Source organism: Leisingera sp. SA215 (assembly GCF_055902035.1).
In genome coordinates, this window is the sequence record NZ_JBVVXU010000023.1 from 1 (window position 1) to 57,003 (window position 57,003).

The 57,003-nt window shown below is 59.5% G+C and carries 53 protein-coding genes and 3 pseudogenes (1 of these 56 only partly in view); 35 read left to right on the forward strand and 21 right to left on the reverse strand.

The annotated features are described in order from the left end of the window. The 4 genes from mobF to AC0KW6_RS18505 all read right to left on the reverse strand — a co-directional run. A partial coding sequence (mobF, locus tag AC0KW6_RS18490) for a MobF family relaxase (protein ID WP_474035638.1) occupies positions 1-1,235 on the reverse strand: 1,235 nt, incomplete at its 3' end. Position 1,236: 1 nt separating this feature from the next. Further along, on the reverse strand, positions 1,237-3,600 hold the full coding sequence (locus AC0KW6_RS18495; protein ID WP_474035640.1) for a type IV secretion system DNA-binding domain-containing protein: 2,364 nt from the start codon (positions 3,598-3,600) through the stop codon (positions 1,237-1,239). Positions 3,601-3,762: 162 nt separating this feature from the next. Further along, positions 3,763-3,945 carry a hypothetical protein gene (locus AC0KW6_RS18500; RefSeq protein ID WP_141889285.1) on the reverse strand — a complete coding sequence of 61 codons (183 nt, stop codon included), beginning with the start codon at positions 3,943-3,945 and terminating at the stop codon, positions 3,763-3,765. 425 nt (positions 3,946-4,370) lie between these two features. Next, positions 4,371-4,751 carry a hypothetical protein gene (locus tag AC0KW6_RS18505; RefSeq protein ID WP_474035641.1) on the reverse strand — a complete coding sequence of 127 codons (381 nt, stop codon included), beginning with the start codon at positions 4,749-4,751 and terminating at the stop codon, positions 4,371-4,373. Between the two features lie 327 nt (positions 4,752-5,078). Here AC0KW6_RS18505 and AC0KW6_RS18510 point away from each other — a divergent pair, with 327 nt between their 5' ends. Beyond that, a complete protein-coding gene (locus AC0KW6_RS18510; protein ID WP_474035642.1) occupies positions 5,079-6,101 on the forward strand; it encodes an IS110 family RNA-guided transposase in 1,023 nt (340 codons plus the stop codon). Between the two features lie 685 nt (positions 6,102-6,786). Here AC0KW6_RS18510 and AC0KW6_RS18515 read toward each other — a convergent pair. From AC0KW6_RS18515 to AC0KW6_RS18525, 3 genes are all read right to left on the reverse strand, one after another. Continuing rightward, on the reverse strand, positions 6,787-8,982 hold the full coding sequence (locus AC0KW6_RS18515; protein ID WP_474035643.1) for a TRAP transporter permease: 2,196 nt from the start codon (positions 8,980-8,982) through the stop codon (positions 6,787-6,789). An 85-nt stretch (positions 8,983-9,067) separates the two neighbouring features. Next, a complete protein-coding gene (locus tag AC0KW6_RS18520; protein WP_474035644.1) occupies positions 9,068-10,039 on the reverse strand; it encodes a TAXI family TRAP transporter solute-binding subunit in 972 nt (323 codons plus the stop codon). A 129-nt stretch (positions 10,040-10,168) separates the two neighbouring features. After that, positions 10,169-11,083: a LysR family transcriptional regulator gene (locus AC0KW6_RS18525; protein ID WP_474035645.1), complete on the reverse strand. Its 915-nt coding sequence runs from the start codon at positions 11,081-11,083 to the stop codon at positions 10,169-10,171. Between the two features lie 197 nt (positions 11,084-11,280). Between AC0KW6_RS18525 and AC0KW6_RS18530 the strand changes: the two genes are divergently transcribed. Genes AC0KW6_RS18530 through eno form a run of 4 tightly spaced genes read left to right on the forward strand, consistent with a single transcriptional unit; the run spans position 11,281 to position 16,344 of the window. Further along, positions 11,281-12,354, forward strand: a complete 1,074-nt coding sequence (locus tag AC0KW6_RS18530) for a tartrate dehydrogenase (RefSeq protein WP_474035681.1) — start codon at positions 11,281-11,283, stop codon at positions 12,352-12,354. Between the two features lie 11 nt (positions 12,355-12,365). Continuing rightward, complete coding sequence (locus AC0KW6_RS18535) at positions 12,366-13,622, forward strand: glycerate kinase type-2 family protein (RefSeq protein ID WP_474035646.1); 1,257 nt, start codon at positions 12,366-12,368, stop codon at positions 13,620-13,622. A 12-nt stretch (positions 13,623-13,634) separates the two neighbouring features. Continuing rightward, positions 13,635-15,047, forward strand: a complete 1,413-nt coding sequence (gene pyk, locus AC0KW6_RS18540; RefSeq protein ID WP_474035647.1) for a pyruvate kinase — start codon at positions 13,635-13,637, stop codon at positions 15,045-15,047. Positions 15,048-15,069: 22 nt separating this feature from the next. Further along, a complete protein-coding gene (eno, locus tag AC0KW6_RS18545) occupies positions 15,070-16,344 on the forward strand; it encodes a phosphopyruvate hydratase (protein WP_474035648.1) in 1,275 nt (424 codons plus the stop codon). Between the two features lie 1,089 nt (positions 16,345-17,433). On the opposite strand, the gene AC0KW6_RS18550 is transcribed toward eno, so the two are convergent. Continuing rightward, positions 17,434-19,491, reverse strand: a complete 2,058-nt coding sequence (locus AC0KW6_RS18550) for a UPF0149 family protein (protein WP_474035649.1) — start codon at positions 19,489-19,491, stop codon at positions 17,434-17,436. Between the two features lie 439 nt (positions 19,492-19,930). On the opposite strand from AC0KW6_RS18550, the gene AC0KW6_RS18555 reads away from it, so the two are divergent. Then, entirely contained in the window at positions 19,931-20,200 is a 270-nt protein-coding gene (locus AC0KW6_RS18555; protein WP_474035650.1) for a hypothetical protein, read from the forward strand. 167 nt (positions 20,201-20,367) lie between these two features. Here the strand turns inward: AC0KW6_RS18555 and AC0KW6_RS18560 are convergent, their stop codons facing one another. Further along, the gene (locus tag AC0KW6_RS18560) at positions 20,368-21,093 is read right to left on the reverse strand and encodes a GntR family transcriptional regulator (RefSeq protein WP_222505928.1); all 726 of its coding nucleotides are present in this window, start codon (positions 21,091-21,093) and stop codon (positions 20,368-20,370) included. A 238-nt stretch (positions 21,094-21,331) separates the two neighbouring features. Between AC0KW6_RS18560 and AC0KW6_RS18565 the strand changes: the two genes are divergently transcribed. From AC0KW6_RS18565 to AC0KW6_RS18590, 6 genes are read left to right on the forward strand one after another with little or no spacing between them, the layout of a single operon-like run. Next, positions 21,332-21,985, forward strand: coding sequence for a flavin reductase family protein (locus AC0KW6_RS18565; RefSeq protein ID WP_222505929.1), 654 nt, complete (start codon positions 21,332-21,334; stop codon positions 21,983-21,985). A 1-nt stretch (position 21,986) separates the two neighbouring features. Continuing rightward, complete coding sequence (locus AC0KW6_RS18570; protein WP_222505930.1) at positions 21,987-22,856, forward strand: branched-chain amino acid ABC transporter permease; 870 nt, start codon at positions 21,987-21,989, stop codon at positions 22,854-22,856. Between the two features lie 6 nt (positions 22,857-22,862). Then, positions 22,863-23,837: a branched-chain amino acid ABC transporter permease gene (locus tag AC0KW6_RS18575; RefSeq protein WP_222505931.1), complete on the forward strand. Its 975-nt coding sequence runs from the start codon at positions 22,863-22,865 to the stop codon at positions 23,835-23,837. Next, entirely contained in the window at positions 23,837-24,613 is a 777-nt protein-coding gene (locus AC0KW6_RS18580; RefSeq protein ID WP_222505979.1) for an ABC transporter ATP-binding protein, read from the forward strand. The genes AC0KW6_RS18575 and AC0KW6_RS18580 overlap by 1 nt, the downstream gene beginning before the upstream one ends. Beyond that, positions 24,606-25,307, forward strand: coding sequence for an ABC transporter ATP-binding protein (locus AC0KW6_RS18585; RefSeq protein WP_222505932.1), 702 nt, complete (start codon positions 24,606-24,608; stop codon positions 25,305-25,307). Before AC0KW6_RS18580 ends, AC0KW6_RS18585 begins: the two co-directional genes overlap by 8 nt. Before the next feature lie 36 nt (positions 25,308-25,343). Next, on the forward strand, positions 25,344-26,486 hold the full coding sequence (locus AC0KW6_RS18590) for an ABC transporter substrate-binding protein (RefSeq protein WP_222505933.1): 1,143 nt from the start codon (positions 25,344-25,346) through the stop codon (positions 26,484-26,486). A 241-nt stretch (positions 26,487-26,727) separates the two neighbouring features. Here the strand turns inward: AC0KW6_RS18590 and AC0KW6_RS18595 are convergent, their stop codons facing one another. From AC0KW6_RS18595 to AC0KW6_RS18605, 3 genes are all read right to left on the reverse strand, one after another. Then, positions 26,728-27,411, reverse strand: a complete 684-nt coding sequence (locus AC0KW6_RS18595; protein ID WP_474035652.1) for an IS6 family transposase — start codon at positions 27,409-27,411, stop codon at positions 26,728-26,730. Between the two features lie 207 nt (positions 27,412-27,618). Next, positions 27,619-27,834, reverse strand: coding sequence for a tyrosine-type recombinase/integrase (locus tag AC0KW6_RS18600; protein WP_474035682.1), 216 nt, complete (start codon positions 27,832-27,834; stop codon positions 27,619-27,621). Then, entirely contained in the window at positions 27,744-28,496 is a 753-nt protein-coding gene (locus AC0KW6_RS18605) for a tyrosine-type recombinase/integrase (RefSeq protein WP_474035653.1), read from the reverse strand. The genes AC0KW6_RS18600 and AC0KW6_RS18605 overlap by 91 nt, the downstream gene beginning before the upstream one ends. A gap of 128 nt (positions 28,497-28,624) precedes the next feature. Here AC0KW6_RS18605 and AC0KW6_RS18610 point away from each other — a divergent pair. Both AC0KW6_RS18610 and AC0KW6_RS18615 read left to right on the forward strand, forming a co-directional pair. Then, positions 28,625-28,744: pseudogene (locus AC0KW6_RS18610) on the forward strand (recombinase family protein); the annotation flags it as partial. Between the two features lie 75 nt (positions 28,745-28,819). Then, positions 28,820-29,212 (forward strand): annotated as a pseudogene (locus AC0KW6_RS18615) (Tn3 family transposase); the annotation flags it as partial. A gap of 197 nt (positions 29,213-29,409) precedes the next feature. Here the strand turns inward: AC0KW6_RS18615 and AC0KW6_RS18620 are convergent. Further along, positions 29,410-29,928 (reverse strand): TIGR02444 family protein, encoded by a 519-nt coding sequence (locus AC0KW6_RS18620; RefSeq protein WP_222505736.1) that lies wholly within the window; start codon positions 29,926-29,928, stop codon positions 29,410-29,412. Positions 29,929-30,122: 194 nt separating this feature from the next. Then, complete coding sequence (locus tag AC0KW6_RS18625) at positions 30,123-30,923, reverse strand: IclR family transcriptional regulator (RefSeq protein ID WP_222505735.1); 801 nt, start codon at positions 30,921-30,923, stop codon at positions 30,123-30,125. A gap of 123 nt (positions 30,924-31,046) precedes the next feature. Here AC0KW6_RS18625 and AC0KW6_RS18630 point away from each other — a divergent pair, with 123 nt between their 5' ends. The 10 genes from AC0KW6_RS18630 (at position 31,047) to AC0KW6_RS18675 (ending at position 39,806) form a co-directional block, all read left to right on the forward strand. Further along, positions 31,047-32,390 carry a UbiD family decarboxylase gene (locus AC0KW6_RS18630; RefSeq protein WP_222505734.1) on the forward strand — a complete coding sequence of 448 codons (1,344 nt, stop codon included), beginning with the start codon at positions 31,047-31,049 and terminating at the stop codon, positions 32,388-32,390. Next, positions 32,377-33,405 carry a glutamate cyclase domain-containing protein gene (locus tag AC0KW6_RS18635; protein ID WP_474035655.1) on the forward strand — a complete coding sequence of 343 codons (1,029 nt, stop codon included), beginning with the start codon at positions 32,377-32,379 and terminating at the stop codon, positions 33,403-33,405. The genes AC0KW6_RS18630 and AC0KW6_RS18635 overlap by 14 nt, the downstream gene beginning before the upstream one ends. Then, positions 33,402-34,127 (forward strand): maleate cis-trans isomerase family protein, encoded by a 726-nt coding sequence (locus AC0KW6_RS18640; protein WP_222505732.1) that lies wholly within the window; start codon positions 33,402-33,404, stop codon positions 34,125-34,127. The genes AC0KW6_RS18635 and AC0KW6_RS18640 overlap by 4 nt, the downstream gene beginning before the upstream one ends. Next, a complete protein-coding gene (locus AC0KW6_RS18645) occupies positions 34,124-35,224 on the forward strand; it encodes a pyridoxal phosphate-dependent aminotransferase (protein WP_222505731.1) in 1,101 nt (366 codons plus the stop codon). Before AC0KW6_RS18640 ends, AC0KW6_RS18645 begins: the two co-directional genes overlap by 4 nt. Next, entirely contained in the window at positions 35,221-36,033 is an 813-nt protein-coding gene (locus AC0KW6_RS18650; RefSeq protein ID WP_474035656.1) for an ABC transporter permease, read from the forward strand. The genes AC0KW6_RS18645 and AC0KW6_RS18650 overlap by 4 nt, the downstream gene beginning before the upstream one ends. Positions 36,034-36,044: 11 nt before the next feature. Further along, a complete protein-coding gene (locus AC0KW6_RS18655) occupies positions 36,045-36,842 on the forward strand; it encodes an ABC transporter ATP-binding protein (RefSeq protein ID WP_474035657.1) in 798 nt (265 codons plus the stop codon). Continuing rightward, on the forward strand, positions 36,839-37,846 hold the full coding sequence (locus tag AC0KW6_RS18660; RefSeq protein WP_474035658.1) for an ABC transporter substrate-binding protein: 1,008 nt from the start codon (positions 36,839-36,841) through the stop codon (positions 37,844-37,846). The genes AC0KW6_RS18655 and AC0KW6_RS18660 overlap by 4 nt, the downstream gene beginning before the upstream one ends. 18 nt (positions 37,847-37,864) lie before the next feature. Continuing rightward, a complete protein-coding gene (locus AC0KW6_RS18665; RefSeq protein WP_222505727.1) occupies positions 37,865-38,452 on the forward strand; it encodes a UbiX family flavin prenyltransferase in 588 nt (195 codons plus the stop codon). Positions 38,453-38,557: 105 nt separating this feature from the next. Beyond that, positions 38,558-38,797 carry an SEC-C metal-binding domain-containing protein gene (locus AC0KW6_RS18670; RefSeq protein WP_409996807.1) on the forward strand — a complete coding sequence of 80 codons (240 nt, stop codon included), beginning with the start codon at positions 38,558-38,560 and terminating at the stop codon, positions 38,795-38,797. Between the two features lie 370 nt (positions 38,798-39,167). Continuing rightward, positions 39,168-39,806, forward strand: coding sequence for a transposase (locus tag AC0KW6_RS18675; RefSeq protein ID WP_222505725.1), 639 nt, complete (start codon positions 39,168-39,170; stop codon positions 39,804-39,806). 106 nt (positions 39,807-39,912) lie between these two features. On the opposite strand, the gene AC0KW6_RS18680 is transcribed toward AC0KW6_RS18675, so the two are convergent. From AC0KW6_RS18680 to AC0KW6_RS18700, 5 genes are all read right to left on the reverse strand, one after another. Continuing rightward, complete coding sequence (locus AC0KW6_RS18680) at positions 39,913-41,142, reverse strand: NAD(P)/FAD-dependent oxidoreductase (protein WP_222505724.1); 1,230 nt, start codon at positions 41,140-41,142, stop codon at positions 39,913-39,915. A 57-nt stretch (positions 41,143-41,199) separates the two neighbouring features. Beyond that, positions 41,200-41,964: an amino acid ABC transporter ATP-binding protein gene (locus AC0KW6_RS18685; protein ID WP_315901061.1), complete on the reverse strand. Its 765-nt coding sequence runs from the start codon at positions 41,962-41,964 to the stop codon at positions 41,200-41,202. 14 nt (positions 41,965-41,978) lie between these two features. Then, positions 41,979-42,899 carry an amino acid ABC transporter permease gene (locus AC0KW6_RS18690; protein WP_222505723.1) on the reverse strand — a complete coding sequence of 307 codons (921 nt, stop codon included), beginning with the start codon at positions 42,897-42,899 and terminating at the stop codon, positions 41,979-41,981. Positions 42,900-42,970: 71 nt separating this feature from the next. Beyond that, entirely contained in the window at positions 42,971-43,858 is an 888-nt protein-coding gene (locus tag AC0KW6_RS18695) for an ABC transporter substrate-binding protein (RefSeq protein WP_222505722.1), read from the reverse strand. A 57-nt stretch (positions 43,859-43,915) separates the two neighbouring features. Next, on the reverse strand, positions 43,916-45,409 hold the full coding sequence (locus AC0KW6_RS18700) for an aldehyde dehydrogenase (RefSeq protein ID WP_474035659.1): 1,494 nt from the start codon (positions 45,407-45,409) through the stop codon (positions 43,916-43,918). A 233-nt stretch (positions 45,410-45,642) separates the two neighbouring features. Here AC0KW6_RS18700 and AC0KW6_RS18705 point away from each other — a divergent pair, with 233 nt between their 5' ends. The 5 genes and pseudogenes from AC0KW6_RS18705 to istA all read left to right on the forward strand — a co-directional run. Next, a complete protein-coding gene (locus AC0KW6_RS18705) occupies positions 45,643-46,407 on the forward strand; it encodes a UTRA domain-containing protein (protein WP_222505721.1) in 765 nt (254 codons plus the stop codon). 2 nt (positions 46,408-46,409) lie between these two features. Beyond that, complete coding sequence (locus AC0KW6_RS18710) at positions 46,410-47,729, forward strand: UbiD family decarboxylase (RefSeq protein WP_222505720.1); 1,320 nt, start codon at positions 46,410-46,412, stop codon at positions 47,727-47,729. Continuing rightward, complete coding sequence (locus AC0KW6_RS18715; protein ID WP_474035660.1) at positions 47,726-48,328, forward strand: UbiX family flavin prenyltransferase; 603 nt, start codon at positions 47,726-47,728, stop codon at positions 48,326-48,328. Before AC0KW6_RS18710 ends, AC0KW6_RS18715 begins: the two co-directional genes overlap by 4 nt. A gap of 10 nt (positions 48,329-48,338) precedes the next feature. Continuing rightward, positions 48,339-48,818 (forward strand): TIGR02444 family protein, encoded by a 480-nt coding sequence (locus AC0KW6_RS18720; protein WP_222505718.1) that lies wholly within the window; start codon positions 48,339-48,341, stop codon positions 48,816-48,818. A 75-nt stretch (positions 48,819-48,893) separates the two neighbouring features. Continuing rightward, a pseudogene (gene istA, locus AC0KW6_RS18725) lies at positions 48,894-50,003 on the forward strand (IS21 family transposase); the annotation flags it as partial. A 30-nt stretch (positions 50,004-50,033) separates the two neighbouring features. Here the strand turns inward: istA and AC0KW6_RS18730 are convergent. After that, complete coding sequence (locus tag AC0KW6_RS18730; protein ID WP_474035661.1) at positions 50,034-51,056, reverse strand: IS30 family transposase; 1,023 nt, start codon at positions 51,054-51,056, stop codon at positions 50,034-50,036. A 672-nt stretch (positions 51,057-51,728) separates the two neighbouring features. Here AC0KW6_RS18730 and AC0KW6_RS18735 point away from each other — a divergent pair. The 4 genes from AC0KW6_RS18735 (at position 51,729) to AC0KW6_RS18750 (ending at position 55,063) form a co-directional block, all read left to right on the forward strand. Continuing rightward, positions 51,729-51,914 carry a hypothetical protein gene (locus tag AC0KW6_RS18735; RefSeq protein ID WP_107817962.1) on the forward strand — a complete coding sequence of 62 codons (186 nt, stop codon included), beginning with the start codon at positions 51,729-51,731 and terminating at the stop codon, positions 51,912-51,914. After that, positions 51,904-53,964: a recombinase family protein gene (locus AC0KW6_RS18740; protein ID WP_474035662.1), complete on the forward strand. Its 2,061-nt coding sequence runs from the start codon at positions 51,904-51,906 to the stop codon at positions 53,962-53,964. Before AC0KW6_RS18735 ends, AC0KW6_RS18740 begins: the two co-directional genes overlap by 11 nt. A 41-nt stretch (positions 53,965-54,005) precedes the next feature. After that, positions 54,006-54,152, forward strand: coding sequence for a hypothetical protein (locus tag AC0KW6_RS18745; RefSeq protein ID WP_474035663.1), 147 nt, complete (start codon positions 54,006-54,008; stop codon positions 54,150-54,152). A gap of 200 nt (positions 54,153-54,352) precedes the next feature. Then, positions 54,353-55,063: a hypothetical protein gene (locus tag AC0KW6_RS18750; protein ID WP_474035664.1), complete on the forward strand. Its 711-nt coding sequence runs from the start codon at positions 54,353-54,355 to the stop codon at positions 55,061-55,063. Positions 55,064-55,072: 9 nt separating this feature from the next. Here AC0KW6_RS18750 and AC0KW6_RS18755 read toward each other — a convergent pair whose 3' ends face one another. Next, positions 55,073-55,984 (reverse strand): RepB family plasmid replication initiator protein, encoded by a 912-nt coding sequence (locus AC0KW6_RS18755; RefSeq protein ID WP_474035666.1) that lies wholly within the window; start codon positions 55,982-55,984, stop codon positions 55,073-55,075. A 715-nt stretch (positions 55,985-56,699) separates the two neighbouring features. Between AC0KW6_RS18755 and AC0KW6_RS18760 the strand changes: the two genes are divergently transcribed. Next, positions 56,700-57,002 carry a hypothetical protein gene (locus AC0KW6_RS18760; protein WP_474035667.1) on the forward strand — a complete coding sequence of 101 codons (303 nt, stop codon included), beginning with the start codon at positions 56,700-56,702 and terminating at the stop codon, positions 57,000-57,002. Further along, a protein-coding gene (locus AC0KW6_RS18765) for a hypothetical protein (RefSeq protein WP_474035668.1) crosses the window boundary here: on the forward strand, positions 56,971-57,003 show its 5' portion. It continues 561 nt past the right edge of the window; only the first 33 of its 594 coding nucleotides appear in the window; it begins with the start codon at positions 56,971-56,973; the stop codon falls past the right edge of the window. Before AC0KW6_RS18760 ends, AC0KW6_RS18765 begins: the two co-directional genes overlap by 32 nt.

Below are 57,003 nucleotides of genomic sequence, written 5' to 3' on the forward strand. Positions count from 1 at the left end.
TCTGTCAGGATCTGCCCGTCCTCGCCGCTTTCGAAGAGCCGGCCAGCTTTGATCTGCCGGTTGATTTCTGCGTCCACCGCCTTGAAGTCTGAGCGGTAAGCGAAGTGCATTGCGGCCACCGTGAGATCTGCCCTGCTGTAGGCGGACTCCCGTTCACTGATGTGCTCGACGGCGCGGTTAACGGCCTGCCTGGGGTCAGTCTCCACGCGAGCCACGGCTGCGGCACTGGACAGCATGGACTTTGCCTTTTCGAACATTCCAGTTGGCTGGCCGGTTTCCGCAAGGGGGTCGATCGGGCGCTGCTGGTCGAGCGGTATTACGGGCTGCGGGGCTGCGTGACCCACCCGGCCAAGGTCCAGCTGATCCCGGCCAAGACCGGCTGCGAGTGCGTCTGCGCGCCAGGTTTCCCGCAGCGCGTCCCGGTCCAGATTTTTGTGCTTGGCCGCACGGGTGGCCAATGCCGCTTTGCTCGCTGTTTCCGGCGAAACATCCATTCCCTTTTTGTCGAGGGCATTGAGAATTTCCTGCCGCCGCTTGGAAAAGGCTTCGGTCACTTCCGGGGAAATTCCGGAGATATTCACTTCTCCAAATCTCCCGCGTTCCGTGGCAATGCCCAGGTCAGCCACCCGGTTCTCAAAATCGGATCGGTATATTTCAGTGATCAGTTTCTGATTTTTGTATACGGCTTCATTCCGGATTGCCGAGTATCCGCCGTTTTCGTTTTTGACCATATTGGCAATGACGGCGTGGCTGTGCAAATTCGGATCAAGCGCGCGGGAGGTATCGTGCCGGTAAATTCCCGCAATAATACCTTCCCCGTTTTTAGTGACGATTTCCCCGTCCTGCTGGAAACGCGTTTTGATAAACCGCTCTTCCACCACTGTCATAGCCGCGCGCACTGCGGCGTCATGGGCCTCAATAATGCGTTTGTCGCCAATCACCAGGGCGGCCACTGAAGCCGACTTGGACGCAGAAAAGGTAAGGTCAAGGCCGGGGCGGTGCTGGCGTTCGCCGTCCACATAGCGGCCCATCAGCTTGCCGTCCGGTGCTTCACCATCGAGCAGCTGTGCAAAGTGCCTGTCATCGACAAAGCCGCTCAGGCCGTTTTCGTCCGCGGCCTTGCCGAACCAGGTGGCGGCGCGTTCGCCCTCCTCTGTACCCGCTTTGTAATAGCCTTCCTGCTTGTAATAGCCGCTGGCAGCCGCCCCGGCCGAGACGTTTGAGATCGACATCATGTCACTTCACTCCCCGGATGGTGGTTTCCATCGCCAGCAGTGCGCTGGCGGCGGATTTCCTGGCTGGAGGCTCCAGCGGGCTTTCCGGCTGGTTGGGTGTTTTCCTGTCCGGCTGGGCGCGGCCGACGGCGGGATGGGCGCGAACAGAGAGGGGCAGGGCAGGGCTGACCATTTCGGCCGCCGCGTCTCCGTCCGCAGGCATTTCTGTTGTCTGCGCCGGATCCTCTGGAGCAGGCTCTTTCGCTGGCGCGGCGGCTGCAGCCTCCTGGTCAGCCTGTGCCGGCGTGGTGCCGGGGTAGGGGAGTGCGGCAGTTTCGCGGGCCTTGGCAGTGCCGTTGCCTGCAAAGCCAGCATAAGGGTCCGGCGGAGCGATCTCTTTCACATCGAGGCCGCGCACCCGGGCCGTGGCAAAGTGCTGCCAGTACCAGTCCCGTTCCGAGATTTTGGCGGGATCCTCAATTCCTGCCGCGCCTTCGGGGCGCACACGGTCCAGGAACCGAAAAAACTCTGCTTTCTGTTCTTCGGGGTTCAGGGCGGCGAAACCTTCTTTCGCGGCCTCGCCCTCCTCGATCTCCACATTCAACGCGGCAACCTGCATTCCGCCCGCATCAAAGCCGTTCCCTTTGTAGGGGACGAACTTCTCCGCGGTGGCCGTGGTCGGCACAGGTTCAAAACGCACCCTGGCGGTCGGGGCGTCATAGGCCGGGCGAAAGTAGGCCACGAACTGCGGCAATGACTGGATTTCCGCCGGGGTGACGATGGCGCGCTGAGTACGGCGGCCGACAATGCCCACGCCGTCGCGGGTGTCATGCGCGCCGAGGGTGATGTTTTCCTGCTGCTCGATCACGTCCTCTTCGCCAAGAGAGCGGGAGGAGCGCTGCGCGGTGTTGTAATCCGGAGTGTTGAACACAACCCGGTTGTTCAGAACGCCGGAAATCGTCTCTGCTGCCTTGTCGCCGTAGATGTCTTCCAGCTGGGAAAACACCTGATAGGCGACGACGAAGGCTCCGCCGAACTGACGGATCTCCGCAAGGCTCTTGGGAAGGAAGGGCATCTTGTTGAGGGTTGGCACCTCGTCCAGGAAGAACCAGACCTTTGGGTCGCGGCTTTCCTCTGTCGTCATCAGCGCGTTGGCTGCCACCTCAAACAAGGTCGAGATGATGTTGCGTGTCGCGGCCGACTTTTCCGCATCACCGGTCAGGAACACGAAGCCGGGCCGGTCATTCACAACCCAATCGCGGATCGAGAAAGGTTCTGCATCATCGCGCAGGTATTCCAGGAACCGCAGCTCGGTGATCATGTTGGCACGGATCGAGCCGGAGGTTTTTGCAACATGCTCCCCGAAGAAGTGAGCGCCCGGTGTCGAAGCCACCAGCTTGCCCAGCTCCTCGGAAGGGATGTTCATGATAGCCTTGCGAAGATCTGCGTTGGTGGTCTTTCCGGCCTTTGCCAGCTCGCGGGCGGTGTACTGGAAGACCAGCCGGGCGGATTGGGTCCAGAAACTGTCCATGGAGCCTTGCTGATCCGGGATCATCACCTCGGCGATCTGTGCGAAGCCCTCCAGTGAAGCCACCTCATTAAAAGGCGACCAGCCCACGGAGCGTTCATCGAAGGGGTTGAGGATGATGTCTTTTTCCGGGTCGTAGTGGTCGCGCAGCAGGCCGCCCATCTTGTCATAGATGATGGCCCTGCCGTCAGCGGCCCGGATGGTGTTCAGCAGTTCGTGCATGAGGTTCGACTTACCGGTGCCGACGGTGCCGGTGATGCCGATCTGCGCCTCTACAGCATTGGGCGGAAACTCGATCCCGGCCAGCGTGTAGCGCGGGCCTTTCTTAGTGCCCTTTCCAAAGCGTTTCTCATATTCGCGCCATTTCCGCTTTGACCAGGCTTTCAGTTCCTTGGCAGTGACCAGGCGTGCACCCCGGATATGCTCTTCCTCTTTCAGCGACCGGCCGACCATGGCGAAGACCGCGAAGGTGAAGGAGAACGCGGCGGCGGCGGGCAGCAGAGAGAAATAGAGGAAGCGCCAGGCATTGGCAGTGTAGAGGTCATAGGTCGCGCGCATGCCGCGGTCTGCATAGATCTGTCCAGCGGTACGCTTCACGCGCCTGCCGTCGAGATCCACATAGTTGAGTTCGCGGAGTTCGGTGCCCCGCTGTTCAACGTTGAATTCCGCGATCCAGTAGATACCGGTGAGGCGCACCTTATCCATTTCGTAATTTTGAGCGACTAGAATCAGAAACGTGATGGTGAACGCTGCAGCAGCTACCGAGGTGCTGTACTTGAACACCTGAGTTGCCATGCGGGTCCAGTGTTGTGTCGTCTGGCCGCCTCTGACAAGCTGGGTATGTCCTTTGTTGCGCATGACGAATCCCTCGTTCCTTTTGCAACGCGAGCAGTCCGACAACAGCTCGGGACACCCGCGGCACTTCGCAAATTGTTGTTTCCAAACGGCAATAGCCGAGGTGCCGCGGCCCGGATGTCTCCTGGGCCGCGCTGTTTTCATTCACTGAGAAAATCGCTGTGGTCAGCTGGGCGGATAGTATGGGCTGGCTGGGCTGAACCTCACGCCGTCTTCTTCGAAGAAACCAAGACTGCCGGTCACCCACGCCCGATGAAACTCAGAACGCGCCGTCAGCCTGCGCAGGCAGCGGGGCATGATCCATCCGCCATATCCAGCCAGATAGAACCATTGGCAGATGGTGTTCATGCCGTCTTCCTTTTGTCCTGTTGAGTGTTTCGTCGTTTTTCCAAAAGCCCGATTACGCTAAATGAGTCTGCCTGCCTGACCTGAATTCCGCCGCTATGCGTGCGGCTGTCTGATGCAGTGTTACCGGCAGACAGCGGTCTCCACGCCTTTGGCCAGTGCCGGTTTCCAGCTTTGCGCAGGGGCGAATCCCTCGTTCCTTTCATTGTCTCAGATGCACGGAAAATACCCGCGGGTCCGGCACCGCGGGATCTCGCCCATTGCAGGCGAAATTCAGAATGTTCGTGATACTTGGGAAACCCGACGGATGCCTGGACATGCACACGCCCATGCGCCGCGCAGACTTTTCCGGCGGGGAGATTGCGGCACTATTTTCGTGCTTATTTTCAACGTCAGTTGCAGGAAGCAGAGGCTGCGCCGCGCCGTGGCTAGCTTTCCATCGCTGTTCTGTTTTCGCCGGTTGTGCTGAGTTCAGCCTTGCCGTCAGGGCCGACCATCCAAGTAGAGATGGTTTGATCCTCCGGGTTGAAGACCAGCATTGAACCATCGCCGTATTCCAGGTGGTGCTTTTTGAGAATACCAGGCCAGAGGTTGATCTGACGTTCCTCAACAAAGCCGCTAGGTCTGGCATTAGACGGGACCAGAACGTGCTCCTGGCCGTCCACAATGTAGATACAATTGTACGCCGGAGCACCGCTGTTCACCCCTGGTTTTACCAGGTCATACCGAACTTGAAAAACCTGTCCCGCTTTCTTCCAGCTGCAAACGCCAGCGATCGTGACCAAGGATTTGTAACGTTCTATCGGCATGTGTCGTCCCCTGTTGGCGACGACTTCCTAGCAAGATGATTGTTTGACGAGAAGCCATGGCGTCCCGCATTCGATGTGTGACACGAATATCAAATTCGTGTCAATGGCAGATATTGATGCGATGTTGTTCTTCAAATGTAACGGAGTCCGCGTTGGTCGTTGTCCTTGTTTAACTTAGGTCCGGCGCCATTTAGTTGGGGTGGATTCCGGTAGGGGCAGGATCGTATCAAAAGGGATTGCTGATGGGGTGGATGGCTCCTGCTTCAACCGGCGTGGCGATGCGCCATAGTGCAGGTGTCTAAATCTGCTTTTGAGAGGAGCCACCCCATGCAAGTTACCACAATCGGCGTTGATCTGGCCAAGAACGTGTTTCGGGTCCATGGGATCACTGCCACTGAAGACGTGGTGTTCAATAAGCCCCTGCGACGGGCGCAGTTTCTACCCTTCTTTACGAAGTTGGAGCCCTGCCTGATTGGCATGGAGTCCTGCAGCAGCGCCCATCATTGGGCCCGCGAACTTACGGCCCTGGGCCACGACGTTCGGTTGATCCCGCCGATGTATGTGAAGCCATACATCAAACGCGGGAAGTCCGATGCCATTGATGCCGAAGCAATCTGCGAAGCAGTGACCCGACCGACCATGCGCTTTGTGGCGATCAAGACCGTCGAGCAGCAGTCGCTGCTTTCACTGCATCGGGCCCGTGACCTACTGGTTCGCCAAAGGACACAATTGATTAATGGATTGCGCGGTCTGGTCGCCGAGTTCGGTATCTACATCCCCAGAGGGCTGGCCCGCGTGATTGGGTTTGCTGAGGATATCACCCTTGGTGAAGTGCTCGACTTGCCAGACATTGCCAACGAGGTGATCCGTAACCTGTCAGAACAGCTCATGGCTTTGCATCAGCGGGTCCGCTGGTACGAAGAACGTCTGAAGCAAGTTGCAAAAGAGGACGCGCGTGTCCGCCTGCTGCGCACGGTCCCTGGCGTTGGTGCGATGACAGCCTCTGCGATCATTGCCAGCATCGGCGACGGGCATCAGTTCAGGAACGGCCGGGAGTTCGCGGCTTGGCTGGGCCTGACACCGGTGAACAAGTCCAGCGGTGGCAAGGAGAAGCTAGGTCAGATCACAAAGATGGGTGATCAATATTTGCGATCGTTGCTTGTCGTAGGCATGACATCATTGGTCCGACAAACACGGTCACACCCCGAACGCGCCAGCAAGTGGCTGGCATCCTTGCTCGAACGCAAACCTGCTCGCGTCGCAACCGTCGCCATGGCTAACAAGACCGCCCGGATCGTCTGGGCCGTGCTCACCCGCAACGAACCTTTTAACCCACACGCTGCAGCCTGAGACGAAAGGAACCACGAGTTAGCAAGACCCGCGAGATGATGGTGCATAAGTCAGCCGCCAAAACCAGGACACCCCGCCGAATGTCCCGGGCATCATAGCCCGCATTGCTGTAAGGGACCTGGTTTGCGGAACCCATCAGGGCCAGCGGTTGAAACCGCGCGAACAGGCCGGACACATGACTGCTTCTGACAAACGCACAAATCAGATCAAAAATGTCTTGCTATGCAGGAGCCATCCACACATGACCTTCGCCGCATCCAGCACGAACAGGAAAAGAGCGGGACTTTTCGGTCATTTGGCGGCCAACCGATGCAACTGCAGCATGACAATGGAGGCGCGCGCAGCTGCAGCAAGCTGGGTTCTGCGTCGCGGCGCAGATCACGGAAGCGGTCATTCGAGGTCGCACCAGACCCAGGAGCCTAAACCCACCACTCGTCGCACTGCCGCCAATGCGGACATACCCGTTGCGGAAGGTGGAACTCATCGTGACTTAGTAAACCGCGGGTGACGAGCTGTGGGTCGATGCCGTGGCCAACTCTCAGTTTGAGTTTCTTACTTGGACAAGTTCTAAGTCGCGGTCTCGCTGACCGCAGTAAGTTACTCGACGGGTTCCCGCAATCGTCGCGTTCCAATTGGGCACAAATGCTCCCGGCGAGCGAACGTTTCCGCCGGGAGACATTGGAGATCAATCCGCGCCGTGGGCGACGGTCTCTGGCGTGACCATGCGCTTCTGCAATACATAGAGCAGCACGGCGATACCAAGCCCGATGGCGTCGGTGAACCAGCCGCCGGCGATCATGCTTAGGCCACCGACCGCCAGCGCCATACGGACGGCCGCGCCGGCCCGGCCAACAAACCAGCCTTGGACCGCGCAGGACAGGAGATAGACCCCAACAACAGCCGTCACTGCGATGTGGGCAATCTCAAACCAGTTGCCTTGCAAGAGCATCGCCGGCGAAAAGAAGAACATGTAGGGCACGACGAAGGCAGCGAGGCCGATGCGGAAGCTCTCCACGCTAGTCTTCACAGGGTCCGAACCTGACAGCGCCGCACCAGCATAGGAGGCGAGAGCCACCGGCGGTGTGATGGCCGACATCACCGCGAAGTAGAAGATGAAGAGATGCGCTACCAAGGGCTCGACGCCCAGGTTTACGACACCCGGCGCAATCACAGACGCCGCCACCGCGTAGGCTGCCGTCGTCGGCATCCCCATACCCAGTACGATCGAGACCACCATGGCAAAGAACAGCGCCAGGAACTGGCTCTGATCTGCCAAGGACAGCAGTACCGTAGAGAACCGCGAGCCGATGCCGGTCAGCGCAATGACGCCGACGATGATCCCCGCCGTGGCACAGACCGCCACCAATTGCAGCACCATGCGCGCGCCATTGTCGAGCGCGTGGAACAGCTGTTTCGGGCCCATCTTGTGCGGCGTGAACCAAGACACCACGGCGGCGGTGGCCATGGCCAGCGTGCCACAACGGATCACCGAATATCCCGCAAACAGCGCATAGATCAGCACGATGATCGGCGTCAGCATGTAGATCTGGCGGATCAGTAGGCCCAGCTTCGGCAATTGCTCGCGCGGGAGGCCTTTCATGTTGGCTTTTTTCGCAGCCAGGTCGACCATGAAATAGACCGAGATGAAGTAGAGCGCGGCGGGGATGATCGCGGCGGCGACGATCTCCATGTAAGGAATGCCGGTGATCTCGGCCATGATGAATGCGCCGGCACCCATGATCGGCGGCATGATCTGGCCGCCGGTGGAGGCAGCGGCCTCGACGCTCGCGGCAGTCTGCGGCTTGTAGCCCACGCGTCGCATCATCGGGATGGTCAGCGAACCGGTGGCCACGACGTTGCCCGCCGAGGTGCCGTTGATCATGCCCATCAGGCCAGAGGCGAAGATCGCCACCTTGGCCGGGCCGCCGCGCTTGTGGCCAGCAGCAGCGAAAGCGAGGTTGACGAAATATTCGCCGACGCGTGTGGTCTGCAGGAAGGCGGCGAAGATCACGAAGAGAATGATATAGGTTGACGAAATCGCCACCGGCGCCGACAGGATGCCGTTATCGGTGAAGATGTAGGAGAAGAAGCGCTTCGCCTCGTAGCCGCGATGCTCGAAGATACCGGGCAGCCAGGGGCCGAGGAATGCATAGGCCACGAAGACCCCGGCAATGATCACGAGCGCCATGCCGGCAAGCCGACGGGTCAATTCGATGATCAGAATCACACCGGTCACCGCCGACCACATGTCGCCGGGCAGTGCCATCGGCATACCGGCGCGCAGCTGCAACTGGCGAGCGAAGAAGATCAGGTAAGCGGTGGCGGTCAGCGCAGCGACGGCCAGGAGGATGTCTCCCCAGGCAAAGCGCGTGCGATCGGTCTGCGGGAACAGCCAGCCATGTACCACGGCTGCAGACGTACCCAGGGTCAGCGGAATGCCAAAGCTCGACATCGCCCAAGCAGGGGGTAGAGCGTTGCCCTGAAGGGTGCCATTTATCCAAATCGCGGAGACCCCGACTAGGCCATAGCCGATCCCGGCTGCGGCGAGGACCAAGAGCCCGAATGACAGCGGGTTGCGTTGGTTGTCGTCGCCTTCAGCGCGCATGGAGGAGGCCCCAAACAGGAGATAACCCAGAAACAGTCCTCCGCCGACATGCGATAGCCGGTAGGCCCAGGTTTCCAGTGGGAAGACATTCATGACCGCGAGGTGGAATACCGAATAGGCGACGCAGAGCGAGGCAATGGTCAGGTTGCGGCTGCCGGTGAAGTCGCGTTGGTTCGCGGCCAGCGGGTCTTCGTCGACATGGGCTGCGGCGGTTTCCTGTTCGATCAAGGACAGATCGGGCTCGGGCCGCCCCTTGGAGTCGGTGGCATTGGTCATGATGGGTCACCCATGCAAGGGAGTTGAATGGAAAACACGGGCAGGAGTTGGCACTCGACCGCCCGTGCTGTGCAAGCGGTGGCGCTTACTTCAGGTTGTCTGGAATGGTGTAGCCATTCTCTTCAAACCACTTCACCGCGCCGGGGTGGAACGGGATGACAGCGTTCTTCAGCACATTTTCCGCCAGAGTTTCCTTGGCGGCGGCGTGGGCCTGGACCATGCGCTCGGGACTTTCCATCGCCAGTTTTGTGATCTCGTAGGCGAGGCTCTCGGGCATGTCTTTGTGGGCGATGGCAAAGTTCCACAGTGACACGGTCTGCAGGTCTTCCGGCTGGTCCTCATAGGTATTGGCCGGGATCGTAAACTCCTGCATTGCCGGGGCGATTTCCTTCATGGTGGCGAGCGTTTCCGGCCCCATGTTGAGGAACCGCACGTCGTTTTCAACGGCCAGCTGCGCATAGGCGCCGGTAGGCAGACCCGCGGCATAGACGAAGGCGTCGATCAGCCCGTCTTTCAACTGGCCCGCGGTGTCGGAGCCGCCTGCATTGGAAATTGAATTGCCGCCGTCGGTGGCCTCGAAATATCGCGTCCAGTAGGTCGCGGAGGTGCCGCCCGCCGGGCCGACGCCGATGCGCTTGCCTTTCAGATCTTGGAAGTTTTGGACGTCCGAGGAGGCCAGCACCGCAGCCTGCAGCGGGGTCTGGTACATCGGGAACAGCGCGCGGATATTGGCATGCGGCACCCCGGGCATCAGCGGGCTTTCACCGCGCCAAGCCTCGTCGGCCGGCCCGAGGGTTACAAATCCCATCTGGTGCTCGCCGGCTTCCACCAGTGTCACGTTCTGCACCGGGCCGCCGGTGATCTCTACTCCGGCGGTGACGCCGAGGTCTTCGCTGATCATCGATCCGAAGCCCGAGCCATAGGTGAAATAGGTGCCACCCTGGCTGCCGGTGCCGATGGTGATATTCGACGGCCAGTCGGCGCGGTCCTGAGCGATGGCTGGCAGGGCGAGTAGGGCGCAAAGCGCGACGGTGGCGGTGAGTTTTGTGACTTTCATGGGTGTTCTCCTCCGATAGATCCTCCGATGCGGCCCGTTTCCTCCCAGGTACGCATCTATAGAGGGGGATCATGTGGAGTAGATCAGATTTCCGCTATGCGCCAAAGTTTATATTCAATTTCGATATATTCATGCGGTGGCTTCCAACGCCTTCAAGTGACCTTCCAACACGCTCAGAAAGGCATCGCGCATAGGGTCTCGGGTCCCGCGGGCCCAAGCTGCGGCGAGGATCAGTTTTGACCGTGTGTTGCCTTCGGGCACGGTCAGCGGCACGAAGGTCACGCCTTTCACCTGCAGCCGGGAGGTCCAGCGCGGCACGATAGCCAACCCAGTTCCGGCGGCCACCAGATTGACGATGGTGTGTTTTTCTTCCGCCACCTGGGCGATCCGCGCGGTCAGCCCGGCATCGACAAAAAGCTTGATGGTCAGATCATGCGAATGCGGCCGCGACCGGCGGTCGGGCACGATCAGCGGTTCGTCGGCCAAATCGGCAATCGCTATCGCCGCTTGCGCAGCCAGCCCGTGCCCCTCCGGTAGCGCCACCAGCGCGCTCTCGAAGAACAGCGTGCGGAAATTGATCCGCGGATCGCGGATATCCGGCGGGCGGCAGAAGGCAATGTCGAGCGAGCCCGAGAGCAGCTTGGGCAAGAGGTGAATGGTCTTCTGCTCAATCAACTGGATGTCGAGATCGGGCTGCTCCTCGCGCATGAGTTTCAGCAATTGCGGCATCAGCCCCGCCGCCGCACTGTCGATGGCGCCAACTTTCAACACCGGCGTCTCAGTCTTGCGCACGTTGCGTACCTTCTCCTCGAACGCGTCCGACATGGCCACCAGCGCGCGGGCATCTTCCAACAGGCTCGCACCGGCCTCGGTCAGCGAAACCGCGCGTGTCGTCCGCAGGAAGAGCCGTGTTTCCAACTTGTCTTCCAGAAGCCGGATTTGCCGTCCAAGCGACGCCGGCAACATGTCAAGCGATTGCGCGGCCCGTCCAAAATGCAACGTGTCTGCTGCGGCAAGGAAGCATTTGATTTGACCAATATTCAAACAGCCGTCTCCACGATGATATTGTAACCATTCTATATATAATTCTGCGTCGATTGAGAAGCGCTATCCTGAGCGACTAGCGTATGCCTCGACCGCTGATGCGGCAGAGCCCTAGGAGGAACAGGATGTCTGTCAGCCAGATGACCCGCGCGGATGGCGCGTCTGATAAACCCGAAAGCAAGGAGGCGACAAACGCCATGAAGACCTACAAGATCGCCTCGATTCCCGCTGACGGTATCGGCCCGGAAGTTATTGCTGCGGGGCTGCAGGCTCTGGAAGCGCTTTCTCGTCGCGATGGCAGTTTCCAGATCGATGTAACTGAATTCGATTGGTCATCCGAGCGTTACAAGAAAACCGGGGCGCTGATGCCCGAGGATGGCGCCCAGCAGTTGAAAGACTTCGACGCCATCTTTTTCGGTGCCGTGGGCGCGCCGGATGTTCCGGACCACGTCACACTCTGGGGGCTGCGCCTTCCGATCTGCCAAGGCTTCGACCAATATGCCAATGTTCGGCCCACCAAGATTCTTCCTGGCATCAAGTCGCCACTGGAAGGCGTCGGTCCGGGCGATCTGGACTGGGTGATTGTGCGCGAGAATTCTGAAGGCGAATATTCAGGTGTCGGCGGCCGCGCTCACAAGGGCTTGCCCGAAGAGGTGGCGACCGAGGTTTCGATCTTCACCCGGGTCGGCGTCGAGCGGATCATGCGGTATGCTTTTGATCTGGCGCAATCGCGGCCGCGCAAGCTCCTGACCGTGGTCACCAAGTCCAACGCCCAGCGGCACGGCATGGTGATGTGGGACGAGATTGCGGCGGAAGTGTCGAAGGATTACCCCGACGTGACCTGGGACAAGATGCTGGTCGATGCAATGACCGTTCGCATGGTGAAAAACCCCAAGAGCCTCGACACCATTGTCGCCACCAACCTGCATGCCGACATCTTGTCGGATCTCGCAGGCGCGCTGGCCGGCTCGCTGGGTGTCGCCCCTACTGGCAATATCGATCCGCAGAAGCGCAACCCGTCAATGTTCGAGCCGATCCACGGCTCCGCCTTCGATATCACCGGCAAGGGTATCGCCAATCCGGTCGCAACCTTCTGGACCGCCTCCCAGATGCTGGAGCACCTGGGCGAGGTCGACGCGGCCCGTCGCCTCATGCGTGCCGTGGAGAAGGTCTGCGCCGATGGCATCCTGACCCCCGATGTCGGTGGAACCGCCAATACGCAGCAGGTGACAGACGCGGTCTGTGACGCAATCCGCGGCGAAAACATCTGAAGGCTGAACCCATGATGGAAGATGACGCACCGGCGCTCCTGCGCCGAATGATGGAGGCTGCCATCGCAGCAGCCGATCCGGCCACGGTGCTGGCGCGCCATCTGCCGGAAAAGCCTAAAGGCCGCTGCATTGTCATCGGTGCTGGAAAATCCGCCGCCGCCATGGCTAAGGCTGTCGAAAAGGCCTGGCCCGATGTCGACCTCTCGGGCGTGGTGGTCACCCGCTACGGTCATGCGGTTCCGACCCAGTTCATCACGGTGCGGGAAGCCTCCCATCCCGTGCCGGATGACGCCGGGCTGGCGGCAGCGCAGGAGATACTGCGCGCCGCCAGAAGCGCTGGACCCGATGACCTGGTGCTCGCTCTGATCTCAGGCGGCGGCTCTTCGCTGATGCCGCTGCCGGTCCCACCCCTAACGCTGGCGGACAAAATTACGGTCAACCGTCTGCTTCTCGCCTCCGGCCTAACGATTGAAGATATGAACCGCGTACGCCGACGGTTGTCGATGATTAAGGGAGGCGGCCTCGCCATCGCTGCCGCGCCCGCGAGGCTGGTCACCCTTGCGATCTCAGATGTGCCGGGGGACGATCCCGCCGCCATCGCCTCTGGACCGACTGTTCCTGACCCAACGGCCAGCGAAGACCTGTCGCACCTTGCGGATCGCCTCGGCCCAAACCTGCCACTAGCGGCACGCGAAATTCTGACCGTTTCATCGGAGTCGACTTCTGCTTTCGAGATCGACTTCAGAATGATCGCCACACCGCAGATGTCGCTGATCGCCGCCGCAGACGTGGCCAGAACCGCTGGCGTCACACCGGTCATTCTGGGCGACGCGCTTGAAGGTGAAGCCCGCGATTTGGGCATCGCCATGGCTGGCATCGCCAAATCCGTGTCTCAACATGGGCACCCTACCTCTGTGCCAGCCGTTCTTCTTTCTGGCGGCGAAACTACCGTGACCATCGGCGAAACAGAGCCAGGTAGGGGCGGGCGCAACACCGAGTTCCTGCTAAGCCTTGCCGTAGCCTTGCAGGGGCATAGCCAAATCCACGCGGTTGCCGTCGATACCGATGGTATCGACGGCACCGAAGACGCTGCTGGCGCGCTGATCGGCCCAGACCTGCTCACACGCGCCGCCACGCTTGATCTCGACTGCAAGGCCTGCCTCGCCGGGCATGACAGCTACTCCCTGTTCGACGCCACCGGCGACCTTGTTCGCACCGGCCCAACCCTGACGAATGTGAACGATTTTCGCGCCGTTCTTATCCTCTGAAAGGACACCCCTATGATTCGCACCCGACGCGCCAAGATCGTTGCCACCATCGGTCCGGCGAGCGCCTCGCCCTTTATGTTGCGTAGCCTGTTTCTCAAGGGCGTAGATACTTTTCGATTGAACTTCAGCCATGGCGAGCACGCCACCCATGCCGCTGTAGTTGCCGCGATCCGGGCGCTGGAAGAGGAAGTCGGCGTACCGATCGGCATCCTGCAGGACCTGCAAGGTCCCAAGATCCGACTCGGGCGCATTATGGGCGGGGTGCGGATGCTCGATCGGCACGAGCAGGTAACCTTTCTACCCGCTGAGACCGCGCAAGACGGCACATGTCTGCCACTGCCGCATCCCGAAATCTTTGACGCCATCCAACCAGGCCACCGCTTGTTCATTGATGACGGCCGGGTGCGTCTGAAAGTGATCGCAAAGCGTGCCGACCGGATCGAGGCCGAGGTGCTCGAGGGCGGCAAGGTCAGTGATCGCAAGGGGGTCAACCTGCCCGATTGCTTGCTCGACCTACCGGTGCTGACCGAGAAGGACCGCGCCGATCTGGAATTCGGTCTGTCGCAGAGCGTTGATTGGGTGGCACTTTCCTTCGTGCAAAAGGCCTCCGATCTGGACGAAATAACCGCCATCATAAACGGACGCGCCGGATTGGTCTCGAAAATCGAGAAACCTTCGGCGCTTGAAGATATCGAGGCCATTGTCGCAAAATCCGATGCCATCATGATCGCCCGCGGCGACCTCGGCGTGGAAATCCCACCCGAGGACGTGCCAGCAAAACAGAAAGAGATCATCGCGCTCTGCCGCCGCGCCTGCCGCCCGGTGATCGTCGCCACCCAGATGCTGGAATCGATGACTGCCAGCCCGGCTCCGACTCGCGCCGAAGCCTCAGACGTGGCCACCGCGATTTATGACGGTGCCGACGCGGTGATGCTCTCGGCAGAAAGCGCCACTGGCGACTACCCTTGCGAGGCGGTTGAGGTGATGGACCGCATCATCTGCTCGACCGAAGGCCACGCGCTTTATGCCAAGGCCATGGCAGCGAGCCGCGAGACTGCCGAAACCGACGCAGACGCCATCGCCGATACCGGCGCAACGCTGGCTTGCCGGATGGGGGCCACCTGCATCATGGCCTACTCCATGTCCGGTGCCACCGGTACGCGCATCGCCGCCCGCCGCCCGAAACTGCCGCTGATCGTGATGACCCGCGACACCCAGGTCTCGCGCCGTATGGCTCTGGTCTGGGGCGCGCGCTCGGTGCTGGAGGCCTCCGCCTCGGACTATGAGAGCATGGTGCAGACCGCTAAGGAAGAATGCCAGAAGCTGCTGGCACCGAAGCTGGGCGACACGATGGTCGTACTCTCCGGCGTGCCCTTCGGCCAAGTCGGCAGTACCAACAACATCCGTGTCGCGAAGTTCCGTTGACCTCCAGGCAGGACATAAGCCCATGAGCACCATTACCCATATCTACACCCGTGAAATCCTCGACAGCCGCGGCAACCCCACTGTCGAAGTCGACGTCACTCTGGAAGACGGCACCATGGGACGCGCCGCGGTGCCCTCGGGTGCCTCCACCGGCGTGCACGAGGCCGTGGAAAAGCGCGACGGCGACAAATCCCGCTACATGGGCAAAGGCGTGCTCGAAGCGGTCGAAGCGGTGAACGGCGAGATCGCCGCGACCATCGTCGGCTTTGACGCCACCGACCAGCAGGCCATTGACATGGCGATGATCGAGCTCGACGGCACCGACAACAAGGGCCGGCTCGGCGCCAACGCCATCCTCGGCGTGTCGCTGGCGGTGGCCAAGGCGGCGGCCGAATTTCTCGGCCAGCCGCTCTATCGCTACGTCGGCGGCACCTCGGCCCGCGTCCTGCCGGTGCCGATGATGAACATCATCAACGGCGGCGAGCATGCCGACAACCCGATCGACATCCAGGAATTCATGATCATGCCGGTCTCGGCGGCGAACATCCGCGAAGCCGTGCGCATGGGCTCCGAGGTGTTCCACACGCTGAAGAAAGAGCTTTCGGCGGCGGGCATGTCCACCGGTCTCGGCGACGAGGGCGGGTTTGCCCCCGAGCTCGGCGGCACCCGCGAGGCGCTGGACTTCATCCTCAAGTCGATCGAGAAGGCCGGCTACACCCCCGGCGAGGACATCTACCTCGCGCTCGACTGCGCCTCGACCGAATACTTCAAGGACGGCAAATACGAGATGAAGGGCGAAGGCCTCTCGCTCACCTCCGCCGAGAACGTCGACTACCTCGCCAAGCTCTGCGCCGACTACCCGATCATCTCGATCGAGGACGGCTGCGCCGAGGATGACTGGGACGGCTGGAAGCTGCTCACCGAGAAGCTCGGCGGCACGGTGCAGCTGGTCGGCGACGACCTCTTCGTGACCAACCCCGAGCGTCTCGCCATGGGCATCGAGCAGGGCGTCGCCAACTCCATGCTGGTGAAGGTCAACCAGATCGGCTCGCTGTCGGAGACGCTGAAGGCCGTCGATATGGCGCACCGCGCGCGCTACACCAATGTGATGTCGCACCGCTCGGGCGAGACCGAGGATGCCACCATCGCCGACCTCGCCGTCGCCACCAACTGCGGTCAGATCAAGACCGGCTCGCTGGCCCGCTCGGACCGGCTCGCCAAGTACAACCAGCTGATCCGCATCGAGGAACAGCTGGGCGAGATAGCGGAATATGCGGGACGTTCGATCCTTAAATAGGTCCCAAGGAATTGTGCCAAAGCACCGGCGGGAGAAATCATGCTCCCCATTGCAGCACGATTGATCTCGTCCGCGCTCCTTGACTTCCACTTTGCAGTTTGCAGAGAAAGCCAGGTTTGGCGTGCCGCACCGCGGCATCGTCCTGCCACAATGGAGGTTCGCAATACGCCAAGAACCGTCGTGCAACGCGAAGGTAGACCACAGTCCAGATTGGGGCTTCCTGCGCTTAGTCGTAAGCGGGTGGGCGGCACTCGCAGCGACCGGTCGGGCAGTCCACTGTGCAGTCACTGCTTCTGAGAAATCTGCTGCATCGCGCACGAACGACAGGAGCCACGGCTGCGATGCAGCATGAATGTTTGCTGCACCGAAGCAAAGATTTCGCTGCATGCGCGTGCAGCGCAAAATGGGCTCTTCCGCAATGGGCTCCTCCTACTCATTCGCCGCGCCAGGCGTGAATGGCCGATCCCCGAGACCAGGACCGTTCACCTGGTCGGGCTTGGACTTGCAGTGAGCGGACGTTCCGGACCGTCGCCCGTGCTGCGAATGCTTCCGCAGAAAACCTTCGCAATTGCGGCGCAAAAAATTCGGAAACGCTGCAGATTTCCCGGACCGGTCGTTGACTCGTGCCTATTCAGCCTGATCTCGAACTGCAAAATGTGCGATGTCGATCCGGTCAGCTACCTGTAGCGACCTGCAAACATAATCGGCTCGACCTGCAATCATCCTGATTTTCGGCCCGAATTATTTGCATCTATCGAAGGGGCCAAACTCGGATTATCTGCGAATGAACCCAGATTATTTGCAACCAGCCTGCAATCATCCGGTTCGGCTCACAATAAATGCGAACAGGGTCTTCTCCGTGTTTTCAAGCGTCTGCCTTCTCATCGAATTGTCCAGGCACTGAACGTAGATTGTTGGACGCGATTTCGAGACTATATTCTTCAGCGGTTGTGGCCCCGTGGATGGCCGTGCTCTGCTGTCTGGAAATCCCTCGTTTCCTGAACGGCCCAAGGGCGGCTTACCGCAGTCCAGCCCTTGGTGATCTGCGCGGCGAAGGTGTCAGAAGAGCCCACCAAACCAGCTGAAGACTCACAAATCTTCCCGCCATTTATCGGCAGTCATTTGGAGCCAGCTGGGCAGGAGCGGTTTCAAGGTTGGTGTTAGATCCTCAATGGCGGCGCTTCGGATCAAATTGAGGACCTGTTTGTCATCGCGGCTCAGTGCGCGTTTTGGCCAGGCGCTCTTGTTGCCATCCACCGCCTGGGCGAAGCCCTCGGTCCAGGCCTGGAAGCGTTTTGGGGGCAGGTCCCGGACCTCTCCGCCGATCTCGCCAAGGATCACAGCCTCGTTCAGCGCACCGTAACGTAACATAAGGATGTCAAGGATACGTTGAATGGAACCGTGGCCTTTCACCTCGATCCCGTTCATGAGCGGCGGCAGCCACTCATTTGGTGACGTAAATTCCGGGGCGATCAGAACGGCGGTCAGGTAGCCATTGATCTGATCCGGTTTGAGCGGGCTGCCCTTGAGCAGCCTGGCCAACTCGCCCTGGCGCTCAACCTGGATTTCAGGCGGCTCGAAATCTTCGTTGTCCCACTCCAATTCATCGTCGAAATCTTCCATCGCGTGCGCCGCTGCCATCTCCAGCGTTTGCCCGAGGATATCCTCAAAGACGGGTATTTTCTTGATCTCTCGTCCAGCCTCCAGCGCTTGGGCGACAACGCCAAAACTCATCCACGCGTCAGGCGGGGCGCTGCGGTCGTGGCGCAGGATCAGCGCTGATCGGGCAAAGAATTTTGCCCAGAAGCCTCGCCTTTCATCGAGATGTCCCGCGACGATCTTCTTTGCGCTGGCGGCGGTTGGCGCCTCTTCAAGCGCTGCCATCAATGCGGCGTCAGAGACGAACCAGCTGCTGGAGATGTCATGCTCTGAGAACCAGTCCCTGCTCTTGCCGATCAACCGGCCTCGGCGGTTGTCTGACAGAGCCGCAAGCTCTCCTAACGGGTCGACCGCCGCGAGAAGTGCCGCTTGACCCCCAGTTTGTGGCGTCAAATCGCCAATGCCGAACATCGGCGCGACATCCAGGAAGCCCGGCGTCGTCACCGCACCGCGCGCCAGCCCGTCGCCAAGGGCGAAGCAAATCGAGGTGGCGAGGTAGGACGGCGAAACGTCATGCATTGTCATCGCTTGTTCAATTTGCTCAACGATGGTTTTTTGCTCGCCTCTGCTGGAACAAGGAATGACATAAGCGTCCTTTATCCCGTGCCCTTCCTTGATCATTGCCGTGGCCACCGCACGCGTGCTCCCACGGCTGCAGACGCCTATGATGCTTTGCGAGCCGGTGCCGTCGGGAAGTGACGTCATCACTCGATGAAGCTGCCAAGGTTGCGGGACAGATCCACCTGACGGCTCCCGCCGCAGCGCAGTCTTAATCATTGTGTCGAGCACTTTGCCGTTTGGCAGCCAGTTGCGGATCAGGATGAGGTCGGACAGCAGGGCAGCATCCACATCTGCATTTTTCGCAAGCAGCCCGAACCCGGCGACAGCCGCATCGCGCATCTCCGCAACCGGATCGAGCAGAAAGTACCGCCCCACGGCAATCATGCGCGGATCGCCTTGCCCGATCGCCTGCGTCAGGATTGCGGTTGTTACCTGGGTCGGCATGGCGCCAACAACTTCGCGAAGCCCGGTATAGGTCTCAAAAGGCGTGGACGCGGCCGGGACAAGCCCTTCCGCGAGCCCCGCGACATCCGGAAGATCAGGTATCCCGTCCCCCGCAAGAGCCTCAAAGACGTCGGGTGCCGCGCGCAGTTGGTCGGGAGGTGTGAGACCGGCGCGGAGGTAAGCCTGGCAAAGTCCGAAGCAGGTCTCGGCGTCAAGCTCACCTGCCTCAGCCTGTTCTGTTAGGCCCGCCGCAAGGACTTGGAAAAAGTCGCTCGCCCCCGGCTCCTCATTTTCATGGTTCATTCGCGCCTCGTCCAGGATGCGCGACACAAGGGCAAGACAGTCATCGGTGCGCTCTGTGTCAGCGTTGGAGAGCGTGCCGACGAGCTCCAGAACCGCTTCCGGATCTTGGGAAAGAGACGCCGCCCATCGATCCGCCCACAAAAGCGTTCCTGTTGGATCATTGGTGGTTGGCCGATCCATAAGACAAGTGTCAATTATTTCAATCACCAATGCCCCCAAATTCTTGCATCTGCCCACCGCGTCAAACGCTAAAGCGCGCGGCCGTTCTCAGCAAAGGCTAACACTGGCAAGTGGTGTCCGAAAGTCGGCTTCGTCCGGCGTCTTTCCAGTCCATGACCCGCGCAGCGAAAAGCGGTTGCTGCGCTTGCATTCGCCCAGTCCACACAGGCCTTGTTCTCCAACTATCCTACCGTTCGCACATAATCTGGGTTCGGCTCGATGATTGCAGGCTGGTTGCAAATAATCTGGGTTCATTAGCAGATAATCCGGGTTTGGCCGCTTCGATAGACGCAAATAATTCGCGCTGAAAATCAGGATGATTGCAAGCCGAGCCGATTATGTTTGCAGGTTGCTACAGCTAGTGGGGGCGATTGCCAAAGAAGACCAAGAATTCAGCCACATGCCGGACTATCAAATCAGGGTGGATGACGAGAAGGATCAACTGCACGTAGTGAGCCGCGGAACGGTGACGGCTGAAACTTCCGTCGTGGTTGAGATCCCTCCGCTTGATCCGGATGTCTACGAAATGGCCAGAGAGGCAGCACCGGGTTGGGATGTCCGCATGATCGAGCAGGAGTGGAGAGGCTGGGCCAGTGAACTGCCAAAAAACCCGGAAATGGCATTTCTGGGTTTCTGCAGGAAGTGGTTCAAAAAGCGCGGTCAGCCATAAGTTGGCAATGCCGAATAGCGGCACCGGCACCCGCCGCCAGATCATCGGGCTGACCCCGATCAGGCGAACCTTGAACCGGAAGATTCCGAAGGGCCACGCATCAGCCGAACATGTCAAACCGCGGGGACACCGGCAACTGCCCCGCACTTTGCAGTACTCTCGGCGTGTTAGGGTTCGAGATCACCTCCGACAGCGCCGTCTTTATCAAGGGGGCGATCATCGAGGTCGCCAAGTCGCTGGGCTTTGCTCGATTTTCCGCTGATACTGTCCAACGCGAAATTAACCAGGTAGTCGTTCAGATCCCGCGACGCCTTTTCCGCGGCGGCGCTGTCCTGAGCGACAATGGCCTCCAATGTCAGGATATGCAGTTTTGAACCGATCCGGATTTCGCGGTTCGCGTCTTTCAACCGGCTGATCCAGAATCGGCGTGACAGCCCCTGAAGCGGGGCCATCGCCATGGTCAGATAATCGTTGTGCGCCCCGGCGACGATCAGATCATGGGTTTCGGTCAGCGTGCTGACATATTCACGAATTGTCGGTTCATTTCGGGAAAGAAACGTGACCATGTCGGCCATCCTCTGTCTTTCCTCCTGAGTGGCGCGTTCACAGGCAAGTCTGACGGCCAGCACCTCGAGCACGCGCCGGGTTTCCAGAATGCGCAGCTGTTCCTCGACCGACACGCTCGGAACTAGCACGCCCTTGCTGGGGTAAATCTCTACCAGCCTGTTTCGCGAAAGCTGCTGCAATGCCTCACGAACCGGGGTTCTGCCCAGTCCGGTCAGCCGCATCAATTGTGCCTCGGAAACCAGCGAATTCGGAGCGACCTCTCCGTAGAGAATCATGGTCTCGATAGCTTTGTATGCCTGCGCGGCTTTTCCTGTTTCCCGGGCCATCCCTATACTCCTTTCAGAACTCTATGAAATATCAGCTCTTGACTTACAACCGATATATCGGCTGTATATCTTATAGATTTGCCACCGCCTGAAAGCGCGCTGTGCCCGGTACCGGGGCGACATATACGCTGTTCGTCCGGCGCGGGTGGATGGGGTCGGGATTAGGGTCGTCAGGCCCGGGCTGATCGCTGCGGCATCTGTGAAAGAATACGGTCACAACAGACAAAGGTATGAAAAAATGCACTATTCTCCGCTGACGGAAAAATGCCCTCTGGAATTCTCACCGTTCAAAAGCTGCACGGTACCGCGCCCCATCGGCTGGATTTCGTCGCTTAGCAAATCCGGCGTGGCGAATCTGGCCCCCTACAGCCAGTGGCAGAACCTGACCTTCGATCCGCCAATGGTGATGTTTTCCGCAAATCAGAACATTCAGGGCGAACGGAAGGACACCGTCAGGAATATCGAGGAAACCGGCTGGTTCGTCTGGAACATGGCAACTTGGGACCTGCGCGAGGCCGTGAACAAATCAGCGATGTATTCACCGCTCGAACATGATGAATTCGACAGTGCCGGTGTCACCAAGATGGCGTCGGTCGATTGCGACGTGCCGCGGGTGGCCGAAAGCCCCTGCCACTTTGAATGCGAATATATCACGACTCACCGGCTGCCGGCGAATTCGACGGTCGCCACCATCGACGTCGTTTTCGCACGTGTTGCGCGGATTCATATCAAGGACGAGGTCCTGACCCCTGACGGCAAGATCGACATCCCGAAGATCCGGCCGATCGGCAGAATGGGCTATCATGATTACGCGGTCATCAACGAAACTTTCGAGATGAAGATACCCGCCGCCACCGAGGCAGAGGCCCACGGTCTCGAAGGTCGGGCTTGACATGTTGTCCCAGGCTTTGATATCCGGCACGGCCATCGGTTTCATTTATGCGCTGATCGCGCTCTCGATGGTGCTGATCTACAAATCTACCGATGTCATCAATTTCGCCCAGGGCGAAATGGCGATGTTTTCGACATTCATCTGCTTTACCCTAGTGTCGAGCTACAGCATGCCGCTGGGGATTGCACTGTTGCTGGCCTTTCCGATCGGGGCGGTCATCGCGGCGGCAACCGAACGGGTGGTCATCCGGCCGCTTGCCGACACGCCGCCGCTGAATTCGCTTATCGTGGCGATCGCGCTGTTTTACATCTTTCACTACGGTGCCGGCTGGATCTGGGGCTATGACGCGTTTCCGTTTCCGTCCCTGCTGCCCGACCGGCCGCTGAATATCGGCGGGACCTTCATCGCGCCCAGCAGCCTGGCCATTGCTGGTGTGTCCATCGTTGTGCTGGCCGTTCTCTATGTCTTTCTGGAACATTCCCGCGAAGGCATCGCCATGCAGGCAGCCAGCATGAACCGCAATGCCGCCCGGCTGATGGGGATTTCGGTCGGGCGTGTGTCGATGCTGTCTTGGGTGATTGCGGGGGGGGTCGGCGCGATTGCCGGCCTGCTGGTCGCGCCCATCACATTCATCGACACCCAGATGATGTTTCTTGTGCTGCTAAAGGCGCTGGCCGGAGCAATCCTGGGCGGATTCAACAGCCTGCCCGGCGCGGTCATTGGCGGCGTTCTGGTCGGCATCATCGAAAGCCTGACAACGGTCTACATCTCGGCCGCCTTTAACGATGCCATCGCGTTCGTCGTCATTGTCGCCGTTCTGATGATCAAGCCCGAAGGGCTGTTTGGCAAGCCAGCTGTTAAAAAGGTCTGATCCGCCATGAATCTGAAGAACAAGCTGATCTATCCGGTCCTACTGGCGGCCCTACTGATCGTCCCAGTGCTGGTTCCCGGCTACATGATCTATATCCTTTGCATGATCGGGATATATTACATGGTTGGTCTGGCCATGAATGTTCTGGTCGCGCAGGCTGGGCAGATATCCATCGGACATGCGGCGTTCTGGGCGCTTGGTGCATATGGAGCGGCGGTACTGGTCACACGGTTCAACGTCCCCTTCGAGATCGCCATTCTATGCGGCGGTCTGCTGGCGGCGGTTTTCGGTCTGCTAGTCGCGATCCCGGCGATGCGCGTGCAGGGGCATTACCTAGCCATCGCGACGCTGGCCTTTTCGATGGTCGTCGAGCGGACTCTGCATGAATGGGAAACCGTGACCGGCGGCCGGTCGGGCATGTTCGTGCCACGGCCCAGCCTGCTGGGCATCGAGCTGACCAGCGACATGTCCTATTATTACCTCATCGTGCTAATCTCGCTGGTCTTTACCTTGATAATCTACAATCTGCAGCGGGCCCCCAGTGGGCGGGCTCTTCAGGCGCTGAAACTCAGCCCCACGGCGGCCAGCAGCTGCGGCGTGAATCGGCGGTCCAGCCTGGTGACGGTTTTCGTGCTGAGCGCATTCATGACCGGAATCTCCGGTGGGCTGTTCGCGCATCTTGTGGGCTATCTCAGCGTGTCCAGCTTTACGCTGGCGGTGTCGCTGTCATTCATCACCATGATCGTCATCGGCGGGGCCGGCCGGTTGATGGGGGCCTTTATCGGGGCGGTTTTTGTCACGCTCATGCCCGAATTCATGCGCGGACTGGCCGAAGCCCAGATGGTTGCCTATGGCGTGATCCTGATCTTGGTGGTCCTGTTCCTGCCGGAAGGTCTGGCCGGGCTGCCGCGCCGCATCGCCGCGGCCCTGTCGCGGTCCCCGGGCGACGTTCCGGTTCCTAGCAAAATAGGAGATACGTGATGACAGGGTACCTCTCGATCCGGGATCTGACCTGCCGGTTCGGCGGTCTGACCGCGCTGGATCATGTTTCGTTCGACGTGAAACCGGGATCGGTCATGGGGCTGATCGGCCCGAATGGCGCTGGCAAGAGCACGCTTTTGAACTGCCTGTGCCGCATCTATCAACCCAGCGAAGGCAGCATTCATTTCGACGGGGCGGACCTGCTGGAAACCAAGGCGCATGACCTGTGCCGCGTGGGCGTCGGGCGGACCTTTCAGAATCTCGAACTGTTTGACGAGATGACGGTGCGAGACAATGTGCTGGTTGGCTGCGATTTCCGGTTCGGGGCCGGATTCTGGTCGGATCTGATCCATGGGCCGAAAACCAGAAAGGCCGACAAACAGGCGGCCGAACTTGTCGATCGCGAGCTCGACGCGCTGGGTCTGTCACATTGCGCAGACAATATCGTGAACACCCTGTCCTTCGGCGAACAGAAAAAGGTTGAACTGGCGCGCGCGCTGGTTTCAGGGCCCCGGCTGTTGTTGCTGGACGAGCCCGCGGCAGGCGCGAACCCGTCGGAAACCGAACGGCTGGGTCAGCTTATCCGGCATCTGCGCGACGAACGGGGCCTGACCATCCTGCTGATCGAACACGACATGTCACTGGTGATGAAATCCTGTGACGAGATTGTCGTGCTCAATCACGGGCAGAAAATCGCACAGGGTAGCCCTGGCGAAATCGGGACGGACCCCAACGTGATCGAAGCATATCTCGGGGAGGATCTGGAAGATGCTTGAGATTGAAGGTCTTACGGTCGCCTATGGCGGCAATACCGCGCTGAACGATGTGTCTCTGTCGGTAAAACAGGGAACGATCGCCTGTCTTCTCGGCTCGAACGGGGCGGGAAAATCGACGCTTATGAACACGATAGCCGGGTTGCACCCCCCAAAAACCGGTCGGATTTTGGTAGATAACAGCGATATCGGGCGCTGGACGCCGCGCCAAAGGGTTCGCCACGGTGTCGCATTGGTGCCCGAAGGGCGGCAGCTGTTCGGCGATCTGACGATCGAGGGAAATATTCGGCTGGGCAGCTATACTCGTCGAGGGTCTTTCGATGACGAGCTTCAAAATATCTTTCGGATGTTTCCCAGGTTGGCGGAACGCCGACGCCAGCTCTGTAAGAGCCTTTCGGGTGGCGAACAACAGATGGTCGCTATCGGTCGGGCGCTGATGGCCAAACCTCGGCTTCTGTTGCTGGACGAACCGTCGCTGGGGCTGGCCCCCGTTCTGATCCGGGATGTCATGCAATTGGTCCAAGAAATCAACGCGCAGGGCATCACCGTTTTTCTGGTCGAACAAAACGCGCATCTGGCGCTGAGGATATCGGATCACGCATTCGTTCTGGAAAAAGGCCGCATCATCAAATCGGCTCCGGCAAAGGATTTGTTGCAGGATGACGATCTGTCTGCGGCATACCTGGGCACCGCCTGACCAACCACAAGACCATCAATCAAAGGGAGAGTATCCATGAAGATCATTCGAAACACAGCCGCCGCCATGGCGGTGATAGCACTGGGTATCGGCACTGCGCAGGCAGATCAGAAAGGTGTCACCGACGACACCGTGACAGTCGGGGCGTTCCTGCCGATCCAAAGCGGGCTTGCCGCCGGTGCGGCCCAGGTTCGGGGAGGCGGAAATGCCTATTTCGACCATATCAACAAAAAGGGCGGGGTGAATGGCCGCAAGATTGAATGGATCACCGAAAACGATTCCTACAATCCACAAGAGGCAGTTTCCGTCGCGCGGTCAATGATCGATCGGACGGGGATACTGGCCTTTGTCGGCACCCTGGGCACGGTGACCAATCTTGCGGTTCTTCCACTTCTGGAACAGAAAAAGGTTCCGCTGATCGGTGCCATCGCAGGCCATCCGGAACTGCTTGAACCGACATCGCCATATGTGTTCGGCATCCTGCCTTCGGGGGACAAGGTCGGGGCGAAAATGGCACGCTATGTCCGCGATGACTTGAAAGCCAAACGCATTGCAGTCGCCTATCAGAACGATCCGTTCGGCAAGAGCCCGCTGGAAGGGCTGATGGGGGAACTTGGCGGCAGTAAAATCGTTGCCGAAGTGTCCTTTGAGCCCGGCGATATCGATCTGACTGGCCAGGTGACCGCTTTGCAGAATGCCGATCCCGATGTGGTGGTTCTGCTGGGGATTGCCAAACCGTTGGCGTTGCTTCTGAAAACCGCAGCCCAACGTGGCTGGTCGCCGAAATTCGTCGCACATCCCCTGGCAACCGATCCGATCTTTGCCAAGCTGGGCGGTGACGCCGTTGAAGGCACCGATGTGATCTACATGGTCGCCCTGCCAGATTCCGACCAGGTCGCCTTTGTCAACGATATTCTCAGCGCCTATGATCCGGATCTGCGCCCGGGGTATTTTGCCTATCAGGGTGTTGCCGCCGCGATGGTGTTCGTGCAGGCGCTGGAACGTATCAAGGGTGAAATTACAACCGACGCCCTGCTCGCGGCGCTTGAACAGACCCAAGATTTCGATACCGGCATCTATGCGCCGATTTCCTACAGCAAGGACGATCACGCAGGGGCTGACCGCTTCGGGATCGCCACCTGGAAAAACGGGAAACTGGAAGTTCAGCAATCCTGGTAAGCCATATCAATGACAACCCGATCGGGGCCGTCCACGGGTGACGCGCCCCTGATCGGGGAGCATACCACGAAGTGCGGGGCCGTTGCCGGGGTTTGACATGTTCGGCTGATGCGTGGTCCTTGGGAAATCTTCCGGTTCAAGGTTCGCCTGATCGGGTTCAGCCCGATGATCTGGCGGCGGGTGCTGGGGTTGTGTCGCAAATATTTCGGCAGGCTGAACGCAAGCGTTTTGCTGGACACAGTTATCCTGCCAGCGCCGCGAACTGTTGAAAGGCGGTGCCGCCGTTGCCGGCAAGCTGACCCTTTCGGATCATATGCGCGGTCTCGATCCCGGCGAGGGTCGCCTGCGCAGCAGCGAAGGATTTGAAGCCCTGCATCGGCCGGGTCAGCTTCTTGATAAAGCGGTGGTCCTGCTCAACGATGTTGTTAAGGTATTTGACCTGCAGAACCTCGATCAGCCAGAACCAGCCGCTCAGGATCAGCAGGATGTTCATGTTCTCCAGGCCGGCCAGGTTGGCGCCGCTCTTGTCGATCACCACCTTGTCCGGCCAGCCGTTGCTTTGGATCGTTCGGGTGAAGAACACGGTTGCCGCAGCCTCGTCGCGGCGCTCCGAGAGCATGAAATCAAGGGTATTCCCCTCCTTATCGACCGCTCGGTACAGGTAAGCCCACCGGCCTTTCACCTTGACGTAGGTTTCATCCATACGCCACGATCTGCCGGTTGCCGACTTCCGCTTCTGCGCCGCGGCCGCGATGAGCGGGGCGTATTTCACCACCCAGCGGTTCAGGGTAGCGTGGTCAATATGCACCCCGCGCTCGGCCAGGATCTCTTCGAGATCGCGGTAGGAGACAGCGTACCGGACATAGAAATACACTGCGTAGAGGATGACATGCTTCGGATAAAGGCTGCCCTTGAATCTGATCACCCCGCCCTCCGACATTCTGCTACCGTGCCGCAGCGGGCATAGCGAAAAGGTCGGCACGGCGAAGGTCAGACAGAAAGTTTGCGACACAACCGTCGCGACAGCCCTTGTCTACGGCCGCTTTGGGTTAGGCCTGCATGCTGCAAGTGCGAATCAGCAAGCCCAAGGCTTTCTTTTCTCAACACGCCTGTGCGACGTCGTTTTAGACTGCTAACCACTTAACAATTCGTCGACTTTCCTGGCCACTCCGTCCGCAGCCTTCGCCAGGTAACTTGCATCGAGGTGCGCGTAACGCTCGGTACTTTCTGGTGACCTGTGGCCGAGCAGCTTGCCAGTCATGTGAAGGGTTTCGCCCGACATGATGGCGTGGGAGGCATAGGTGTGGCGGAGATCGTGCAAACGGATATCGGCGGGCAAATCAGCCAGGTTCTTAAACGTTCGCCACGCATAATCGACTGATGTGCGATGCGGCTTCTTGGACCGCTGCGCCGGTCAAGGTACTGGATTGCAGCATCGCTCAGATTGACTTCGCGCGGGCCTGTCTTGGTGGGCCGGAGGGCAAGCTTGTCTTTCCGGACCTCATCCCACTTCAACCGCAGGATTTCGCCGGAGCGGCAGCCGGTCAGCAGCATCAGCCAAATCGCATCCGCAGCGTCCCTCTGCCTGGAGGTTGCAGAGTTCAGCACGGCCGCCAGCCTCCGGAGCTGGCCGCTGCTCAGCATGCGCCCGCGCGCCAGGCGCCGGTTGAAACGCAGAGGCGCTGCCGGATTGGGCAAGTCCGCCGGAAGATGGCCTGCTTCCCGGGCCCAATTCAGAATTGTCGTAAAGTGACCAAGCGCCTGGTTGGCCCCGCCCGGCCGCGAACGGGAATAGGCATAGAACCACTCGGCAATCTCCGGCGTCGTAATCCGTGCAATCTTCCGTGGACCAAATGCGGGCAGAAGCTGCGTGTCCAGATAGTACCCCAGAGAGGAAAGCGTGGAGGCGGCATAGATCCCGCGCTTGGAATCCAGGAAGGCGGCGCAAAGCGCCGCAAAGGTGAGCGTGATGCGCTGGAGCGGGGCCGGGGCGCGCCGGCTGTTCCCCATGTGGGGTAGTTTCCGGTAGGGGGCAGGATCGTATCACAAGGTTTGTTCTCGATGCCGTTTGACGATGTCGGTGACGGTGTCGGTGACGGTGTTTTTCGAGATGCCGAGGTCACGTGCGATCCACCGGTATGACCTTCGAGCTGGATACACCCCACGGCCGGATGATGGCCACCATGCTGGCCGGGATTGCCCAATTCGAGCGCGACCTGCTCAGCGAACGCGTGAAATCCGGCCTGGCCGCCGCTCGGGCGCGTGGAAAGAAACTCGGTCGGCAACCCGGTCAACGCCCGAAATCCGACAAGTTCGCGCCAAGGGTACTGCAGGCCGTGGCGCTCCGCGAAATCGGCCGCATCGAACGCACCCTCTTCATCATCGAGTGGCTACTCGACGCCGACATGCAGCGCCGGGCTCAGGTCGGGTTGAACAAGGGCGAGGCACACCACGCCTTGAAAAACGCCCTGCGCATCGGGCGCCAGGGTGAAATCCGGGATCGCACCACCGAGGGCCAGCACTACCGCATGGCGGGCCTCAACCTGCTCGCGGCAATCATTATCTACTGGAACACCAAGCACCTCGGCCAGGCCGTGGCCGCGCGGCAGCGGGCCGGCCTGAATTGTGCGCCCAATCTTCTGGCGCATATCTCGCCGCTCGGGTGGGCACACGTCCTGCTCACTGGCGAATACAGGTGGCGGCGGCAAACCGGGGCCAGCTTGTGAAGTAATCAGCCCTATTTCTTACCACCGTCACAGCTCCCAAACGGGCGCACCGCGATCATCGCCACCACGAAGGCGGCCACAGAGTTCAAAATGGAGGACAGAAGGAGGTGTCAGGGCCTTGTGATACGATCCTGCCCCCTACCGGAATCTACCCCTAATAGCTCACACGATATGCTGACATTCCCTTATGACAAATATCAACGTGGAAAATCATCCATATCCAAAACGGTCGAGACGATGCGCGCGAGCGAATTGCGACAACCTGGCGGAAGCTCATCGAAACTTTCGACTTCCAAAAGTGTTTCGAGTGCACCTTCCAACGTTAGGCTGGCACGCGTCGGCGCACTATTCGTCAGCCATTGGTAGGCCATGGCAAGTTGAATTTGTTCGGAGAATAACTCAATTGACTTTACCTTGGATCGAAGAAGTTCTTTTTCATGCTGTGGGAAGCCTGGACAGTACGGCTTTAAGGTGCGACGAACCTGACGAAGTGGAAGTACGGTCATTTCTCGCCAATTCAACATTTTAACTCTCATATCGGTAACTTCATCAGATGATAAATCTCGCCCGATAACTTGCGCGGAAAACAGAACAACAATTAACTCAACAACATCTACGTTGGCGTCCTCCTGCAGTGTCAGACAGGCTTCTGAAACGCCGGGCCGACGATAGAAATCCAGCGCGAATTTCCATATGGGTCCTTCAAGGTCGAGCACGGTGGATCCTCCATATTCTGATTGCGAAAGTCTAAATACGTAATGCGAAGTTCTGGCGAAGGTTTGAAATATCGAAGCAGCGGTTATATTATTTCATCGAAGCAAAAAGTAAGGCAAATATTTCTATATGGGCACGCCCCGCTCTTATTCGAAGGCTTGTGCAGATATGCGCTATACCTCCGAAATTCCATGCATTACGTATCTTGCCGAGACTGGATATCCTCCGATAGAAAATCGGCTGCAACCTTGAGTACGGCAACTGAATCCTGCTGGCGCTTGGAATCAAAACGGTAAATGGGGGCCGTGACAGTTAAGGCACCAAAAGGGCGGTCTCTTTCGCCGCGTACGATGACTGCTGTGGCCGCCACGTCCGGCTCGAATTCCCCGTTATTGGCCGCGTAACCATTTTGGCGAATATCTTTTAATTCGCGTCGCAGGGCGTCGGGGTTGGTAATTGTCATATCGGTATAGGATTTAAGCGGGCGTGCGAGAAATTCTTCGATCTCGACGTCCGGACAAGCTGCCAGCAGAACCTTGCCAGACGCCGTGCAATGTGCCGGGTTGCGCTGGCCGGGCGCAGCGAAATGGGTGATTGCGTTGGGCCCCAGCGCCTGGGTGACGCTTACCGCCTCGTTGCCGTCCCAGATGCTCAGGCTCACGGTCTCAGAGAGTTCCTGCGCCAGCTCTTCTAGCTTTGGTCGGACCAGCGTGGTCAGTTTCAGGCTGGTCACCAACCGCGCGGACAGAGCGACCACCCCGAGCCCCAGCCGGAATTTCGAGGAATCAGGCAGGCGCTCGACCATGCGCTCCTCCTCCAGCGTGGCGACGAGCCGCGAAATTGAGCTTTTGTCCAGGCCGGTCCGCCGCGCGATTTCGTTAATCCCCAGCGGCGGCCGGGATCTGGAAAGACAGCGTAATATCTCAACGACATGCACCGCCGCGCGGATCGTGCGTCGCGGTTTTGGTCCGGTATCGGATTGGGGTTCTGCAGTCACCTCGGGTCTCCTCGCTCCAAAATTAATATTGACATACTGTTCTTTTCATTCGAGCATAAATAAACCAACAGAATTGGTCAATAGCCAACACTCTTGCGAAATCCAAAAAAGGAGAGGGGCAACGTGGAGACATTCAGAGAGCTAATCGACCACCTCGACAAACGCCGGGAACTGGCATTCGTCGACAGGAAAGTGAACCCGAAACACGAGCTGACCGCCGTCATGCGTCGCATGCAGGCCGGGGCCAATCATGCGCTTATGTTTCGCGATGTCGCGGGCTCGGACATCCCCGTCGTCACCAATGTGTTCGGCTTTCGCCGCACCGTTGCCGCGGCGCTAGGGCTGGAGGAAAAAGATCTGCTGCGCACGCTGGTTGCAAAAGAGGCCCGCGGGTTGCCGGTCGATCGCGTCGACGACGCCCCGGTCCAGCAGGTGGTTTCGCTTGCGCCCGATATCGACGTTGCGCGCGACATCCCACAGGTCGTGTTTTCCGAACATGATGCCGGCGCCTATATCACCGCCGGGATCCTGATTGCCCCGCACCCGGAAACTGGGGCTTACAACGCCTCGTGGAACAGGTGCCAACTGGTCGGAAAGGACAAATTACGCGTGCGTATGATGCCACCGCAGCATCTAGGCCGCTACCATGCCGAAGCCGAGGCCAAGGCTCAGAACCTGCCTTGCGCCATCGTCATCGGCGCGCCTCCAGGCCTGATGTTCTCGGCCGCCTCCAAAGTTCCCTACGAGGCCGACGAGCTAGAAGTCGCCGGTGCCTGGCAGGGCAAGCCGTTGCGCGTCACCCGATGCAAGACAATCCCGGTCGATGTGCCCGCCGATGCCGAGATGGTCATTGAGGGGGAGGTCATCGCCGATATTCGCGAGGACGAGGGTCCGTTCGGGGAATTCACCGACAGCTACGTGCCGGTGATGAAGAACCACGTCTTCCGGGTGACGGGGATCACCCGCCGCAGCGATGCACTCTATCACACCATTCTCGCCGGCGGGACTGAAGACCTGAACCTAGTGGGTGTGCCGATCCAGACGGAAATCTACAAGAAAGTGTCCGCCTTCGTGCCGCAGATCAAGGACATCGCAACGCCCGGCTATGTCTTTGGCTGCGTGATCTCGATCAACAAACAAAACGAGGACCAAGCGCGAAACGCGGTACTGGCAGCGCTTGGCGGCTACTCCTGGACCAAGATCGTCGTGGTCGTCGATGACGATGTCGATCCGTTCAACGCGGCCGACGTTCTCTGGGCGATACAAACGCGCGCGACACCGGATACCGATGTCTACACGATCCCCCGCGTCTCGAGCTACACACGCGAGGACGTGCGCGAGGTTCACAGCGGTAAACTCGGGATCGATGCTACCGCACCACTTTCCATGAAACCACTCTTCGAGCGCCGCAGGTTCCCCGGGGAGGACGCTATCAATTTGGAGGACTATATCGTTGACCGGGATTAGCATTGAAAGAATCGGAGAAGCCGTCGACCATCTTGTGTCCGCGCCGATTTCCAACTGGACGGTCCTCAAGGGACTGCCGCTGATGGAACTCTACGCGGCCTCTCGGGCAATGGCCGACGGTCCACTGACTTTGGCTGCGGCGACCCTGCTGCGTGAGCGCATCACGCCGGGCGACCGCGTGCTGGTGCTCAGCGGCTTCCTGATGCGCGGCTATGACCTGCCGGAAACCGATGGTCCGATCGGCGCCGCCGTCCTGGCCCGCGCCCTCGCTCTGGGCTTCGGCGCGGTGCCGGTCGGGATCTCCGAGGATTCGGTGGTCAAATGTATGAAGACATGCTTTGCCACCGCAGGGCTGATACCGGCCGGGGTCGAGGACCTGGATTCAGGCCGCAATCGCTGTGCGCTGCTAGGTTTTCCGGTTGATCCTGCCGAGGCGCAGGATGCCGCCAGCGCCCTCTTGGACCGTTTCAAACCAACTGCGGTGATCGCAGTCGAGCGGCCAGGCGCCGGTAGCGACGGTGAGTATCACGGCGGGGGCGGCTTCAGGATATCGTCCTTTACTGCTAAAACCGATGTGCTCTTTGCCGAAGCCCGCGCCCGTGGGATCGCAACGATAGGCATCGGCGATCTCGGCAATGAACTCGGGATGGGCAACGTCGCGGAGATCGTCAGGGCCAATGTGCCGCTCGGCGATGTGATTGCCGCTGAGCTGAAATCCGATGTTGCGGTCATTGCCAACATTTCGAATTGGGGCGCCTACGGTGTGGCCGCCTGCATCGCCGCGATGTCTGGGAACCCGGCTGCGTTCCATGATCGCGCTCAGGAAATTCGCCTGATTGAAGCCTGCGTCCGCGCGGGCGCCATCGACCCCGTCGGCGGCCAGCTGCGCAACTTCGTCGACGGAACCGACGCTGAGACCAACGCCGCAATGGTGGAGCTTCTGCAGTCTCTGGTTTTGCTAAGCCAGCGCGAAGCCGCCAACATAAACAAATATCAGGACTCCTGGATAAAATGAAAACGAACCGCATCGAAAGGCCCGATTTGGGGCGGAAGGTGGGATTGATCATTCCCTCCCCCAACACGGTGATCGAGCCAGATTTCCGATGGGCCGCGCCGGCGGGTCTCTCGTTCTTTTCGACGCGGGTCATGCTGCAGGCCACCACCCCCGACGGGCTGCGGGCGATGAATGCCGGGGTCGCCGCCGCGTCCGAGCTGATCGCCCAGGTGACGCCGGACGTGGTGGCCTATGCCTGCACCAGTGGCTCTTTCATCGACGGTGTCGACGGGCTGAAGACGCTGATGGCCGCGATCAAGGACCGGGTAGGCTGTCCCGTGGTCGCCACCTCTGAGTGCATGACCGCCGCATTGACCGCGCTCGTCGCGCACCGCGTCACGCTCATCACTCCCTATCTCGACAGTGTCAACGAGACCGAGATCGCGTTCCTGCACAGTTGCGGCTTTGAAGTGGTGGCAGCGCACGGCATGGGACTGTCGGGCAAGGAGATCCGCAACGTCGCCCCGGAGGAGATCGCTCACCAAGTCGAGAACGCCGACAGCCGCGAAAGCGATGCCGTCTTCGTAAGCTGCACGGATTACCGGGCACTGGAAATCGCCGAGATGCTGGAGGCTAGGCTGGGCAAGCCGGTCCTGACCAGCAACCAGGTCACGCTCTGGGGGATTCTTCGCGCGCTCGGCCTGCCAACCGCCGTTCCCGGCTACGGGAGGCTGCTGTCATGAGCTGTAACCCGCGCAATCTCAGCATGGCGTCGCTGCGCCTCTACGAGGGCGAAACCTCGATCGAGATGATTGCCAGCAAATACCAGCTCGATCCGGTGTCTATCGTCGACTTCTCCCTTAACGTCAATCCATTCGGGCCACCGCCCCGGGCGATTGCCGCCGCTGCCCGGACACTAGATACCACCAATCTCTACCCTGATATCAGGTTCCGCGCTCTCCGCGATGCCCTGGCCGCTCGCCACGCGGTCGATGAAAGCTGCCTATTTTTCGGTGCCGGTCTCGATGAGGTGCTGAAACTGATCATCCATGCTTGGAGCACGGAGAATGACAAGATCCTCGTCCATGTACCGACATTCCCGCGCTACGCACTTGAGGCGACCCTGCGGGGGGCCGAGGTCATCGAGGTCGAAAATGACGATGTCGCGGCGGTGAACCTGCCGCAAATGCGTGCGATGCTGAACCGGCACGCCATCGCAATGACCTTCCTGTGCACGCCGAACAATCCGACTGGCACCTGTATCGCAAACGCTGATGTCGCCGATCTTGCCCGACGGCACCCGAACACGCTGTTCATCGTTGACGAGGCCCTGATTTACCCGCTGGAGAACGGTGCGGTTCCGTTGATACACGCGCATCCTAACGTGGTTGTACTGCGCACATTCTCCAAATATTATGGGCTCGCCGGCTTGCGGATCGGCTATGCCATCGCCAGTCCGGAGCTGGTGCGCATTGCCGAAACCGGACGGCCGCCGTTCAATGTGACCGGCCCCAGCATCCAGGCCGCGGTAAACGCGCTGCAGGAAACCGCTTTCTTGCAACATTGCAAATCCGTCTTCGCGAAAGAGTGCGACTGGTTTACCGCCGCGCTCGATGCGCTTGACCGGATCTCGGTCAGGACCGCCGCGGCCAACATGCTCTTGCTGGATCTCGGCCCCCGCGTCCCGGGAAAGGTCACGCAGCAACTTGCTGCGGCGGGTGTCGTCGTCGCCGATGCTACGTCATTCCGCGGCCTCGAGCAGAGCAACCTGCTACGCGTGTCGCTGCGCAGCCGAGAAGAAAACGCTATCCTGTTCAACGCCCTGGGAGCCATCGCATGACCGATCACACGATTGCCGGATATCTGCGTAAGAAACGAAACTGGTCCTGGCCGGCCTGTGCAAACAGCATATTATTGTGCGCGCTGCTGATCTTCGCGTGGGAACTGGGTGTGCGACTCGGGGGTGTACCGGCCTATCTGCTGCCGCCGCCTTCAGTGATCTTTGCCCGGATGGTGAGCGAATTCGACGAGATTCTCTATCACAGCTCGATCACCACCATCGAGGTGGTCGTAGGCTTCGGATTGTCGATCCTCGTCAGTATTCCCCTGGCCGCCGTTTTGTCGCAGTTCCGTGCGCTCGAGCGGGCGCTCTATCCCATCTTAGTAGCCTCGCAGACCATTCCCAAGGTCGCGATCGCGCCGCTGATCGTCGTCTGGTTCGGGTTCGGCCCGCTACCTAAGATCCTGATCGCCTTTTTGATTTGCTTCTTTCCCATCGTGGTCGATGCGCTGATCGGCTTTCGATCGACTCCCAAAGAAGTCATCTGGCTGGCCCGTTCGATGGGGGCCTCACGCTGGCGGATCTTTCTGAATTTCCAGGTGCCCGGGGCGCTTCCGAACATCTTCGCCGGGCTCAAGGTGGCCAGCACCCTGGCGGTTGTGGGCGCGGTGGTCGGCGAATTCGTCGCCGCAGATCGCGGGCTCGGGTACCAGCTGATTCTCGCCAACGGCACGCTGGACGTCAGCCTGTCTTTCGCCGTTCTGGTGGTACTCAGCCTGATCGGCGTCGCCCTGTTCGCGATCGTCGATCTTGCGGAACGTTTGATGCTGCCTTGGCATGTTTCGCAACGCATCAATCAGAAGAGATAGGCGGACAGACTATGGCACATACCCTGAAATTCGCGGGCGTTGATAAGGTCTACCAGACCTCGAGCGGCCCCATCCATGCTCTGCAGAATATCGATCTTACGATCGAACCGGGCGAATTCATCGCCATCGTCGGTCCAAGCGGCTGCGGCAAGAGTACGCTGCTCTCTCTCGCCTCCGGGCTGGAACTTCCCGACAGCGGGCAGGTCGCTCTGGCTGGCCGGCCTATCGCGAAACCGGTCACCGATGTCGGCATCGTTTTTCAGTCGGATGTCCTGCTGGACTGGAGGCGGGTTCTCGACAATGTGGTGATCCAGGCGGAAATGCGTGGCCTTGACCGCGAAGAATACGCAGTCAAGGCACGGCAGTTGCTGGCCAATGTAGGGCTGGCTGGGTTCGAGCGGAAATTCCCCTATGAGCTCTCCGGCGGCATGCGCCAGCGGGTCTCTATCTGCCGCGCGCTGGTCCACAATCCACCGCTTCTGCTGATGGACGAGCCATTCGGCGCGCTCGACGCGCTCACCCGAGAGCAGATGGTCGTCGATCTGCACGACATCTGGCTGAAGTCGCGCAAGAGTGTTCTGTTTGTCACCCACGACATCCAGGAGGCGATCATCTTGGCCGATCGGGTAATCGTCATGACCCCACGCCCGGGCCGGATCGCAGAAATTCTCGATGTGAGCCTGCCACATCCACGAACCCCTGAAATCATGCAGACCAAACGGTTTATCGAACTGGCTCAATATGTCCGGCACGTGTTCGAAGAGCATGGCGTGCTGAAAAATTATCAACAGACGGAGGACGCACTATGACAATATCAAGAAGAAGAATGCTGAGGGGCACCGGCGCGCTGCTCGGCGGCACCCTGGCCGGCGGGCTGATGCCCGCTTGGGCGCAGGAACTGACCAATGTCACGGTGCGGCTCGCCTTTTCGTACAATGGCCACCGCTCCCCCTACCTTCTCGGGGTCGACAAAGGGTTTTACCAGGAAGAAGGGCTCAATGTTGAAGTCCTCGAGGGCAAGGGCGTTACCTCTTCCATGCAGCTTGTCGCCAGCGGCGACGACACCTTCAACATCGTCGATCCACCCTCGCTAATGCTGGGCGTGGCCCAGGGCATGCCGCTGCGGCAAGTGGCGCAGCTATACCAGATCAGCCCCAACGCCCTAATCAGCTGGAAAGAGCACGAAATCAAGAACCCCGCTGACCTGGTGGGCAGGACGGTCACCAGCCTACAGGGCGACACCACGACGACGATGCTCTACGCGTTGCTGGCCAAGAATGGCATCAACCGCAACGACTTGAATATTGTCGCCGCCGATGGTGGTACCCGCAATCAGACTTTCCTCGGCAAACGCGCCGATGCGGTCACCGGCTTCTACAACGATTCCTACCTCGGGTTCCAAGACGCGACCGACGACAATGTCGATTACTTCCTCTACTCCAGCTTCGGCGTCGACACGATGGGCGACGGGATCGCGGCCCATACAGATACGATCGAGAGCTCGCCGGAGGTCGTCGCCGGATTCGTGCGTGCCACGCTCAGGGCCTATGAATACGCCCTGCAGCATCCCGAAGAGGCGATCGCCTCGCTCATCAGCCGCGCATCAAGCCGCAAAGCCGAGGTGGAAATACTCAAGCTGCAAGCGACAGCCAGCCTGCTTCAGGACGCAGACGGCGAAGGGGCACGCATCGGCGAGTCCTCCAAGACCCGTTGGGAAGAGGCCCAGGCGCTGATGAATGAATTTGGTGGTTTGAAACAAACAGTTAACGATGTTTCTGCTTTCTACACTAATGACTTCTTGCCCGAAGCATAGTTGGTGAGTAAACGTTCCATGTCACAAACCCATCCACAGCGGCTGATAATCGGAATAAGCGGTGCCTCTGGCATTGTCTACGGCGTGCATGCTCTTCGGGTGCTGCGCGACATGGACATCGAGACACATCTTGTGATGACCCGTTCAGCGCAAGTAACGCTCGCGCATGAAATGAAACTAAAAGTCAGCGAGGTCCATGACCTCGCTGACAAAGTATACAAGCCAGAAGACATCGGTGCGGCGATCTCCAGCGGGTCATTCCGGACGATGGGCATGCTCGTGGCACCTTGCTCGATCCGCAGCCTGTCCGAGGTCGCCAGCGGCGTCACCTCGGGGCTGCTGTCGCGCGCCGCCGATGTCGTGCTCAAGGAACGCCGCAAACTGGTGCTGATGGTACGGGAGACGCCCTTGCATCTGGGCCATCTGCGCAGCTTGGCTCAGGTCGTCGAGATGGGGGCGATCGCGATGCCGCCGGTCCCGGCATTCTACGCCCGCCCGCAAAGTATCAACGAAATGGTCAATCACACCGTTGGGCGCGCATTAGATTTGTTTGGAATTGATGCAAACATTGTACGTCGCTGGGGCGAGGGAGTTGGTCCGAAATAGGCTCAACAGGGAGAGTACCGCGAAGACTGAACCGCCCCGGCTTGCCCGGAGAGCGTTTCGTTCAACGCGTCATGCGACTTTATCCATCGGCTGCGCCTGTTCAAGATGCAGCCGTTCTGCTTCGGCCGGCGGGATGTACCCGATCGACCCCAGAAGACGCTCGATGTTGTACCAGTCCACCCAGTGCATTGTCTCCCACTCGACGTCCTGCATCGTTTTCCATGGCACGAGCTGCTTGATGACCTCGGCCGGAACGAGCCTTGCCCCTGCGGGTCCGGCAAGAAGTTCAAACAGTGCTGCGGGCGCCGCTCCATGCTGCATTACAGCATCGCCATTGATGAATGAATCGCTTGGGATTCCCAAGTTTTGCCTTTTCTGGTTCAGTGCCTTTTGGGAGGATGTCAGATGGGCAACGCACTTTCGATGGACCTTCGGGTCCGTTTCAAGCGGTTGATGGATGGCGGCATGCGGGCTGCGGAGGCAGGCAGGGTCTTGTTGCTCAGCCCTGCGACAGCGGCGCGATAGGGCAACAAAGTCCGCAACGGCTTGCCTTTGGCCCCCTTGCCGTCGGGGCCGCGAAAAGGCAGTGGTAAACTTGACCCCTTCTTCGGCTTCTTCGTGGAACTGATCGAGCAGGATCCGGATATCACCCTGGCTGAGCTGCAATCATCGTTGCTGATGGCCCACGAGGTGACGTGCTCCACAAGCGGCATCGATGCTCTGCTGCGCCGCCGCGGCTACACATATAAAAAAAGGGCTGGTCGCCCAGGAGCAAGGCAAGCCCGCGGTGCGCAAGGCGAGGCGGGACTGGGGTAAACGGCAAGCCATCATGCGGGCCAGCCCCGAACGCTTGATCTTCCTGGATGAAACCGGCACCGACACAAACATGACCCGGACCCATGGCCGGTGCCCGAAAGGCCAGCGCCTCAAGGGAAGCACGCCGTTTCGGCGATGGGGAAACCAGACCTTGATTGCGGGCTTGTCCAGCGAGGGGATCGTTGCACCGTGGGTGATTTCAGGGGCCATGGATCGCGATGCCTTTGATGCTTACGTCGAGAAAGTCCTCATCCCCGAACTGGAGCCCGGCTCCGTCGTCATCCTCGACAATCTGGCCACGCACAAGAGCGACAAAGCCGCGGGGTTGCTAAAAAACCATGGCTGTTGGTTCCTGTACTTGCCTCCCTACAGGAGAGTACCGCAAAGTGCGGGGCACTCCATCATGTTGGCAGCCAGCGCGCTGACCACGGACCGCAGCATGTACCCGAAAGACCTCAACCGAAAGCCGCAGCAAAAAGCAGGAAGGGCTAGAATAGAACCGGCGGAACCGCTTTGGCGGATCAATTTGTCTGCCTAAAACCGCTTGACTGGGACGGCCTCGTTACCGAAGTCCTGAACCTACATAGCGCCCCTTTTGTTTTGTTGAGCTTGAGACTGTTGCCGGGGAGAGGTGTGCCCGTGAGTCACCCGAACCGCTCGGGCGAGAATTGGCTAATATCGACCTCGGGATGTTGGCCCTGAACCAGATGAGCCAGGGTCCTGCCCACCATCGGTCCGAGGCCGAAACCGTGGCCGCTGAACCCGGTGGCGACCAGCAGGCCGCCCGTTTTGGACACGGTGCCGATGGCGGGGATCATATCCGGCAAGGTGTCGATATAGCCGGCCCAACTTGCCCGGACCCGCAATTTGGCGAAGGCGGGAAAGAAATGCGCGGCTTCGGTCAACGCCTGGTCAATGCGGGCGGGGTTCGGGGGCACGCAGTCGCGCGTCAGCGGGATATCTGCCAGCGGCGGTGGCGCAGTGCGCGACAGCAGCGCGCGCAGGGGGGACAGGTAATTGATGCGCGAGGCATCGGGCTGTTCCTTTCTGACCTTCATGTACCAGCTGGCGTAGCGGATGGAATCCAGCCGCACGTCATATTCGCCGCCCGCTACTGACAGATGAAGTGACCCATCGGCGGCTTGCCGCATGCCGGTCATCGGACAGGAAACGCAGAGCGGAAAGGCGGCATCCAGCGGTTCGGTCTTGGCCACCGTGGCGCGAATAATCTCCTGCGGCAGGACGATGCCAAGTGGCCTGAGCAAAGCAGCGCTTTTTGCCCCGGCGGCGCAGATGATCGTTTGTGCGCGATAGAGCCGACCTGCGCACCAAACCCCAGTGACATGTCCTGCCGTCGTTTCCAGCTTCGACACTGGAAGGCCCGAGATCACCTCTGCGCCATGTTCAACGGCGATCTCCAGGAAGGCGCGCGTCGCCTTGGCTGGCTCGGCGCGGCCATCGGATGCGGTGAACATGGCCCCCTTGACCTTTGCGTCCGGGGCAAGGCCGGGCAGCTTCCCGGAGACCTGCGCCGCGTTTAACAACTGTGTGTCCAGCCCGTATCCCTGCGCTTCTTTCTGCCAGGCCTCTTGCCATTCCAAATCGGCCTCGGAGAGGGCAAGCACGATATTTCCGCCCTGGTGCCAGCCCAGGTTGCGGCCCAGATCCCGTTCCAGATCCTGCCATAGCCGGATCGCGCCCATGGCAAGCGGAACCTCCCGGAAATCGCGGGCTTGCTGGCGGACGAAGCCCAGATTGCGGCCCGATTGTGCAGAGCCAGGGGTATCTCGCTCGAACAGAAGAACGCGAAGCCCGTCGCGCGCGGCGTAATATGCGGCAGAGCTTCCCATGATGCCGCCGCCGACGATGATCACATCCCAACGCTCGGTGTTGCTGATGGATTTCATGACGCTTCTGACGCCCCCACGGCCCTAGTTCACCTTGGACAGGAAGGTGCGGGTCCGCTGGTGGCGCGGGTTGGCAAGCACCTCACCGGGTGGGCCGCATTCCACGATCTTGCCGCCATCCATGAACGCAACCCGGTGACAGACATCGCGGGCAAAGGCCATTTCATGGGTAACGACCATCATCGTCATGCCGTCCTCTGCAAGGGCGCGCATCACGTCCAGCACTTCGCCGACCAGTTCTGGATCAAGCGCGCTGGTGGGTTCATCAAACAGGATCAGCTTGGGCTTCATCGCCAGCGCCCGCGCAATGGCGACGCGCTGCTGTTGGCCGCCTGATAACATGCGCGGATAGGTCCCCAGCTTGTCGGCCAGGCCGACCTGTTCGAGAATGTCCCTGGCGTGGTCGATCGCATGTGACTTGGGCATGCCCAGGACCTGAACTGGGGCCTCAATCACGTTTTCCAACACCGTCATATGGCCAAAGAGGTTGAAATTTTGGAACACCATCGCGATCCGGGCGCGCTGCTTGGCGATCAGTTTCTCGGGCAGCTCATAGGCCAGGTTCCCGACCTTCCGATAGCCGATCAACTCGCCATCCACGGTGATGCTGCCGCCATCTATGCGTTCCAAGTGGTTGACGCAGCGCAGAAGCGTGGATTTGCCCGAGCCGGACGGGCCGATCAGGCTCAGCACCTCGCCGGGGGCGACCTCCAGGTTGATCTCCTTGAGAACCTCCAGCGCGCCGTAGCTCTTGGATACGCGGTCGAACACGACCATCGGATCAGGCATGAGAGGGTCCCTCCTTAAGATGAGCGGAAAAGTCGCCAGCGCGCGGGGGCGTCGGCTTGCAGCAAGGATCGCCCGTAATGCCGTTCGATCCGGGACTGGATCGCGGTCAGAATTGACGTCGCGGACAGATACCAGATACAGGCCACAATCAAGAGCGGGATGGTCTGGAAATTGCGCGAATAGATCGTCTGCGCCGAATAAAGCAGATCGGACAGCGCGATGACGCTGACCAGCGAGGATGTCTTGAGCATCCCGATGGTCTGGTTGCCGGTCGGCGGGATGATGATCGGCATGGCCTGCGGGATCACGATCCGCCACAGTGCCTTGCCATTGGTCATGCCAAGCGATTTCGCCGCCTGACGCTGACCAGAATCGACCGACATCAGCCCGCTACGGATGATCTCGGACATATAGGCCCCTTCATTCAGCCCCAGGCCGAGAATAGCTGCCATGACAGGGGTGATGATGGTGTTGGTGTCGATGGAATACCACAGCGAGGTAAAGGGAATGCCGATGGACAAATCCGGAAACAGCGCCGCCAGATTATACCAGAAGATCAGCTGAACCAGCACCGGCGTGCCGCGAAAGAACCACAGATAGGTATTGGCGACGACAGAGATAACGCTGTTGGATGACATCGCCATAATCGCCAGGATGGTCCCCAGGACCACGCCGATTGCCATTGTGACCACGGTCAGCCAAGAGGTCAGGAAAAGCCCCGACATAATGCGCTCGTCAAAGAGATACTGGCCGACCACGGGCCAGCCGAAATTGTCGTTATCGGCAATCGAGGTCAGGAAGGACGCCAGAATGATCAGCAGCACAAAGGCGGCGGCCTTGCGGCCATGGCCTCGGAGGGGAACATAGGTCAGCAGCGGCGTTTCGTCGGCATCGCTGTCATTGGCTGGGGCAGGGGTGGATGACGGCACGTGCATGTTCGCTCCGCAATGCTCGGGCAGGGTGGGTTGGGGGGGCGGCAGGGTGGTCCGCCGCCCGCAGGTACAGGTTAGTTCACGGGAATGGTTTCCGAGTTTATGCCGGGTTCATGCGTCATCATCATCGGGGTCACGTCCCATTCGGTATAGATTTCCTCGTAGGTGCCGTCGGCCATGATCTCGCGCAGAGCCTCCAGGATCGCCTCGCCCAGATCCATTTCATCAGGGCGGAAGGCGATGCCGCTTGGCTGGCGCGGCAGGATATCGACCGAGACAACGCTGACTGGGTGCGGCGCGTTGTTCATGATCTCGCGCGCCGAGGCCGCCGAGGTCAGGACAAAATCGGCCCGGCCGGAATAAAGCGACAGCAGCACATCGTTAGAGGTGCTGTACTCGGACACGGTCATAGCCTCCTGACCAGCGGCCACACAGGCCACCGACAGCGTTTCGGCGATCATGTCGACCCATTCGGTGCCGCTCTGGGCTGCGCCGTTCATGCCGCACAGGTCAAGGTGATCCTCAATCCCGTCGCTGTTTTTCTCAAGCACATAGGCCGAAGAAGTCGTGTAGCCGTAATTGACGAAGCTAACGACCTCGCGGCGCACCGGGTTGTCCGTGATGCCCTCCATCGCGACATCCCACCGGCCCGATTGGACGCCGGGGATCATTGAATCGAAGGACACCGATGTCACTTCCATTTCGACGCCAAGCCGTTCGGCAATGGCATCCCAGAGGTCAACTTCAAAGCCGACCATCTCGCCGTCCTCATTGATATACTGGAAGGGTCGATATTGGGCATCAGTCACAAGCTGGATCACGCCCGCATCCCGATATTTCTGGGGCAAGAGATCTGCGGCCCCTTCGGCAGTGGCGCTGCCTGCGGTGATCATCAGGCTAAGCGCAACGGCCATGGTGCTGGTGACTGCGGCGCGATATACGCCGGTTTTCGCTATGGTCATTTTGGGTCTCCTCCCTGGTTTTTGCAGGGCGCGCCGACCGGCCCACCCTATTTGCCGTCACCCGATAACGAAGGGGTTGGCAATCTCTTCGGCGGTGGAAATCCAGATCGCCTTGGTTTGCAGATATTCGCGGATCCCTTCGACGCCGTTTTCCCGGCCAAGGCCGCTTTTCTTGTAGCCGCCGAAGGGGGTAGTGTAGGAAATGTCGCGGTAGGTGTTGATCCAGACACTGCCCGCTTCCAACTGTTCCGACATATTCAGCGCCAGCCGCATATCCGAGGTCCAGACCCCTGCCGCGAGGCCAAACTCGCTGTCATTGGCGATAGCGATGGCCTCTTCGGGGTCATCGAAGGCGATCGTCGACAGGACCGGCCCGAACACCTCTTCTCGGGCGATGCGCATGTCATTGGTGACGCCGGTAAAGATCGTTGGTTCGATGAAATAGCCGGTAGCGCATTCCTCAAGCTCGGGGTGCTTGCCGCCCAAAGCCAGCTCGGCCCCCTCGTTCTTGGCAACCTCGATATATTCCAGAACCCGCTGATATTGCATCTTGTTGGCCATCGGGCCGATCTGGGTCTTCGGGTGGCAGGGGTCGCCGATGCGCGCAGCCTTGGTGAAGGTGGTCAGCTTTTCGACGAATTCATCATGCACCTGGCGCTGCACCAACAGCCGCGAACCAGCGATACAGGTCTGGCCGGTGGCTCCGAAGATCCCGCCGACGACACCACGCACGGCATTGTCCAGGTTCGCATCCGCAAAGACGATATTGGGGGATTTGCCACCCAGTTCCAGGCTGACCCGCTTGACGTCGCGTGCGGCCAGCATGCCCAAATGAGCCCCGGTCGAGGTTGACCCGGTAAAGCCGATATGCCGGGTCTTGGGATGGGTGGCCAGGGGCTCGCCCACCTCCTTGCCATAGCCAGTCACGACATTGATCACACCGGGTGGGAACCCTGCCTGTTCGACCAGCTCCATCAGCTTGAGCGCGGTGGCTGAGGTGGTCTCGGCCGGCTTCATGACAATCGTGTTGCCTGCCGCCAGTGCCGGGGCCGCCTTAAGGGAGAATAAGAGCAGGGGCGCGTTCCAGGGCACGATGCCCACGCAGACGCCCAGGGGTTCATGCCGCGAATAGCTCAGCGCCGGCTTGTCACAGGGATGTACCATGCCCTCGATCTTGTCGGCCAGACCGCCGTAATAGTAATACCACTTTGCGACATAGGCGATCTGATGGCGCATCTCGGCCAGCAGGCGGCCATTGTCGCGCACCTCGATCTCGGCCAGTTCTTCCGCGTGCTGCTCGATCAGCGTGCCAAGCCGGTGGATGATCGCCCCCCGGTCCGAGGCGTGCATCCGCCCCCAAGGGCCGTTGCGAAACGCCTCATCTGCGGCAAGGATTGCGCGCTCTGCATCCTCTGCGTTGCCGCGCGGGACCAAGGCCCAGGGTTGGGCGGTGAACGGGTTGACCGAGTTGATATAGTCACCCCCCGAAGGTGCGACCCACTCGCCACCAATATACATCTGAAGCTTCGTTAGGCCCCCGGCTTCGATCATCTTCTACCCTTTCAAACTTGGACCGGACCCCACGGCGTCGATCTGGCTCCGGTGCGTCGCTGTCAATCAGCCACTCAATGATATCTCTTCCGCCAGATAATGATATTGTTATATCGCTTGTCAACGGAGTTTTTTTTGGCAATAATCTTGTGAAGCCAAAGATGCGCACGTATATAAAGGCAAATCTTTCTGAGCTTTCAGATGTATATTGATATCATTATTGGGGCCTATCCGTGACCGCAGAGCCAAAACCGCTATACAGCCAGGTTAAATCCGCCATCGTGGACCGAATCGAAAGTCGCGACTGGCATGCAGATTTCAAGGTCCCGAGCGAAGAGGCCCTCTCGCAGGAGTTCAATGTTTCGCACCTGACCGTGCGCCGTGCCCTACGCGAATTGCAGGCCGAAGGTGTGCTGGTGCGCATCCGCGGGCGGGGCACTTTCGTGGTTGGCCCCAAGATGCAATGCGCCGTCTTCGGGATTGAGGATGTCTCGGAAGAGATTGAGAACAATGGCGGCGTGCATACCAGCGAGATCATCGCCCTTTACGCATTGGAACCCGACGATCCGCGCAGCAAGCTTTTGCCGGTGGCTGGCGGCGCGGTCTATTATTCGCGGATCCTGCATTTAGAGGACCGCACCCCGATCCAGATCGAGGATCGCTTCATCAATGCCGCGGTGGCACCTGACTACATTTCGCAGGATTTCACCCGCATCACGACCCATGCCTATCTCTTGCGCGAAACCAAGGTCACATTCGTCGACAACACGATCCGCGCCATTCGCCCCGATGAAGAGGCGCAGGTGCTGTTGCAGATCGACGCTGCTCATCCCTGCCTGCTGATCAACCGTCAGACCTGGAATGGCGACACCCCGGTGACCCGGAGCCGATTTCTTTATCCTGGGGACCGTTATCGCCTCTCCAGTGCCCATGAAGCCACAAGCAATGCATCTGTGATGACGCCACCGTCAAGCAGGTCAAACCCGTCAAGGAGATAGCTATGAGAGAGTTTGTCGAACGCCTACGCGCCCGCGGAGACCTGATGGTTGTCGACAAGGAGATCGATCCGTTCCACGAAATGGCGGCCGTCACCCATAACGCCATGAAACGGTGGGGCAAGCCGATCCTGTTCACCAATGTGAAAGGTACGAAATTTCCGGTTGTGACGAATGTCTACGGCTCGCGCGAACGCTTGGCAGAGGTGATCGGCATAGATGCGGATGATTTTTGCCGCCAATGGAGCAACTTGGCCAATCTGGGGCGGGGCAGCGGTGCCCCCTTCGTCAAGGCCGAAGAGGAAGAGCGGATCGACGTGAAGATGTCGGACCTGCCGCTGATCACCTATTCGGATCGCGATGGCGGGGCCTACTTCACATCCGCCATGTTCATTGCCAAAGACCCTGATACCGGGGTAGGTAACCTGTCCTATCATCGCTCGATGTATATCAATGATGAGGAGCTGCGCTGCCGCCTGGCTCCGCGCCACCACCTGACCATCTACCACGAGAAGGCCGAGGCGAAGGGCGAGTACCTGGAGGCCGCGATGCTGATCGGGGCACCGGCCACCTCTTTCCTGACGGCAGCAGCCCCGCTGGCCTATGATGCGGATGAGCTGGAGGTTGCCGCGCGCCTCAAGGGCGAGCCGATGCCGATGCGCAAATGCAAGCATATCGACCTAGAAGTACCCGCTGAAACCGAAATCGTCATCGAAGGCCGTTTCCTGCCCAACGAACGTCGCCTCGAAGGGCCGTTCGGGGAATTCATGGGCTACTACGTACCCGAAGCCCCCAATGCCGTCTTCGAGGTTCTGGGCGTTAATGTCCGTCCGAATGCCCTATTCCACAGCATCCTGTGCGGCTCGGAAGAGGAGGTGCTGACGCTGGAGTTGTCGGTCTCGGCCAATATCTTTCAACGCCTCAGCGCCGCGTTGCCGGGCATCCTGAACGTCACCTGCCAACCCTTCGTCAATCATGCGATCATCCAGATCGACCCGCAGTTTGAAGGGCACGCGCGACAGGTCATGCTGGCCACCATCGGCGCGGAACCGATCTGGGCCAAGGTGATCACCGTTGTTGACGCGGATGTGGACATCTACGACATGGATGATGTGATGTGGGCCACGCTGACCCGCTGCCGCCCGGACAAGGACATGATGATCATTCCCGAAACGCCCTCCTTCTACCGGGACGAGGACAAGGACCATTGGGGCCGCCTCTTGGTAGATGCCACCAAGCCCTGGGGCCGCGAGGAAGAATTCATCCGCAAGACCATCCGCATGACCAATGACATTGATCTGTCAGACTGGTTTGATACCGAATGATGCCCGGCACCGATCATCCGCCGCGCCTCATCATCGGCATCAGTGGGGCCTCGGGCGCAGTCTACGGCCTGCGCGCGCTGGAGCATCTGGGCCGACTTGGTGTGGAAACGCATCTCGTGGTCACGAAATCTGCCTATCTGACCCTTGCGCAGGAACTGGATATGCGACCTGCCGAGCTGGAGGCCAAGGCAAGCGTCGTCCACAACACCCGCGACATTGGTGCCACTATCGCCAGCGGGTCGTTCCACACGCTTGGCATGCTGATTGCGCCCTGTTCGGTGCGCACAATGTCGGAAATTGCCGCTGGGACGACCGACACCCTGATCAGCCGCGCGGCCGATGTGGTTCTCAAGGAACGACGGCGGCTGGTGCTGATGCTGCGCGAAACGCCGCTGCATCTGGGGCATTTGCGGACCATGACCTCGATCAGCGAAATGGGGGCTATCATCATGCCGCCGGTGCCTGCCTTCTACGCCAAGCCCGCAACGCTGGATGAGATGGTGGGTTACACCGTTGGTCGCGCTCTGGATCTCTTCGGGATCGACATGGGCGGGATGAATCGGTGGCAAGGTCTCAAGACCGAGATGCAGGACCAGTGAGGGAGCTGAAATGACCCGGGCAGAGGCCCTTGATCTGGAAAACCCCCTCTGGACCTTCGCTCTCGATTTCTATGGGCGCCCCGGCGTTGCCCAGGCCTGCCTTGCAATTCAGGACGCGTTGGACGCGGATATTGTCGAGCTTGTCGTCATCCTTTTCGCGTGGTCTCACCGCAGCATATCCCTGTCCGAGGCTGAGGGGGCCGAATTGCGTACCGAAATGCAAGGATGGCGCGAAGCGACCGTGCTGCCTTTGCGCAAAATTCGCCGCGCCCTCAAGCCCCCCCGTTCCGACATGCCGCATGCGACGAAGGAAATTTTGCGCGATCAGATCAAGCGAGCGGAACTTCTGAGAGTACCGCAAAGTGCGGGGCACTCAGGCGGCCATTTTTTCGTTCCCGCCCGATTTCATGCCTGGGTACCACTGCTCGAACTTGGCCCTGAGCGTTTGAGAACGGCGGTGAGAAAGTCGACCACGGTAGCGGCGGGATGATCCTGCTGCGGGCGGCGTAAAAGTCGTCCACCTTTGCCCTTTTTTTAACGGAGGGAGGGCGGGAGGATCTTCACCGTGGATTTATATCGCAAGGTTCGTCTGGCGTGCGCAGAGGGCATGAGCCAGCGTGAAGCGGCGCGGCATTTCGGGATATCTCGTGACAGCGTTCTGAAGATTTTGGCGTTTTCGGTTCCGCCTGGCTATCGGCGCTCAGCGCCGATCCGGCGGCCCAAACTGGATGGGTTCACCGGAATCATCGATCAATGGCTTTCAGAAGACCGGGAGAGACCGCGCAAGCAGCGGCATACGGCCAAGCGGATTTTCGAGCGGCTTCGCGACGAGCATGGCTTCGAGGGCGGCTATACCATCATCAAGGACTATGTGAGGGAGCACGGCCGGCGGCATCGCGAAGTGTTCGTTCCACTGACGCACGCACCAAGCCATGCTCAAGCCGATTTCGGCGAGGCAGTGGTAGTGATCGGCGGTGTGGAACAGAAGGCCCATTTCTTTGCCCTGGATCTGCCGCACAGCGATGCTTGCTACATCCGGGCCTATCCGGCGGCGACAGCGGAAGCCTGGATGGATGGCCACGTCCATGCCTTTGGGTTCTTCGGGGCCGTTCCGCAGTCGATCCTGTACGACAACGACCGGTGCCTTGTGGCGAAGATCGAGCCTGACGGAACCCGCAGGCGCGCGCGGCTGTTCAGCGAGATGCTGTCCCACTACGTGATCCGGGACCGCTACGGGCGTCCTGGCAAGGGCAACGACAAGGGTTCCGTCGAAGGGCTGGTCGGCTATTCCCGGCGCAACTTCATGGTTCCGGTCCCGAACTTTCCGACCTGGGATGCCTTCAACGATTGGCTCGAAGAGCAATGCCGGAAACGCCAGAATGATAAGCTACGCGGGCACAGCGAGACGATTGGTGAACGGCTCCAACAGGATCTGGAGGCGATGGCGCCGTTGTCAGACACACCTTTTGCAGCCTGTGACCAGGCGTCCGCGCGGGTCAGCTCGCTCGCACTGGTGCGCTACAAAACCAACGATTACTCCGTGCCGGTTGCCTTCGGGCACCGGGATGTCTGGATCCGCGCCTATGTCGACCGGGTGGTCATCGGATGTGGCGGCGAGGTCATCGCGCGACATGCCCGCAGCTACGACCGCGAAGACATGATCTTCGATCCGATCCTGTGAGCGATACCTGAACCGCGACTTTTGTTACTTCACAGGGTAGGGGCTGCGGCCCAGCTCTTCCATCATCTTCTCTCTGAAGACCTCTGCGGGCGTCTTCCACCCGAGGCATTTGCGGGGCGTGTTGTTGAGGCGGTCGCAAATTACTTTCATGTCGTGATCTGAGAGCTGCCGAATGTCGCGCTTCCGCGGGAGCCATCGCCGGGCCCGCCGGTTTGTGTTCTCAACGGTGCCTTTTTGCCAAGGCGAGGAGGGGTCGCAAAACCAAGTCTGCGTACCGGTCTGTGCTTGGAGATGCGGCCAGGAGACGAATTCGGTGCCGCGGTCGAAAGTGATGGATTTGCGTGCCGCAAGAGGCAAGTCGCGAATTGCTTTCATGATCTTGCCCATGACCGGTTTGGTGCGCTTGTTGGGGTTTTTCAAGAGAACCGTGAAGCGGCTGACGCGTTCAACTATTGAAGTCACGTTGGACTGTCCAAGACTTTGTTTGAACAGCATAAGATCTGCCTCCCAGTGCCCAAACTGGCGACGATGCGCTACGTCGTCGGGCCGGAACAGGATACTGACATCACGATGGAACTTAGGCTTCTGGCGCTTGCGGGCCCGCCTCGGCCTGCGGGCCGTACGGTGGGTGGGAAGATACCACCAAAGCTCCTGCGCCATACCTTCCTTGGAATAGATGTACCGGTAGATGGTTTCCTGGCAGACCCGCAGCCTGGCGCCTTCATGGATCATCCTGTTGCCGATCTGTTCTGGTGTCCAGCCATTCTTCAGCCGCTCGACGACACGGCGGCACAACTCCGGATGACGGATCAGCTTGCGTTGCCTCGCGCGCCGGCCGGCCGCCATCAGCTGGGCTGCGGCGCCATAATAGCCATCACATTTCGGCAGGCAGGGATCCGAGAAATGGTTCCGCTTCAACTCCCGGAATATCGTCGATCTGCAGCGCCCGAGGACACGCGCCATCTCGTTCACAGGGACCTTCGCATGCCTCCAGCGTTCAATCTTGCGTCGTTCCGTGATACTCAGTTGGCTGTAAACAGCTCCCATTTCGTTTCCTCTCGTCAGACAACATGCTGTTTTCTAACAAGAGTCGCAGTTGGGGGTAGCGCGCGCCCGGCTACATGGCACGGGCGCATAATCCTGTTTATGTTAAATAAGTCAGTCTATCTGACCTGTTCCCCGCGGGTCCCTCGCTCATGACGAGAGTCTGCGGGTTTGTGCTCTGAGCCCCAACCTTGGACCGCCAGAAGCTGGATTTTTCCGGCTCTGTCACGATGACGGGCTGGTGACGCCATCGGGATAATGCATGGCAATCGGGACGTTGTATCCGATTGCACTGTGGGGTCTGTCCTCATTGTACAACTGAACGCCAGAACACCCACGTTACCGACCGGCGCGAGGTTCTTTATCCATGGCATCCCTGGTTCGGCAGATCGGTCTATGTCCATTCTGTGATCGACAAGCCCGGCGATGCAGTGTTTCGGTGCAATCTCACCGGCCGCCGGTCGGACCGGCTTCTGGAAGTTCCCATATGGATGTTTGACCGGGCAGCATGTGCTTCCTGCCGCCGTTCTGGTTCTGCGCATGTAGGCCTTGAGGCTCTCAGGGCTCTCGCGGGGCTGGTTTCCGATGCCGCTTGTATTCCGCTCAATAAATCCCGCTCCCGATCACGCGATGACGCAGCATCGGACTCTGAACACGAGATTCGGAGGTTGGCCCATGCCGCGCAAAATGACGACGACGCAACTCGAGCTGTTCCCGGACACCCAGTCCGCGCCCGTGACACAGACACCGCCTTGGCAAAGCCTTCCCGGCGACACGCAGCAAACGCTGACACGGTTGATGGCACGCCTGATTGCAGAACACGCCGGCGCGGCGGACAGGGGGAGCGATCATGAAGCATGAGAAGATTGGCCCGCAGCATTTGGAACGCAAGGCGATCCTTTATGTCCGCCAGTCATCGGCCCACCAGGTCCTGCACAACCGGGAAAGCAGCGCCCTGCAATATGCCATGCGGGGGCGGCTTTCGGATTTGGGCTGGAGCCGGATTGAGACCGTGGATGACGACCTCGGCCGTTCTGCCGCCGGCGGTGTCGCGCGGGAAGGCTTTGACCGGATGATCGCCGATGTTTGTCTCGGCAAGGTCGGCGCCGTCGCGGCGCGTGAAGTATCCCGCTTTGCGCGCAACAGCCGGGACTGGCAGCATCTCATAGAGATGTGCCGTGTCGTCGACACTGTGCTGATCGATCAGGAAACGGTTTATGCGCCACGCGATGGCAATGACCGGCTGCTTTTGGGCCTGAAGGGCAGCCTGAACGAATACGAGCTCGACCTGCTCAGGCAACGGTCCCTTGCCGCGCGCCAGGAGAAGGCGCGGCGCGGCGAACTTGTCGTCGCCGCCCCTGTCGGCTTCGTAAAGGCCGGGGACCGGCTTGAGAAAGACCCGGACCGCCGCGTGCAGGAAGCCATATCCCTGGTTTTCGACAAGGTTGCCGAGTTGGGGAGCGCACGGCAGGCCCTCCTGTGGTTCCTCGAACATGGCCTTGAACTGCCCAGCTTGCGCAAACAGGGTGAGGTGGTCTGGCGCCGCCCGACCTATGCCACCATCCACCGCATGATCGTCAATCCGGCCTATGGCGGGGCTTATGCCTATGGCAAAACCCAGGCATCGCCAGGGTTCGGGACATCGGCCGTTCGCAGGAAAGACCGCGAGGAATGGCTTGCATTGAAGCCGGGCGCGCATGAAGGCTATGTGAGTTGGGAACGGGCAGAGGCGATCCGTAAAATGGTCAGCAACAACGTCCCTCAGAGCCGGCATCATGGTGCAGCCAAACACGGCTCTGCCCTTCTTGCCGGGCTGCTGCGCTGCCGGCGCTGCGGCCGTAAGCTGACGGTTCGCTACACCGGCAAGAAGCACGACATCCCGCGTTACTCCTGCTGGCGCGGCCTCCTGGACAACGGCGAAGCGCGCTGCATCTCCTTCGGTGGCTTGCGGGTCGATGATGCCATTGAACACGCTCTCCTGCAGGTGGTCAGTCCCGGTGCCATCGCCGCCGCAGAGGCGGCCGCCAGGCAAGCAGTGAGCCAGCGGGACCAGGTCCGCGGCGCGCTTTGCCGTGACCTGGAGGCGGCCCAATACACAGCTGACCGGGCCTTTCGGCAGTATGATGCGTCCGACCCGGAGAACCGCCTGGTGACCGCCGAACTGGAAACCCGGTGGAACCGGGCGCTTCAGCGGGTTCAGGAGATCGAGCACAAGCTCGCGCAGCACGACACGGCCAGCCCGGACGGAACACCACTGCCGGCAAAAGACCTGGTCGTCTTGGGGGCCAATCTCGAACGCGTTTGGTTTGCGCCGACCACCGATGCCAGGCTTAAGAAGCGCATCGTCCGCACGGTGATCCAGGAAGTGGTGGCAGATCTTGATGATGATGTCTCCGAGATCGTTTTGCTGGTTCATTGGGCCGGCGGCGCCCATACGGAAATCCGCCTGCCAAAGCGCCGCCGCGGACAGCGCAATGCAACACCGCCGGATATTGTTGAGGCTGTCCGCCAGCTTGCGCGGATCGCCAGCGACGATGTCATCGCAGGCGTTCTGAACCGGAACGGTCTTGCCACCGGAAACGGCAACCGCTGGACCAGGGAGCGCATCACAGCACTCCGGTCCTACCGCAAAATTCCGGTATTCAAGCCCGATCCCGGCGGCCTCGATCCCTGGCTCAACCTATCCAGCGCGGCCAAGCTGCTCGGGGTGGCCCCAAAAACGTTGCGGTTGGCGGCGGAAGCAGGTGAAATTGAGGCGGATCATCCGCTTGCCGACGGGCCATGGGTATTCGAGCGCGCGGAACTGTCAAAAACGGCGTCCCAACAACTCAGGAAACGGGCGCAGAAAAACCCCAAACACCCCGCGGTATCGCACCCGGATCAGCAAAACCTATTTTCTTCAACAACATAGAAAGATGGGCGCAATGAAGCAGAGTTGTACCAATCGACCCAGTGCATGGTTTCCCACCTGTCTTCCAGGCCCTGTCCCAAGCCGAAGGCACCATCGAGACCCTGATGGAACAGATCGAGCAGATGGAGGGCATGTTCGATGAAGCGGACGGCGCACACCGGCTGAAGCCTTCAGGGAGGAACTCATGAAGCTAGGATAGCAGGAAGCGTCGCAACTACCCTTGAGCCTCCATTACCGCTGATTTGCCCAAGTCGCTCTTTACAAGCTGAGGTTTAGGGGATTCGATGCCGCGAACCTGACCGGCTTCTAAGGAGACAGTAATGCAAGAACCGAGATCCTTTCAACTGAAGACTTGTCTGCCCCGCGGCATGTGCGATCGGCCTATCTAATGTCTCGGCTGGGCTGGTTTGGGATTGTTCTGTCCCTCATATACATCGGTTCGATCGGATACTTGCAGCAGGACAAGCTGGCAAACATCCTCGGTCTTGAACTGAACAGCTTCGGAGACTTCCTCGCCGGTTGGCTCGGGCCGCTGGGTCTCTTCTGGCTGGTGCTAGGCTTCTTTCAGCAAGGTGCTGAACTGAGGAACAGCATCAAGGCTCTGGATCTGCAAACAGACGAACTGAAGCAGTCGGTCGATGCGCAGAACAAATTGGCTGTGGCAACCAATGAGCAGCTGCAATTGCAGCAAGAGGAGTTTGCTCTGACGACGCAGGAGCTTATGAAAGCCAGACAGCCCAAGTTCATCGTCACCTATCTCGGTATTGACGATCGCAGCGGGGCTGCCTGGGAAATAAAGGGGACGGGGTCGCTAAGGCATAAACTTGCGTTTGCAAACGTAGGCGGAACCGCCTGTGAAGTTGAGTTGACTATAGGTTACGGAGAGTTAAGGCCGAATAACGATACGGTAGTTGTATGGCCTCAGTTCGAAACGAAGCACCGCCATGTTGAGCTTTACGCGGACGACTCTCACGACGATGTGATCCGGCTTGATGTTAGCTATAAAGATGCAGACCGAGAGCAGTTCACCGAAATGTTCCATTTCATCCGGGTTTCTCACGGAGAGAAACCGGAATTCGAAATACAGCAGGTCTGTTAAAGCTGCCAGTCACTCATCGTCCAAAAGAAACGTCCGGTCATCCTCCAAGTGTGAGGAATTTGAACGCCGGCGCCCTATTCTCTCAGCCCTGAGCTGATCTTCCACCCGAGGAACCGGATCAGAGACATACTCGGCCCCGCCCAGTATTCTCTGCTTCCGGCCGACCTTTGGCCGCTGCGCCTCCTCATAGGCTGCCTTCAGCTGCTCAGGATCTTTCCGGCTCCAGCCCAGGCGCACATCTGTCACCTTGCGGCCGGTCTTGATCGGAATGACCGTCACGTTGAACGGCGCCAGCGCGTTGATCTCCATCACGGCCGGCTGGATGACATGTTTGTTCATGTGGCCGAACTTCGGGTATTTGCCTTCCTCGACCCCGAGCGTCAGCCGGAACTCCTCAAGTGTGAAATCCTGGTAGTGCTTGAAATCGAGGTTCGACCACTGCGACAGGTTCTCATAGAGCGACACGGCGTATTTGGAGCTGAAGGCCATCAGGATCGGCATGGTGATCTTGCCCCAGACGAAACTGTCCTGGAGGATTTCGATCAGGCGCTTGTCGAAGCTGTAGGTCAGAACACCCGCGGGCCGGTTCGGGTCGTCCATATCGTTGCCGCCCAGGAACTGGACCCGGCGGGTTTTGCCGTCGGCAAGTTTCACAGTTAGAACGGTCTGCATCAGCGAGAGCACCGCGTCCTCAACCGATTTCACCGATCGGTGCTGATCTGAGCGCAGGTCGGACAAGGGGATGGTATAGTCCCTGCCCTCCTTGATGCCCTGGCGGTGCGCGTTGTGCCATAGAACGGTTATGGCGCGCCTGGCGTTGAGCGTGAGGTTCTGATGCCCGCTGATCTGGATAAGCTCAGAGGGCTTGATCGCCTCGCTCGTATTGGGCGTAAGGTCTATGACTCGATTCTTGGCGCTCATGCAGGCAATCTACCCGCCGCCCTGTGAACTGTGAACAGAAATCGGAGAAATTACCGATATTAGCGGCCCGCACGTTCGCAAACCTCACATTTAGTGGCTGATCGACCGGCCGGTGTTCAAAGACCTCACCTTTCCTGTTCAAAGACCTCACACTTCAGGGAATCACCAGGCGGGCATGTTCAAATTCCTCACCTTTCATGTTCGCAAACCTCACCTTTGATGTTCAAATTCCTCACCTTTAGGCGCTCAGACGATCAGAACAGGCTTAATTTAGGCTTCTAAGGGCAGCGTATTGCAGCAGAACCGCAGATCAGTGGCCTTGTGGATAACTCGGAAGCCCCTACCCTGCCCTGTTCAAAGACCTCACCTTTGACGTTCAAGGGCCTCACCTTTGTGTTCAAATTCCTCACCTTTCAGTTCGAAAACCTCACCGATTGGTTCAAACTTCTCACACTTAGGCTTTCAAGGCATTGAAATCATTGCCGTAATCTCTCCTGAATCTTGGAATCTTGAATCTAGAATAGATAAGAAGTGTCCGAGCCGTTGGAGCTTGAAGCTCAGGGAGAATCTCATAGGCTCGCCTTCCAGGATCGTCCTGGAACAAATTATGAACAAAAGATTAACTTCCAGAAGTGACACCTTGACGACACGGGTAGTAAAGCGAAGAATGCAGGGAACTGTTTGTCAATTGACAGGTAATAATTAGGGGCTATATATGAGCAAGAGAAAACGACATACCAACAAGGAAATGGAAGCTGCAATCCAGGCGGCGATTGACGCTGGCTGGAAATTTGAGAAGCCAAAAGGTGGTCACGCCCATAAATTCGGCAGCCTGAAGTGTCCGGCAAACAAGGACTGCAGAGGCGGCCTTCACTGTTACTTCAACATTCGCTCCACGCCCCGGAACCCGGAGGCGCGGGCAAAGAAGATCCTTTCAGCAGTGAATGGGTGTCAGTTCAAAGAAGATAATCGGGAGAAAAGAGGTCATGCAAAAAGAGAGGACGATTCAGACGTTTGAG

Excerpts from the sequence above, each read along its gene's own strand:
- AC0KW6_RS18645 (WP_222505731.1), top strand. The coding sequence starts at position 34,124 with ATGAGCTGTAACCCGCGCAATCTCAGCATGGCGTCGCTGCGCCTCTAC.
- eno (WP_474035648.1), top strand. The coding sequence starts at position 15,070 with ATGAGCACCATTACCCATATCTACACCCGTGAAATCCTCGACAGCCGC.
- AC0KW6_RS18535 (WP_474035646.1), top strand. The coding sequence starts at position 12,366 with ATGATGGAAGATGACGCACCGGCGCTCCTGCGCCGAATGATGGAGGCT.
- AC0KW6_RS18550 (WP_474035649.1), bottom strand. The coding sequence starts at position 19,491 with ATGGATCGGCCAACCACCAATGATCCAACAGGAACGCTTTTGTGGGCG.
- AC0KW6_RS18670 (WP_409996807.1), top strand. The coding sequence starts at position 38,558 with ATGCAGCCGTTCTGCTTCGGCCGGCGGGATGTACCCGATCGACCCCAG.
- AC0KW6_RS18750 (WP_474035664.1), top strand. The coding sequence starts at position 54,353 with ATGTCTCGGCTGGGCTGGTTTGGGATTGTTCTGTCCCTCATATACATC.
- AC0KW6_RS18495 (WP_474035640.1), bottom strand. The coding sequence starts at position 3,600 with ATGCGCAACAAAGGACATACCCAGCTTGTCAGAGGCGGCCAGACGACA.
- AC0KW6_RS18685 (WP_315901061.1), bottom strand. The coding sequence starts at position 41,964 with ATGCCTGATCCGATGGTCGTGTTCGACCGCGTATCCAAGAGCTACGGC.
- AC0KW6_RS18520 (WP_474035644.1), bottom strand. The coding sequence starts at position 10,039 with ATGAAAGTCACAAAACTCACCGCCACCGTCGCGCTTTGCGCCCTACTC.
- AC0KW6_RS18700 (WP_474035659.1), bottom strand. The coding sequence starts at position 45,409 with ATGATCGAAGCCGGGGGCCTAACGAAGCTTCAGATGTATATTGGTGGC.
- pyk (WP_474035647.1), top strand. The coding sequence starts at position 13,635 with ATGATTCGCACCCGACGCGCCAAGATCGTTGCCACCATCGGTCCGGCG.
- AC0KW6_RS18735 (WP_107817962.1), top strand. The coding sequence starts at position 51,729 with ATGCCGCGCAAAATGACGACGACGCAACTCGAGCTGTTCCCGGACACC.
- AC0KW6_RS18760 (WP_474035667.1), top strand. The coding sequence starts at position 56,700 with ATGAGCAAGAGAAAACGACATACCAACAAGGAAATGGAAGCTGCAATC.
- AC0KW6_RS18530 (WP_474035681.1), top strand. The coding sequence starts at position 11,281 with ATGAAGACCTACAAGATCGCCTCGATTCCCGCTGACGGTATCGGCCCG.
- AC0KW6_RS18715 (WP_474035660.1), top strand. The coding sequence starts at position 47,726 with ATGATGCCCGGCACCGATCATCCGCCGCGCCTCATCATCGGCATCAGT.
- AC0KW6_RS18570 (WP_222505930.1), top strand. The coding sequence starts at position 21,987 with ATGTTGTCCCAGGCTTTGATATCCGGCACGGCCATCGGTTTCATTTAT.
- AC0KW6_RS18560 (WP_222505928.1), bottom strand. The coding sequence starts at position 21,093 with ATGGCCCGGGAAACAGGAAAAGCCGCGCAGGCATACAAAGCTATCGAG.
- AC0KW6_RS18580 (WP_222505979.1), top strand. The coding sequence starts at position 23,837 with ATGACAGGGTACCTCTCGATCCGGGATCTGACCTGCCGGTTCGGCGGT.
- AC0KW6_RS18720 (WP_222505718.1), top strand. The coding sequence starts at position 48,339 with ATGACCCGGGCAGAGGCCCTTGATCTGGAAAACCCCCTCTGGACCTTC.
- AC0KW6_RS18755 (WP_474035666.1), bottom strand. The coding sequence starts at position 55,984 with ATGAGCGCCAAGAATCGAGTCATAGACCTTACGCCCAATACGAGCGAG.
- AC0KW6_RS18675 (WP_222505725.1), top strand. The coding sequence starts at position 39,168 with ATGCTCTGCTGCGCCGCCGCGGCTACACATATAAAAAAAGGGCTGGTC.
- AC0KW6_RS18655 (WP_474035657.1), top strand. The coding sequence starts at position 36,045 with ATGGCACATACCCTGAAATTCGCGGGCGTTGATAAGGTCTACCAGACC.
- AC0KW6_RS18510 (WP_474035642.1), top strand. The coding sequence starts at position 5,079 with ATGCAAGTTACCACAATCGGCGTTGATCTGGCCAAGAACGTGTTTCGG.
- AC0KW6_RS18695 (WP_222505722.1), bottom strand. The coding sequence starts at position 43,858 with ATGACCATAGCGAAAACCGGCGTATATCGCGCCGCAGTCACCAGCACC.
- AC0KW6_RS18505 (WP_474035641.1), bottom strand. The coding sequence starts at position 4,751 with ATGCCGATAGAACGTTACAAATCCTTGGTCACGATCGCTGGCGTTTGC.
- AC0KW6_RS18640 (WP_222505732.1), top strand. The coding sequence starts at position 33,402 with ATGAAAACGAACCGCATCGAAAGGCCCGATTTGGGGCGGAAGGTGGGA.
- AC0KW6_RS18515 (WP_474035643.1), bottom strand. The coding sequence starts at position 8,982 with ATGACCAATGCCACCGACTCCAAGGGGCGGCCCGAGCCCGATCTGTCC.
- AC0KW6_RS18585 (WP_222505932.1), top strand. The coding sequence starts at position 24,606 with ATGCTTGAGATTGAAGGTCTTACGGTCGCCTATGGCGGCAATACCGCG.
- AC0KW6_RS18590 (WP_222505933.1), top strand. The coding sequence starts at position 25,344 with ATGAAGATCATTCGAAACACAGCCGCCGCCATGGCGGTGATAGCACTG.
- AC0KW6_RS18740 (WP_474035662.1), top strand. The coding sequence starts at position 51,904 with ATGAAGCATGAGAAGATTGGCCCGCAGCATTTGGAACGCAAGGCGATC.
- AC0KW6_RS18730 (WP_474035661.1), bottom strand. The coding sequence starts at position 51,056 with ATGGGAGCTGTTTACAGCCAACTGAGTATCACGGAACGACGCAAGATT.
- AC0KW6_RS18605 (WP_474035653.1), bottom strand. The coding sequence starts at position 28,496 with ATGGGGAACAGCCGGCGCGCCCCGGCCCCGCTCCAGCGCATCACGCTC.
- AC0KW6_RS18690 (WP_222505723.1), bottom strand. The coding sequence starts at position 42,899 with ATGCACGTGCCGTCATCCACCCCTGCCCCAGCCAATGACAGCGATGCC.
- AC0KW6_RS18565 (WP_222505929.1), top strand. The coding sequence starts at position 21,332 with ATGCACTATTCTCCGCTGACGGAAAAATGCCCTCTGGAATTCTCACCG.
- AC0KW6_RS18660 (WP_474035658.1), top strand. The coding sequence starts at position 36,839 with ATGACAATATCAAGAAGAAGAATGCTGAGGGGCACCGGCGCGCTGCTC.
- AC0KW6_RS18575 (WP_222505931.1), top strand. The coding sequence starts at position 22,863 with ATGAATCTGAAGAACAAGCTGATCTATCCGGTCCTACTGGCGGCCCTA.
- AC0KW6_RS18500 (WP_141889285.1), bottom strand. The coding sequence starts at position 3,945 with ATGAACACCATCTGCCAATGGTTCTATCTGGCTGGATATGGCGGATGG.
- AC0KW6_RS18555 (WP_474035650.1), top strand. The coding sequence starts at position 19,931 with ATGCCGGACTATCAAATCAGGGTGGATGACGAGAAGGATCAACTGCAC.
- AC0KW6_RS18650 (WP_474035656.1), top strand. The coding sequence starts at position 35,221 with ATGACCGATCACACGATTGCCGGATATCTGCGTAAGAAACGAAACTGG.
- AC0KW6_RS18710 (WP_222505720.1), top strand. The coding sequence starts at position 46,410 with ATGAGAGAGTTTGTCGAACGCCTACGCGCCCGCGGAGACCTGATGGTT.
- AC0KW6_RS18665 (WP_222505727.1), top strand. The coding sequence starts at position 37,865 with ATGTCACAAACCCATCCACAGCGGCTGATAATCGGAATAAGCGGTGCC.